Annotated in this window: 51 protein-coding genes and 1 pseudogene (2 of these 52 running past the window's edge); 40 read left to right on the top strand and 12 right to left on the bottom strand. The window is 73.7% G+C overall.

Annotated features, from left to right (window positions below; all coding sequences use genetic code 11):
* The 10 genes from pyrG to ABD385_RS21240 form a co-directional block, all read left to right on the top strand.
* Positions 1–637, top strand: the end of a protein-coding gene (gene pyrG / locus ABD385_RS21285) for a CTP synthase (RefSeq protein WP_344578475.1). The gene continues 1,052 nt to the left of window position 1, outside the view; the window shows 637 of its 1,689 coding nt (coding positions 1,053–1,689); its start codon lies beyond the left edge, outside the window; its stop codon occupies positions 635–637.
* Between the two features lie 99 nt (positions 638–736).
* Entirely contained in the window at positions 737–1,363 is a 627-nt protein-coding gene (locus tag ABD385_RS21280) for an NUDIX domain-containing protein (RefSeq protein ID WP_344578473.1), read from the top strand.
* 182 nt (positions 1,364–1,545) lie between these two features.
* Positions 1,546–3,648, top strand: a complete 2,103-nt coding sequence (locus ABD385_RS21275; protein WP_344578470.1) for a tetratricopeptide repeat protein — start codon at positions 1,546–1,548, stop codon at positions 3,646–3,648.
* A gap of 167 nt (positions 3,649–3,815) precedes the next feature.
* Positions 3,816–4,931, top strand: coding sequence for an alanine dehydrogenase (gene ald / locus ABD385_RS21270; protein WP_344578527.1), 1,116 nt, complete (start codon positions 3,816–3,818; stop codon positions 4,929–4,931).
* 343 nt (positions 4,932–5,274) lie between these two features.
* Entirely contained in the window at positions 5,275–6,438 is a 1,164-nt protein-coding gene (locus ABD385_RS21265; protein WP_344578467.1) for a ParA family protein, read from the top strand.
* A complete protein-coding gene (locus ABD385_RS21260; protein WP_344578465.1) occupies positions 6,423–7,067 on the top strand; it encodes a hypothetical protein in 645 nt (214 codons plus the stop codon). Before ABD385_RS21265 ends, ABD385_RS21260 begins: the two co-directional genes overlap by 16 nt.
* 178 nt (positions 7,068–7,245) lie before the next feature.
* Entirely contained in the window at positions 7,246–8,331 is a 1,086-nt protein-coding gene (locus ABD385_RS21255; protein ID WP_344578463.1) for a segregation and condensation protein A, read from the top strand.
* A gap of 17 nt (positions 8,332–8,348) precedes the next feature.
* Entirely contained in the window at positions 8,349–9,011 is a 663-nt protein-coding gene (scpB, locus tag ABD385_RS21250; RefSeq protein WP_425585449.1) for an SMC-Scp complex subunit ScpB, read from the top strand.
* The gene (locus tag ABD385_RS21245) at positions 9,011–10,123 is read left to right on the top strand and encodes a pseudouridine synthase (protein ID WP_344578446.1); all 1,113 of its coding nucleotides are present in this window, start codon (positions 9,011–9,013) and stop codon (positions 10,121–10,123) included. The genes scpB and ABD385_RS21245 overlap by 1 nt, the downstream gene beginning before the upstream one ends.
* A gap of 111 nt (positions 10,124–10,234) precedes the next feature.
* Positions 10,235–11,257: an ADP-ribosylglycohydrolase family protein gene (locus ABD385_RS21240; RefSeq protein ID WP_425585448.1), complete on the top strand. Its 1,023-nt coding sequence runs from the start codon at positions 10,235–10,237 to the stop codon at positions 11,255–11,257.
* Between the two features lie 33 nt (positions 11,258–11,290).
* On the opposite strand, the gene ABD385_RS21235 is transcribed toward ABD385_RS21240, so the two are convergent.
* Entirely contained in the window at positions 11,291–12,016 is a 726-nt protein-coding gene (locus ABD385_RS21235; RefSeq protein ID WP_344578440.1) for a nucleotidyltransferase domain-containing protein, read from the bottom strand.
* 140 nt (positions 12,017–12,156) lie between these two features.
* On the opposite strand from ABD385_RS21235, the gene aroH reads away from it, so the two are divergent.
* The 5 genes from aroH to der all read left to right on the top strand — a co-directional run bounded on the left by aroH (position 12,157) and on the right by der (position 16,669).
* Positions 12,157–12,519 carry a chorismate mutase gene (aroH, locus tag ABD385_RS21230; protein WP_344578438.1) on the top strand — a complete coding sequence of 121 codons (363 nt, stop codon included), beginning with the start codon at positions 12,157–12,159 and terminating at the stop codon, positions 12,517–12,519.
* The gene (locus ABD385_RS21225; protein WP_344578437.1) at positions 12,516–13,601 is read left to right on the top strand and encodes a prephenate dehydrogenase; all 1,086 of its coding nucleotides are present in this window, start codon (positions 12,516–12,518) and stop codon (positions 13,599–13,601) included. The genes aroH and ABD385_RS21225 overlap by 4 nt, the downstream gene beginning before the upstream one ends.
* 131 nt (positions 13,602–13,732) lie before the next feature.
* A complete protein-coding gene (cmk, locus tag ABD385_RS21220; RefSeq protein WP_344578435.1) occupies positions 13,733–14,476 on the top strand; it encodes a (d)CMP kinase in 744 nt (247 codons plus the stop codon).
* Positions 14,473–15,129, top strand: coding sequence for a lysophospholipid acyltransferase family protein (locus ABD385_RS21215; RefSeq protein WP_344578425.1), 657 nt, complete (start codon positions 14,473–14,475; stop codon positions 15,127–15,129). The genes cmk and ABD385_RS21215 overlap by 4 nt, the downstream gene beginning before the upstream one ends.
* A 70-nt stretch (positions 15,130–15,199) precedes the next feature.
* A complete protein-coding gene (gene der, locus ABD385_RS21210) occupies positions 15,200–16,669 on the top strand; it encodes a ribosome biogenesis GTPase Der (protein WP_344578423.1) in 1,470 nt (489 codons plus the stop codon).
* 56 nt (positions 16,670–16,725) lie between these two features.
* Here der and ABD385_RS21205 read toward each other — a convergent pair whose 3' ends face one another.
* On the bottom strand, positions 16,726–17,019 hold the full coding sequence (locus ABD385_RS21205; RefSeq protein WP_344578422.1) for a hypothetical protein: 294 nt from the start codon (positions 17,017–17,019) through the stop codon (positions 16,726–16,728).
* A 170-nt stretch (positions 17,020–17,189) separates the two neighbouring features.
* The gene (locus tag ABD385_RS21200) at positions 17,190–17,987 is read right to left on the bottom strand and encodes a hypothetical protein (protein ID WP_344578420.1); all 798 of its coding nucleotides are present in this window, start codon (positions 17,985–17,987) and stop codon (positions 17,190–17,192) included.
* Between the two features lie 287 nt (positions 17,988–18,274).
* Here ABD385_RS21200 and ABD385_RS21195 point away from each other — a divergent pair, with 287 nt between their 5' ends.
* The 3 genes from ABD385_RS21195 (at position 18,275) to ABD385_RS21185 (ending at position 21,271) form a co-directional block, all read left to right on the top strand.
* Positions 18,275–18,856, top strand: a complete 582-nt coding sequence (locus ABD385_RS21195; RefSeq protein ID WP_344578417.1) for a transglycosylase family protein — start codon at positions 18,275–18,277, stop codon at positions 18,854–18,856.
* 208 nt (positions 18,857–19,064) lie between these two features.
* Positions 19,065–20,336: a glycosyltransferase gene (locus ABD385_RS21190; protein WP_344578414.1), complete on the top strand. Its 1,272-nt coding sequence runs from the start codon at positions 19,065–19,067 to the stop codon at positions 20,334–20,336.
* Positions 20,337–20,419: 83 nt separating this feature from the next.
* On the top strand, positions 20,420–21,271 hold the full coding sequence (locus ABD385_RS21185; protein ID WP_344578411.1) for a hypothetical protein: 852 nt from the start codon (positions 20,420–20,422) through the stop codon (positions 21,269–21,271).
* Between the two features lie 27 nt (positions 21,272–21,298).
* Here the strand turns inward: ABD385_RS21185 and ctaD are convergent.
* Positions 21,299–22,979: pseudogene (gene ctaD, locus ABD385_RS21180) on the bottom strand (aa3-type cytochrome oxidase subunit I); the annotation flags it as partial.
* A gap of 474 nt (positions 22,980–23,453) precedes the next feature.
* Here ctaD and ABD385_RS21175 point away from each other — a divergent pair.
* Complete coding sequence (locus ABD385_RS21175; RefSeq protein ID WP_344578408.1) at positions 23,454–23,672, top strand: I78 family peptidase inhibitor; 219 nt, start codon at positions 23,454–23,456, stop codon at positions 23,670–23,672.
* 128 nt (positions 23,673–23,800) lie between these two features.
* On the opposite strand, the gene ABD385_RS21170 is transcribed toward ABD385_RS21175, so the two are convergent.
* On the bottom strand, positions 23,801–24,835 hold the full coding sequence (locus ABD385_RS21170) for a phosphatase PAP2 family protein (RefSeq protein WP_344578407.1): 1,035 nt from the start codon (positions 24,833–24,835) through the stop codon (positions 23,801–23,803).
* Positions 24,836–25,100: 265 nt separating this feature from the next.
* The gene (locus tag ABD385_RS21165) at positions 25,101–26,294 is read right to left on the bottom strand and encodes a mannosyltransferase family protein (RefSeq protein ID WP_344578405.1); all 1,194 of its coding nucleotides are present in this window, start codon (positions 26,292–26,294) and stop codon (positions 25,101–25,103) included.
* Between the two features lie 225 nt (positions 26,295–26,519).
* Between ABD385_RS21165 and ABD385_RS21160 the strand changes: the two genes are divergently transcribed.
* Positions 26,520–28,154: an MFS transporter gene (locus ABD385_RS21160; protein ID WP_344578404.1), complete on the top strand. Its 1,635-nt coding sequence runs from the start codon at positions 26,520–26,522 to the stop codon at positions 28,152–28,154.
* A 129-nt stretch (positions 28,155–28,283) separates the two neighbouring features.
* A complete protein-coding gene (locus ABD385_RS21155) occupies positions 28,284–29,477 on the top strand; it encodes an acyl-CoA dehydrogenase family protein (RefSeq protein ID WP_344578400.1) in 1,194 nt (397 codons plus the stop codon).
* Between the two features lie 9 nt (positions 29,478–29,486).
* Here the strand turns inward: ABD385_RS21155 and ABD385_RS21150 are convergent, their stop codons facing one another.
* Positions 29,487–29,936 (bottom strand): cell division protein SepF, encoded by a 450-nt coding sequence (locus ABD385_RS21150; protein WP_016578965.1) that lies wholly within the window; start codon positions 29,934–29,936, stop codon positions 29,487–29,489.
* 395 nt (positions 29,937–30,331) lie between these two features.
* Between ABD385_RS21150 and ABD385_RS21145 the strand changes: the two genes are divergently transcribed.
* Genes ABD385_RS21145 through ABD385_RS21130 form a run of 4 tightly spaced genes read left to right on the top strand, consistent with a single transcriptional unit; the run spans position 30,332 to position 34,161 of the window.
* Entirely contained in the window at positions 30,332–32,815 is a 2,484-nt protein-coding gene (locus ABD385_RS21145; protein WP_344578397.1) for a sensor histidine kinase, read from the top strand.
* Positions 32,812–33,237, top strand: a complete 426-nt coding sequence (locus ABD385_RS21140) for a roadblock/LC7 domain-containing protein (protein ID WP_344578393.1) — start codon at positions 32,812–32,814, stop codon at positions 33,235–33,237. The genes ABD385_RS21145 and ABD385_RS21140 overlap by 4 nt, the downstream gene beginning before the upstream one ends.
* Positions 33,234–33,575 (top strand): DUF742 domain-containing protein, encoded by a 342-nt coding sequence (locus tag ABD385_RS21135; protein WP_233660457.1) that lies wholly within the window; start codon positions 33,234–33,236, stop codon positions 33,573–33,575. Before ABD385_RS21140 ends, ABD385_RS21135 begins: the two co-directional genes overlap by 4 nt.
* On the top strand, positions 33,559–34,161 hold the full coding sequence (locus ABD385_RS21130) for a GTP-binding protein (RefSeq protein ID WP_344578383.1): 603 nt from the start codon (positions 33,559–33,561) through the stop codon (positions 34,159–34,161). Before ABD385_RS21135 ends, ABD385_RS21130 begins: the two co-directional genes overlap by 17 nt.
* A gap of 96 nt (positions 34,162–34,257) precedes the next feature.
* On the opposite strand, the gene ABD385_RS21125 is transcribed toward ABD385_RS21130, so the two are convergent.
* Positions 34,258–35,211, bottom strand: coding sequence for an ABC transporter substrate-binding protein (locus ABD385_RS21125; RefSeq protein WP_344578382.1), 954 nt, complete (start codon positions 35,209–35,211; stop codon positions 34,258–34,260).
* The gene (locus tag ABD385_RS21120; RefSeq protein WP_344578380.1) at positions 35,208–35,714 is read right to left on the bottom strand and encodes a GNAT family N-acetyltransferase; all 507 of its coding nucleotides are present in this window, start codon (positions 35,712–35,714) and stop codon (positions 35,208–35,210) included. The genes ABD385_RS21125 and ABD385_RS21120 overlap by 4 nt, the downstream gene beginning before the upstream one ends.
* Positions 35,715–36,204: 490 nt before the next feature.
* Between ABD385_RS21120 and ABD385_RS21115 the strand changes: the two genes are divergently transcribed.
* The 11 genes from ABD385_RS21115 (at position 36,205) to ABD385_RS21065 (ending at position 48,865) form a co-directional block, all read left to right on the top strand.
* On the top strand, positions 36,205–37,068 hold the full coding sequence (locus ABD385_RS21115) for an amino acid ABC transporter permease (protein ID WP_344578378.1): 864 nt from the start codon (positions 36,205–36,207) through the stop codon (positions 37,066–37,068).
* Positions 37,065–38,969 (top strand): FAD/NAD(P)-binding protein, encoded by a 1,905-nt coding sequence (locus tag ABD385_RS21110; protein ID WP_425585445.1) that lies wholly within the window; start codon positions 37,065–37,067, stop codon positions 38,967–38,969. The genes ABD385_RS21115 and ABD385_RS21110 overlap by 4 nt, the downstream gene beginning before the upstream one ends.
* A complete protein-coding gene (locus ABD385_RS21105) occupies positions 38,953–39,885 on the top strand; it encodes an amino acid ABC transporter permease (RefSeq protein ID WP_344578376.1) in 933 nt (310 codons plus the stop codon). Before ABD385_RS21110 ends, ABD385_RS21105 begins: the two co-directional genes overlap by 17 nt.
* On the top strand, positions 39,882–40,643 hold the full coding sequence (locus tag ABD385_RS21100) for an amino acid ABC transporter ATP-binding protein (RefSeq protein ID WP_344578374.1): 762 nt from the start codon (positions 39,882–39,884) through the stop codon (positions 40,641–40,643). Before ABD385_RS21105 ends, ABD385_RS21100 begins: the two co-directional genes overlap by 4 nt.
* 62 nt (positions 40,644–40,705) lie before the next feature.
* Entirely contained in the window at positions 40,706–41,674 is a 969-nt protein-coding gene (locus ABD385_RS21095; RefSeq protein ID WP_344578372.1) for an ABC transporter substrate-binding protein, read from the top strand.
* A 104-nt stretch (positions 41,675–41,778) separates the two neighbouring features.
* The gene (locus ABD385_RS21090; RefSeq protein ID WP_344578371.1) at positions 41,779–42,894 is read left to right on the top strand and encodes an LLM class flavin-dependent oxidoreductase; all 1,116 of its coding nucleotides are present in this window, start codon (positions 41,779–41,781) and stop codon (positions 42,892–42,894) included.
* On the top strand, positions 42,891–44,210 hold the full coding sequence (locus ABD385_RS21085) for an NtaA/DmoA family FMN-dependent monooxygenase (protein ID WP_344578370.1): 1,320 nt from the start codon (positions 42,891–42,893) through the stop codon (positions 44,208–44,210). The genes ABD385_RS21090 and ABD385_RS21085 overlap by 4 nt, the downstream gene beginning before the upstream one ends.
* A 1-nt stretch (position 44,211) precedes the next feature.
* Positions 44,212–45,018 carry a DUF1684 domain-containing protein gene (locus tag ABD385_RS21080; RefSeq protein WP_344578369.1) on the top strand — a complete coding sequence of 269 codons (807 nt, stop codon included), beginning with the start codon at positions 44,212–44,214 and terminating at the stop codon, positions 45,016–45,018.
* A 275-nt stretch (positions 45,019–45,293) separates the two neighbouring features.
* Entirely contained in the window at positions 45,294–46,205 is a 912-nt protein-coding gene (locus ABD385_RS21075; RefSeq protein WP_344578367.1) for a S1 family peptidase, read from the top strand.
* A gap of 165 nt (positions 46,206–46,370) precedes the next feature.
* Positions 46,371–47,333 carry a slipin family protein gene (locus ABD385_RS21070; protein ID WP_344578365.1) on the top strand — a complete coding sequence of 321 codons (963 nt, stop codon included), beginning with the start codon at positions 46,371–46,373 and terminating at the stop codon, positions 47,331–47,333.
* A 470-nt stretch (positions 47,334–47,803) separates the two neighbouring features.
* Positions 47,804–48,865, top strand: coding sequence for a S1 family peptidase (locus ABD385_RS21065; protein ID WP_486388771.1), 1,062 nt, complete (start codon positions 47,804–47,806; stop codon positions 48,863–48,865).
* Between the two features lie 85 nt (positions 48,866–48,950).
* Here ABD385_RS21065 and ABD385_RS21060 read toward each other — a convergent pair whose 3' ends face one another.
* Positions 48,951–49,391, bottom strand: coding sequence for a subtilase-type protease inhibitor (locus tag ABD385_RS21060; protein ID WP_344578363.1), 441 nt, complete (start codon positions 49,389–49,391; stop codon positions 48,951–48,953).
* 313 nt (positions 49,392–49,704) lie between these two features.
* Complete coding sequence (locus ABD385_RS21055; protein WP_344578362.1) at positions 49,705–50,373, bottom strand: TetR/AcrR family transcriptional regulator; 669 nt, start codon at positions 50,371–50,373, stop codon at positions 49,705–49,707.
* 136 nt (positions 50,374–50,509) lie between these two features.
* Between ABD385_RS21055 and ABD385_RS21050 the strand changes: the two genes are divergently transcribed.
* Entirely contained in the window at positions 50,510–51,280 is a 771-nt protein-coding gene (locus ABD385_RS21050) for an SDR family NAD(P)-dependent oxidoreductase (protein ID WP_344578361.1), read from the top strand.
* A 142-nt stretch (positions 51,281–51,422) separates the two neighbouring features.
* Here the strand turns inward: ABD385_RS21050 and ABD385_RS21045 are convergent, their stop codons facing one another.
* Complete coding sequence (locus ABD385_RS21045; protein WP_344578360.1) at positions 51,423–52,496, bottom strand: YhgE/Pip domain-containing protein; 1,074 nt, start codon at positions 52,494–52,496, stop codon at positions 51,423–51,425.
* A gap of 185 nt (positions 52,497–52,681) precedes the next feature.
* On the opposite strand from ABD385_RS21045, the gene ABD385_RS21040 reads away from it, so the two are divergent.
* The 3 genes from ABD385_RS21040 to ABD385_RS21030 form a co-directional block, all read left to right on the top strand.
* Positions 52,682–56,233 carry a DNA polymerase III subunit alpha gene (locus ABD385_RS21040; RefSeq protein WP_344578359.1) on the top strand — a complete coding sequence of 1,184 codons (3,552 nt, stop codon included), beginning with the start codon at positions 52,682–52,684 and terminating at the stop codon, positions 56,231–56,233.
* Positions 56,230–57,327: a DNA polymerase Y family protein gene (locus ABD385_RS21035; protein ID WP_344578357.1), complete on the top strand. Its 1,098-nt coding sequence runs from the start codon at positions 56,230–56,232 to the stop codon at positions 57,325–57,327. The genes ABD385_RS21040 and ABD385_RS21035 overlap by 4 nt, the downstream gene beginning before the upstream one ends.
* A gap of 216 nt (positions 57,328–57,543) precedes the next feature.
* A protein-coding gene (locus ABD385_RS21030; RefSeq protein WP_344578356.1) for an esterase/lipase family protein crosses the window boundary here: on the top strand, positions 57,544–57,671 show its 5' portion. 730 nt of this gene lie beyond the right edge of the window; 128 of the gene's 858 nt are visible here — the first part of the coding sequence; it begins with the start codon at positions 57,544–57,546; its stop codon lies beyond the right edge, outside the window.

Here is a 57,671-nt window from a genome sequence, read left to right as displayed (position 1 = left end):
CCGTGCGCAGCTCGCCGACTGCGACGCGATCTGCGTCCCCGGCGGCTTCGGCGACCGCGGCGTGGACGGCAAGGTCGGCGCGATCACCTACGCCCGGGAGAACAAGCTCCCGCTGCTCGGCCTCTGCCTGGGCCTGCAGTGCGTGGTGATCGAGGCGGCCCGCAACCTCGCCGGCATCGAGGGCGCCAACTCCACCGAGTTCGACCCGGCCGCCACCGACCCGGTGATCTCCACCATGGCCGAGCAGATGGACATCGTCGCCGGCGAGGGCGACATGGGCGGCACCATGCGCCTGGGCATGTACCCGGCCAAGCTCGCCGAGGGCTCCATCGTCCGCGAGGTCTACGCCGGCGAGCCCTACGTCGAGGAGCGCCACCGCCACCGCTACGAGGTCAACAACGCCTACCGCGGTGAGCTGGAGAAGAAGGCGGGCCTGCTGTTCTCCGGCACCTCCCCGGACAACAAGCTGGTCGAGTACGTCGAGTACCCGCGCGAGGTCCACCCCTACCTGGTCGCCACCCAGGCGCACCCGGAGCTGCGGTCCCGCCCGACCCGCCCGCACCCGCTCTTCGCCGGTCTGGTGAAGGCCGCCGTCGAGCGCCAGGAAGCAGCGCGGGAGGCGGGCGCCAAGAAGTAGGCGCCGGCCCGCCGGTTACGGTTGCCGGGGTACGGCCTCCTCAAGCGGGAGGCGGTACCCCGGTTTCGCGTTGGCACAGCTATCCCCAGGAGGACGCGCATGGCGATCAAGGACACCGCGGTGGAGTGGACGGTCACCGGGACCACCACGCCGTTCACCGGGGCCAAGACGAGCGTGCGCACCGACCACGTCGTCATGCCGGACGGGTCCACCGTCAGCCGCGACTACCAGGTGCACCCGGGCTCGGTGGCGGTCCTCGCCCTCGACGAGGCCGACCGGGTCCTGGTGCTGCACCAGTACCGCCACCCGGTGCGGCAGAAGCTGTGGGAGATCCCCGCCGGGCTGCTCGACGTCCCCGGGGAGAACCCGCTGCACGCCGCACAGCGCGAGCTGTACGAGGAGGCGCACGTCAAGGCCGAGGACTGGCGGGTGCTCGCCGACGTCTACACCACCCCCGGCGGCAGCGACGAGGCGGTGCGGATCTTCTTCGCGCGCGGGCTGTCCGAGGTTGACGGCGAGCGTTTCGAGGTCTCCGAGGAGGAGGCCGACATGGAGCTGGCGCGGGTTCCGGTGGACGAGCTGGTCCGCGGCGCCCTCGCCGGCGAGCTGCACAACAACTGCCTGGTCGTCGGCGTGCTGGCGCTCGTCGCGGCGCGGGCCGGCGACGGCCTGGACGCCCTCCGGCCGGCCGACGCGCCCTGGCCGGCCCGCCCCTTCCGCGCCTGACGCCGGGGCGGGCGCCGCCGCCCGCCCCGTTCCGCTCCCGGTCGGATGGTCCGCCGATCCGATCGAGTGACCCAACAGTCCTGCTCCGCAGGGGACGTGACGGGTCGTGAACTACGCTCGACAGGGTTCCCGTACGCGTCCGCGACGGGAACGTGGAGCGCGGGCGGACGGGAGCGTGACCGGTGACGGACCAGGTGGTGGGCGGGGGACACCGCGCGCCGGAGGCGGCGCGTGGGTCCACTGCGGCGGACCGGCCAGGGACCCTGCCCCGCCAGGACGGCGCCACCCGTTCCGCACTCCCCGGGTTCGCCGGCCGCCGCCACGAACTCAAGGCGCTGCGCACCGACATCCGACGGGCCGGCCTGGACACCCTCACCGGCCGTCGGGGCGCCCGCAGCCGGGTGCTGCTGATCGCCGGCCGCCCCGGCTCCGGCCGCACCACCCTGGCCGAGGCGCTGCTGCGGGAGACCGCGGACGAGTACCCCGACGGGGTGCTGCGTGCCGTCCTGACCGGCCGGGACGGCGCCCCCGTCGGCCTCGACCGGACCGCCCGCGACCTGCTCGCCGCGCTGGGCACCGACGCCCCGCCGGGCGCCGACGAGGACGAGCTGGCCGAGGCGGTCCGCACGGCACTGGCCGACCGGCGGACGGTGCTCCTGCTGGACGACGCGCCGGGCGCCGAGGACGTCGAACCGCTGATCCCGGACGCCCCGGACTGCCTGGTCGTGGTGGTCTCGCAGGGCCCGCTGACCGGCATCTCGGACGTCCGCCCCTGCGTCCTGGGCGGCCTCGACACCGCGGCCGCCGTCGAGGTGCTGTGCCACTACGCGGGGCCGACCCGGGTCACCGTCGACCCGCGGACCGCGGAGGCCGTCGCGCAGGAGTCGGGCGGTCAGCCGGCGGCGCTGATACTGGCGGGTGCCTGGCTCGCCGCCCGCCCCAAGCTCTCCGTCGCCGATCTGCGCCAGGCGCTGCTCGCCGTCCCCCTGCCGCCGGACCTGCCGGCCGGCGCCCACCCCCTGCACCGCGCCTTCCGCCTCACCTACGACGCGCTGCCGCAGGCCGCCGCCCGGATACTGCGACTGGCCACCCTCGCCCCGGACGGCCTGGTGGACCCGCACACCGCTGCCGCGCTGGGCGGCTGCACGGTCCCGGCCGCCGCCACGGTCCTGCACGACTTCGTCGCCCTCGGCCTGCTGCGACCGCTGTCCGAGGACGACGGTCCGGCCGCCCCGCCCGCGGACGCGGCGATCGGCCCCCGGTACCGGCTCCCCGGCTGCCTGGTCCCGCTCTCCCGGGACCTGCTCCGGGAGCAGGAACGACCGGCCGACGTCCAACTCGCCCGCGCCCGGATGTTGGAGCGGACCGTCCGGCTGCTCCAGTCCTGCCGGGCCGCCGCGGAGCCGGAGGGCTCGCCGTCCCGGCGCAAGGCCGGCGAACTGCCCCGCTCGTTGCGCTTCGGCAGCCGGGCCGCCGCCGCGCACTGGCTGCGCACCCGCCGCGGCGCCCTGTTGGACGCCGCCCGGATGGCCGTCGAAGACGGTCAACTCGACACGCTGGACCGGCGGTTGATCTCCGCGCTGACCCGCGCGCTGCTCGCCCACCACGGCCCCGAGCGGGCCGCGCCCGACCTCTACACCCTGCACGCGCTGGTCCTCCGGGTCGCCGAGCGCCGGCCGTTGCCGCGCGAACGGGCCGCCGCCCTGCTCAACCTCGGCGACCTGGACGCCGGTGCCGACCGGAAGGAGCAGGCGCTGACCCGGTACCGGGGGGCGCTGGAGGCGGCACGTTCGGTGAAGGACCCGGTGGCCACCGGTCGGGCGCTGGAGTCGCTGGGCGACACCTACGGCGAGCTGGGCGACTGGGTCCGTGCCGCCGACTGGTACGGGCGGGCGTTGGAACTGCGGCTGGGCCGGGGCGAGCGGGCCGACGCGGCGCGGCTGCACGCCCGGATCGGTGCCGCGCACGGCGCAGCGGGCCGTTACGAGCAGGCCCTCAAGGACTGCCGGGCCGCCGCCCGGGCCTTCCGCAGGCTCGGTGATTCCGCAGGTCAGGCGCGTGCGGCGGAGGCAACGGCCGGGGTCCACGAGCACGCTGGGGAGCTGGATGCGGCGCTGCGCAGCCGCCTGGAGGCGCTCGATTTCGCCCGTGCGGCGAACGACACACTCCTGGAAGTCCGCCTCCAGCTGCGGATTGCGGAGATCCTCGACCGGCTCGGCGACCCAGCAGCGGCACGGCTCCACCGGGCGGCGGGGGAGCGGAGGCAACGGGAGGCGCTCGACTGACCTACGAAATCGGTAGTGCTCTTCCGGAAAATGGGCCCTTTGCAAGGCTAGACAACGCGAGGTCCTTCAATAGACTGGTTGGGCCGCGTACGGCGCGGTCAGTTCCGTCATGCATCGCATGAGGGATAATTCCTTCTGCAAGCTCTCATTCAAGGACCGTGATCGACGTGAAGGTCGGCATCCCCCGCGAGGTCAAGAACAACGAGTTCCGGGTGGCTATCACGCCCGCCGGAGTCCACGAGCTGGTCCGCAACGGCCACCAGGTGTTCATCGAGAAGGACGCCGGCCTCGGCTCGTCCATCCCGAACGAGGAGTACGTCTCCGCCGGTGCCGCGATCCTCGACACCGCCGACGAGGTGTGGACCACCGCCGACCTGCTGCTGAAGGTCAAGGAGCCGATCGCGGAGGAGTACCACCGCCTCCGCAAGGACCAGACCCTCTTCACCTACCTGCACCTGGCCGCTTCCAAGGAGTGCACGGACGCGCTGCTGGAGTCCGGCACCACCGCGATCGCCTACGAGACCGTCGAGACCGCCAACCGCGCGCTGCCGCTGCTGGCCCCGATGTCCGAGGTCGCGGGCCGGATCGCCCCGCAGGTCGGCGCCTACCACCTGATGCGCCAGGCCGGCGGCCGCGGCGTGCTGCCCGGTGGCGTCCCCGGTGTCCAGGCCGGCAAGGCCGTCGTCATCGGCGGTGGCGTCTCCGGTTGGAACGCGGTGCAGATCGCGGTGGGCCTCGGCTTCCACGTCACCCTGCTCGACAGGGACATCAACAAGCTCCGCGAGGCCGACAAGATCTTCGGCACCAAGGTGCAGACGATCGTCTCCAACGCCTACGAGCTGGAGAAGGCCGTCGTCGAGGCCGACCTCGTCGTCGGTGCGGTCCTGATCCCCGGCGCCAAGGCCCCCAAGCTGGTCACCAACGAGCTCGTCGCCAAGATGAAGCCGGGCAGTGTCCTTGTCGACATCGCCATCGACCAGGGCGGCTGCTTCGAGGACTCGAAGCCGACCACGCACGCCGAGCCGACCTTCCCGGTCCACAACTCGGTCTTCTACTGCGTCGCCAACATGCCCGGCGCGGTGCCGAACACCTCCACCTACGCCCTCACCAACGCCACCCTGCCCTACATCGTGGAGCTGGCGAACCGCGGCTGGGTCGAGGCGCTGCGCCGTGACCCCGCGCTGGCCAAGGGCCTGAACACCCACGACGGCAAGGTCGTCTACCCCGAGGTCGCCCAGGCCCACGGCCTGGAGTACGTGGAACTGCGCACCCTCCTCGGCTAAAGGCGTCAACCGCACGCGTCAAGCGCCGCGCAACCGGCCGGGCCTCCTCGACGGAGCCCGGCCGGTCGCATGTGCGACGCGCCCCTGAGAGGGCCTTTGGTGACCATCCCTCAACTCGCCGTGAACGTAACCGTTTAACCGATTCGCGCACCCCCGAAACATCCGTCTTGTGCGCTGTGCACTCTTGACATCGGGGGGTTCCGTTACCGACACATCGGGCCGGGTCCGGCGGATTGTGTTGCTGCGGACGCCCGACACGCCATAGAGTCGCCAACCGTCGGCATGGTGCCACGCTGACCTATCGATAAGTTTCCTGGTCACATCCAAGGAGGTAAGACGACTTGTGAATGAGTCGACATTTACTCCCGGAAGTGGTCGGCCAGGAGCGGTTGCACGGGGCCAGGGTCCCTCGGGGCGCGAGGCTGTCGGCTCCGTAGCGGTCCACACCTTCGCAGCCCATCAGAGCACTTCCACGACAGCCCACCAGAGCATGGACGGCCAACACGTGAACGCCATGGCCGGCGACCGGGGCAGTGGACAACCCGCCCGTCTCGCTGACTACGACGACCTGCCCGAAGGGCACTTCTACGACCCGGACGCCGAGTACGAGCCGGACCCGGAATACGCGGCGACGCTCGCACCGGACGCGGCGCGCCAGCGTCGTGAGCGGGTCGGCCCGACCGGACGCCCGCTTCCCTACTTCCCCATCCCGGGGCCGTTGTCGGAACACGGCCCGGCGAAGATCATCGCGATGTGCAACCAGAAGGGCGGGGTCGGCAAGACCACCTCGACCATCAACCTGGGCGCCGCACTCGCCGAATACGGCCGCCGGGTACTGCTCGTCGACTTCGACCCGCAGGGTGCCCTGTCGGTCGGACTCGGCGTCAACCCGATGGAGCTGGACCTGACGGTCTACAACCTGCTCATGGAGCGGGGCATGTCGGCCGACGAGGTCCTCCTCAAGACCGCGGTCCCCAACATGGACCTGCTGCCCAGCAATATCGACTTGTCTGCGGCAGAGGTCCAGTTGGTCAGCGAGGTCGCCCGCGAGTCGACGCTCCAGCGGGCGCTGAAGCCGCTGCTGCCCGACTACGACTACATCGTCATCGACTGCCAGCCCTCGCTCGGCCTGCTGACCGTCAACGCCCTGACGGCCGCTCACAAGGTCATCGTGCCGCTGGAGTGCGAGTTCTTCGCGCTGCGCGGTGTCGCGCTGCTCACCGAGACGATCGAGAAGGTCCAGGAGCGGCTCAACCCCGAACTGGAGCTGGACGGCATCCTCGCGACGATGTACGACTCCCGGACCGTGCACAGTCGCGAGGTCCTGGCGCGCGTCGTCGAGGCGTTCGACGATCACGTCTACCACACCGTCATCGGCCGTACGGTCCGCTTCCCGGAGACCACCGTCGCCGGTGAGCCGATCACCACCTACGCCTCCAACTCCGTGGGGGCCGCGGCCTATCGCCAGCTCGCCAGGGAGGTGCTCGCCCGGTGTCACGCCGAGTGAGTCTGCCCGGAGCCGACGAACTGTTCCGCACCACCGGGGGAGTGGGCCTGCAACCGTCCTCCCCCCGCCGTACGAACGGTGGCGCGGCCACCGGGGGCGACGACGCCCGGGTGCCCGCGCCGGCCGGCGAGCCGACGCCCGCGTCGGACGCGCCGGAGGAGGCCCCCGCGGGGCGTCGGCGGCGGGCCGGTGGTGGCCCGGACGGCGGGGCGCCGGCCGCCGGCGACGGTGCCGCCGGTGCGGCGCGCAGCGCACCCGCCGCGGAGCCGGCCGAACACGGCGGCCGTGAGTCGGCACCGGAGGCCGCCGCGGGACACCGCACGCCGGCTGATCGGGCGGCCCGCGCCGAACGCGAGGCCGCGGCCTCGTCCGGCGCGTCGGGCCGCCGTCGGGGGCGCGGCGCCAACCGCCGCCCCAGCGGCCGGGAACGACACGACGAGAAGATCACCGTCTATGTCTCCGCCGAGGAGCTCATGGACCTCGAACACGCCCGCCTGGTGCTGCGCGGCGAGCACGGCCTCGCGGTCGACCGCGGCCGGATCGTGCGCGAGGCGGTGGCCGTGGTCCTCGCCGACCTGGAATCGCGCGGGGACGCCAGCATCCTCGTGCGGCGGCTCCGCGGCCGATAGGCCCCGCCCGCGCCCGCTCGGCCCGGCTGAGGGCGCCCGGGGCCCCGTCCCGGGGTGCGTGCGACACGCCCCGCGGGACCGGTCTCCGGCGCGCGGCGGGTTAGCCTGCCAGTCCGGCGGGGTGTCCCGCCGTGACCACCCCCCGCCTTGGTGCGGGACCGCAGCACCCTGGACCGCCATGCCGACGACCGACGACGACGCCCCCGCCCCGCGCCGTACCCGCCGCACCCTCGGACGGGGGCAGGGCACCCTCCTGGACGAGGCACCCGGGACGTCCGGCCAGACGGTCGTGGCGGAGCCCGACCCCGCGGACGGCGGTCGGACCACCGTGGTGGAGGCGGGCGCCCCCGAGCCCGTGGAGGGCGCACAGACGGCGGCGCCGACGACCCGGCCGCGGGGCGCGGAGGGCGGCGACGGCCGGTTCACGCTCCGGCTGGAGAACTTCGAAGGGCCCTTCGACCTCCTGCTCCAGCTGATCTCCCGGCACAAGCTCGACGTAACCGAGGTCGCGCTGTCCCGGGTGACCGACGAGTTCATGGCCCACATCCGGGCCATGGGGCCGGACTGGGACCTCGACCAGACCACCGAGTTCCTGGTCGTCGCGGCCACCCTGCTCGACCTCAAGGCGGCCCGGCTGCTGCCCGTCGCCGAAGTGGAGGACGAGGCCGACCTCGCCCTCCTGGAGGCCCGCGACCTGCTCTTCGCCCGACTGCTCCAGTACCGCGCGTACAAGCGGATCGCGGAGATCTTCAGCGGCCGGCTGGCCGAGGAGGCCCGGTGCTTCCCCCGTACCGTCGGACTGGAGCCGCACCACGCGGAGCTGCTGCCCGAGGTCGTGCTCGGCATCGGGGCGGAGGGGTTCGCCAAGCTCGCGGTGAAGGCCATGCAGCCCCGGGCGAAACCGCAGGTCTACGTCGACCACATCCACGCCCCGCTGGTCAGCGTGCGGGAGCAGGCCGAGGTGGTGATGGCGCAGCTCCGGGCGGCCGGTGCGGCCGGCTTCCAGGAACTGGTCGCGGACGCCCCGGACACCCTGACCGTCGTGGCGCGCTTCCTGGCGCTCCTGGAGCTCTACCGGGAGCGGGCCATCGCCCTGGACCAGGAGGAGGCGCTGGGCGCGCTGACGGTCCGTTGGACGGGCGCGGAGGGGGCCGCCCCACGGGTCACCGACGAGTTCGACCGGGCGGCCGGCGCCGCGGACGGCGGGACGGCGGGGACCGCGGACCATCCCCAGACGGACGAGGAGCAGGAGGAGCCGGCGTGAGCGGTGCGGGATACGAGATCACCGAGCAGGGGCCGGGGGAGCACCGCGGGCCCGAGGAGGCGCCTACGGGTGCGCTGGGCGTGGCCGGGCTGGAGCTGAAGCCCGCGCTGGAGGCCGTCCTCATGGTCGTCGACGAGCCGGCGACCGAGGAGCACCTGGCCCGGGTGCTCCAGCGGCCCCGTCGGGCGGTGGCGCTGGCGCTGCGCGAGCTGGCGGAGGACTACACCCGCCAGGGCCGCGGCTTCGACCTGCGGCTGGTGGCCGGCGGATGGCGGTTCGCCTCGCGCGCGGCGTACGCGGACGCGGTGGAGGGCTTCGTCCTGGATGGCCAGCAGGCCCGGCTCACGCAGGCCGCATTGGAGACTCTGGCCGTGGTCGCGTACCGTCAGCCGGTCAGCCGTTCCCGCGTCTCGGCCGTCCGTGGGGTCAACTGCGACGGCGTGATGCGCACGCTTCTCCAGCGCGGCCTGGTGGAGGAGGCGGGGACGGAACCTGAAACAGGTGCGATCCTGTACAGGACGACGAATTACTTTCTGGAGCGGATGGGCCTGCGCGGCCTGGACGAGCTCCCTGAGCTGGCCCCGTTCCTCCCGGAGGCGGACGCGATCGAGGGCGACTCCCCGGAAGGTATCCCGTCGTTCGACGTAGACGACAGCGGCGACTCTCAGACGGATCATTGATGCGAAGCAGCGGCAGTAACAGCAGGGGCACCGGCGGCGGTAAGGGCAACTACCGCGGCGCGGGCAACAAGCGGGACGAGAAGCAGCAGCGCGCTGGCCGCCCCCGTCCCGAGGAGCGCCGTTACGACGTCGGCGGGTCCGCGGGCGGTGACGAGCGCCGGGACGGCGGCAAGTCCGGCGCCCGGGGCGCGGCGGCCCGCGGCGGCGCCAAGGGCGGTCCCCGCACCGGCGCGTCCCAGGGCGGCCGGCCGGCCGGCAAGGGCGGTCAGCAGCGCGGCCGCGGCCAGGCCCCCGCGCGGCCCCGCGAGTACGACGCCAAGATCGAGGAGCGCAACCGCGCCCGCTACGACAACAAGCCGCAGGTCAAGACCCCCAAGACCTTCGGCGACCAGGAGGGCGAGCGGCTGCAGAAGGTGCTGGCCAGGGCCGGCATGGGCTCCCGGCGCGCCTGCGAGGAGCTGATCGACCAGGCCCGGGTCGAGGTCAACGGCCGGATCGTCACCGAGCAGGGCCTCCGGGTCGACCCGGGGAAGGACGAGATCAAGGTCGACGGCCTGACGGTCGCCACCCAGTCGTACCTCTTCTTCGCGCTGAACAAGCCCGCCGGCGTGGTCTCCACCATGGAGGACCCCGACGGTCGGCAGTGCCTGGGCGACTACGTCACCAACCGGGAGACCCGGCTGTTCCACGTCGGACGGCTGGACACCGAGACCGAGGGCATCATCCTGCTCACCAACCACGGTGAGCTGGCCCACCGCCTCACGCACCCGCGCTACGGCGTCATCAAGACCTACCTGGCCGCCATCCAGGGCCCGCTCCCGCGCGACCTGGGCAAGCGGCTCAAGGACGGCATCGAGCTGGAGGACGGCTACGCCCGCGCCGACCACTTCCGGGTCGTGGAGAACACCGGCAAGAACTACCTCGTCGAGGTGAGCCTGCACGAGGGCCGCAAGCACATCGTGCGCCGGATGCTCGCGGAGGCCGGCTTCCCGGTGGACAAGCTGGTCCGGACGCACTTCGGCCCGATCGCGCTGGGCGACCAGAAGTCGGGCTGGCTGCGCCGGATGACCAACACCGAGGTCGGGATGCTGATGCGCGAGGTCGACCTCTAAGGAGCGGCCCGACCGGCCCGGCCGTCGCTTGCGGGGGCCGCCCGCCACCCCTTAATGTCACCATGACGATTAAGGGGTGGTTTTTTCATGGCCGAAACGACGGGGGAAGCGATGCGGGCACCGGCGGGCGCCCGGACCGCGGCGACCGGCGCGCTCGTCGGGCTGGCGCTCGGTGACGCGCTCGGCTTCCCGACGGAGTTCGACGACGTACCGGCGATCCTCGCCCGGTGCGGTCCCTGGCGGGAGCTGGCGCTGCCCGAGCCCGCGCTGGTCAGTGACGACACCCAGATGACGCTGGCGCTGGGGCGCGCCGTCGGCGCGGCCCTGGACAGCGGCGCGCTGACCGCCGCGACGCTCCTCCCGCCGGTCCGCCGGGAGTACGTGGCCTGGTGGCGCTCGCCCGACAACGACCGGGCCCCGGGCGGCACCTGCCTGCGGGCCTGCGCCCTGCTCGCCGACGCCCGCCGCAGCTGGGTCGAAGCCAGCCAGATCGGCTCGAAGGGGTGCGGCGCCAACATGCGGGTGGCGCCCCTGGGGCTGGTGCCCGGACTCACCCCCGACCAGCGCGCCGGCGCCGCCCAACTACAGTCCGCGTTGACCCACGGGCACCCCACCGGGCTCGCCGCCAGCGACCTCACGGCGCGGGCGGTGCGCGCCCTCGCCGACGGCGTCGGCCCCGCCGAGCTGCCCGGCCTGCTGCGGGCCCACGCCCACGCGCAGCGCATCCGCTACCGCGAGGACTGGCTCGGCGACCTCTGGCGGCGCTCCACCTCCCCGTCCCCGACGACGTTCATCGCCCGCGGCTGGGACGACTGCCTGCGCGTCCTGGACCGGTTGGACGCGGCGCTCGCCGCCCCCGACCGGGAGGCCGACCCGTGCCTGGCCACCGGCGCCGGCTGGATCGCCGAGGAGGCGCTGGCCACCGGCCTGCTGTGCTTCCTGCTCTTCCCGGACGAGCCGGTCACCGCCCTGCGCCGGGCCGCCTGCAGCTCCGGCGACTCGGACTCGATCGCCTGTCTCGCCGGTGCCTTCGCCGGCGCCCGGCTCGGCGCCGACGCCTGGCCCCGGGAGTGGACCACCCGCATCGAGCACCGCGACGAACTCCTGGCCCTCGGGGCGGCCTGGGACGGCTGATCCCGGCCGTGCGGCGGCCCGGGCCCGGGGTGCTCAGTCCCGCAGCGCCGACGCGCGGCGCGTGCGGTGCAGGAAGTCCGCGACCCGGGCCCGGTCCGGGGAGTCGGGCAGCGGCGAGTCGGGCAGCGCTGCTGCCGCCTGCGCGCACAGCACCGACAGCCGGTGCTCGACCTCCTCCCACGGAACGTCGCCGCGGCGCACCGCCAGCATCTCCTCGCGGGCCGCGCCGACCTCCAGCGTCAGCACGCCGGTGCGGAGCAGGTCGCGGACGCCCGCCATCGTGCGCAGCAGGTGCATCGCCTGCTTCCAGCGCGGCGCCCCGCGCCGGGCCACGTCGGCCCGCAGCTCCTTGCACCGCCCGGCGGCGTAGCGGGCGTAGGTGTCGTGGACCGCGCGGGAGAGGAAGGCGCCGCGCAGCGCGAGCAGTTCCCGGCCGGTGGCGTCGACGTGCTCCACGAGGGGGGAGTGCAGGCACTCCAGGGCGGTGGGGTTGGCCCGCAGCGCCAGCTCGCAGAAGCGTTCCAGCTCCCAGGAGAACTGCTCCGGGCGGGGCCCTTCGACATGGGTCGGCGGCTTCTCGAAGCGCCAGAAGAGCGGGGTGGGCGCGAGGAAGACCCCGCGCCGGTCGGTGTCGCTGCCCTCGGTGGCCAGCCCGAAGGCGCGCGAGCCCATCACGCACGCGTAGACGGTGTGCTCGGTGACGAGCGCGTGGTGCGACGGGGCCGGCGGGCCGGCCGGATCCGCGGAAGGGGTCGGCATGACCGGATTGTCGCCGGGCGGGGGCGCCGCCGGCCACCGGTTTCCCGGGAGCGCGGGATCCGCTTGCCGGTGGCGCTGGTTACGCTGATCAGTGCGTACGCGGTCGTGTGCGCGTACGCACGACGCAGGGGAGCAGGGACGTGGCGGTACGGGCCGTGCGCGGGGCCGTCCAGTTGGAACGGGACGACGCGGAGCACATGCGGGAGCAGGTCGGCGCACTGCTCACCGCGCTGTTGGAACGCAACGACCTGGTGCCGGACGACCTGATCAGCGTGTGGTTCACCGCCACCCCTGATCTGCACAGCGACTTCCCGGCCGCCGCCGCCCGCGCCCTGGGGATCACCGACGTCCCGCTGATCTGCGCCCAGGAGCTGGACGTGGCGGGTGCCATGCCGCGGGTGGTGCGGGTGCTCGCGCACGTCGAGACCGCGCGCTCCAAGGCCGGTGTCGCCCACGTCTACCTCGGCGCCGCCGCGGCGCTCCGGAAGGACATCGCCCAGTGAGAACCGCACTCGTCATCGGAACGGGCCTGATCGGCACCTCGGCCGCCCTCGCGCTCAGCGCCCGCGGCGTGCAGGTCTACCTGGCGGACCACGACCACGCCCAGGCCCTGACGGCCGCCGCGCTCGGCGCCGGCACCGCCGAGCCGCCCCCGGGGACGGTCGATCTGGCCGTCGTCGCGGTGCCCCCGGCGCACGTCGCCGCGACGCTGGCCGACGTGATCCGGCGCGGCGCGGCGCGCGCGTACATCGACGTCGCCAGCGTCAAGGGCGGCCCGCGCCGCGAGCTGGAGGCGCTCGGCTGCGACCTGTCCGGCTACCTCGGCACGCACCCGATGGCCGGCAAGGAGCGCTCCGGGCCGCTGGCCGCCACGGCCGACCTCTTCGAGGGCCGCCCCTGGGTGCTCACCCCGTCCCCCGGCGGCGACACCGAGGTGCTCAACCTCGCCCTGGAGCTGGTGGCGCTCTGCCGGGCCGTCCCGGTGGTGATGGACGCGGACGCCCACGACCGCGCCGTCGCCCTGGTCTCGCACACCCCGCAGCTGGTCTCCAGCCTGGTCGCGGCCCGCCTCAAGGGCGCCGACGAGACCGCCGTCCGCCTGTGCGGCCAGGGCATCCGCGACGTGACCCGGATCGCCGCCTCCGACCCCGGGATGTGGATCGACATCCTCTCCGCCAACCCCGGCCCGGTCGCCGACGTCCTGGCCGAGGTCTCCGCCGACCTGGACGCCACGGTCCGCTCGCTGCGCTTCCTGGAGTCCACCGACGAGGACCGGCGCGGCACCGGCGCCGACGGCATCGCCGACGTCCTCCGCCGGGGCAACGCCGGCCGCGAGCGGGTCCCCGGCAAGCACGGCGCCGCCCCGTCCGTCTACGAGGTCGTCGCGGTCTACATCGGCGACCAGCCCGGTGAGCTGGCCCGGATCTTCGCCGACGCCGGCCGCGCCGGGGTCAACATCGAGGACGTCCGCATCGAGCACGCCACCGGCCAGCAGGCCGGCTTCATCCAGCTCATGGTGGAGCCGCAGGCGGTGCCGGGGTTGACCGCGGAGCTGCGGGAGCGGGGGTGGTCGATCCGGCAGTGACACCGTGGACGGCGCGCTCCGGGTGAGCCAGTAACCTTGTCCGAGGCCCCGGGCCCCTTCGTCGAACGCCCGACCGCCGGTCGACGACCGGATCCAGCGTCCTGGACCGCGCCCCGTGTGTATCAAGAAAGGTGTTCGTCACCGTGGAAACCGCCGACCGGACCGCCCCGGCTGCAGTGATTGTCGCCATCGACGGCCCCGCAGGCACGGGCAAGTCCAGCACGTCCAAGGCCGTCGCCGGCAAGCTGGGCCTGGGCTACCTCGACACCGGTGCGCAGTACCGCGCGATCACCTGGTGGATGCTGAGCAACGGCATCGACGTCAACGACCCGGTCGCGGTGGCCGACGCCTGCGTCAAGCCCGTGATCGTCTCCGGCACCGACCCGGCCGCGCCCACCATCACCGTCGACGGGATGGACGCCGCCGGGCCGATCCGCAGCGCGGAGGTCACCGCCGCGGTCAGTGCGGTCAGCGCCGTCCCCGAGCTGCGCGCCGTCATCACCGACCTGCAGCGCACCATCGCCGCCGAGGCGCCGCACGGCATCGTGGTCGAGGGCCGGGACATCGGCATAACCGTCCTGCCGGACGCCGACCTCAAGATCTTCCTCACCGCCTCCCCCGAGGCGCGGGCCGCCCGGCGCAACGGCGAGCTCAAGGGCACCAACGCCCAGCAGGCGACGGACCTGGCCGCCACCCGCGAGGCGCTGATCAAGCGGGACGCTGCCGACTCCTCCCGCAAGACCTCGCCGCTGGCCAAGGCGGACGACGCCGTCGAGGTCGACACCACCGACCTGACGCTGGATCAGGTCATCGAGTGCGTGGTCACCCTCATCGAGGGTGTCAGCGCCGAGAAGGCGGGGCGGGACATCCGGTGACCGACGGCGGCAAGACGCCGAGCCCCCGCGGGGCCGCGGTCGGCCGGCGGATCGGCATCGGACTGATGTACGGCCTGTGGAAGCCGCGGGTGCTGGGTGCCTGGCGGGTGCCGGCCTCCGGGCCGGTGATCCTCGCCGTCAACCACTCGCACGGCATCGACGGCCCGATGCTGATGGGCACCGCACCCCGACCGGTGCACTTCCTGATCAAGAAGGAAGCCTTCGTCGGTCCGCTGGACCCGTTCCTGCGGGGCATCGGACAGCTGAAGGTGGACCGCCAGGGCACCGACCGCAAGGCGATCACCGACGCGCTCGACGTGCTGACGTCCGGCGGAGTGCTGGGCATCTTCCCGGAGGGCACCCGCGGCGAGGGCGACTTCGCCTCCCTGCGGGCCGGCCTCGCCTACTTCGCGGTGCGCTCCGGCGCCCCGGTCGTCCCGGTGGCGGTGCTCGGCAGCACCGACCGCCTCAGCCGGCTTACCCCGGCCCTGCCGCGGCTGCGCGGCCGCGTCGACGTCGTCTTCGGCGACGCCTTCGACGCGGGCGACGGCAGCGGGCGGCGCACCCGTAAGGCGCTCGACGAGGCGACCGTACGGATCCAGGAGCGGCTGACCGCCCACCTGGCACAGGCCCGGCGCCTTACCGGGCGCTGACCGACACTTGAGCAGTGGGCCCGCCCTGGAGCGGCCCACCGACCACATGGATGAACGAGGAACGGACTTCATGAACGACCAGATCCCCACCGGCGACGAGCACGGGGCGCTTGGCGACGCCGAGTACGCGGAGTTCATGGAGCTCGCCGCGGAAGAGGGCTTCGACCTGGAGGAGGTCGAGGGCGACATCGCCGCGGCCGGCCACGGCCCGCTCCCGGTGCTCGCCGTCATCGGCCGTCCCAACGTCGGCAAGTCGACCCTGGTGAACCGCATCATCGGCCGCCGCGAGGCGGTCGTCGAGGACCGGCCGGGCGTCACCCGCGACCGCGTCACCTACGAGGCCGACTGGAACGGCCGTCGCTTCAAGGTCGTCGACACCGGCGGCTGGGAGCAGGACGTCCTCGGCATCGACGCGTCCGTGGCGATGCAGGCCGAGTTCGCCATCGAGGCCGCCGACGCGGTGGTCTTCGTCGTCGACGCCAAGGTCGGCGCCACCGACACCGACGAGGCCGTGGTCAAGCTGCTGCGCCGCGCCGGCAAGCCCGTCGTCCTGGTCGCCAACAAGGTCGACGGCGCGTCCGGCGAGGCCGACGCCGCGATGCTGTGGTCCCTGGGCCTGGGCGAGCCGCACCCGATCTCCGCGCTGCACGGCCGGGGCACCGGCGACATGCTCGACGCGGCGCTGGATGCCCTCCCCGAGGCGCCCGCGCAGACCTTCGGCACGGCCCTCGGCGGCCCCCGCCGGATCGCCCTGATCGGCCGGCCGAACGTCGGCAAGTCGTCGCTGCTGAACAAGCTCGCCCGCGAGGAGCGGGTGGTCGTCAACGAACTCGCCGGCACCACCCGCGACCCGGTCGACGAGCTGATCGAACTGGGCGGCAAGACCTGGAAGTTCGTGGACACCGCCGGCATCCGCCGCCGGGTGCACCTCCAGGAGGGCGCCGACTACTACGCCTCGCTGCGCACCGCGGCAGCCGTGGAGAAGGCCGAGGTCGCGGTCGTCCTGATCGACGCGGGCGAGTCCATCAGCGTCCAGGACCAGCGGATCATCACGATGGCCGTGGAGGCCGGTCGGGCCCTGGTCATCGCCTACAACAAGTGGGACAACCTCGACGAGGAGCGCCGCTTCTACCTGGAGCGCGAGATCGAGCGGGACCTGGTCCAGATCCCGTGGGCGATGCGGGTCAACGTCTCCGCGCGCACCGGCCGCCACATGGACAAGCTGGTGCCGGCGATCGAGACCGCGCTGGCCGGCTGGGAGACCCGGATCCCCACCGGGCGGCTGAACGCCTTCCTCGGCGAGATCGTGTCCTCCCACCCGCACCCCATCCGCGGCGGCAAGCAGCCCCGGATCCTCTTCGGCACCCAGGCCGGCACCAAGCCGCCGCGCTTCGTGCTCTTCGCGTCCGGCTTCCTGGAGGCGGGCTACCGCCGCTTCGTCGAGCGCCGGCTGCGCGAGGAGTTCGGCTTCGAGGGGACGCCGATCCACATCTCGGTGCGGGTGCGCGAGAAGCGCGGCACCAAGAACAAGAAGAAGTAACCGCGGTCCGGTCCGCGGGCGGCTCCCCGCTCCGCCCGCGGCGGGCCCGGCACGGGTCAGCGACCGCCGTGGGGCCGGGAGCCGTCCCGCGGCCCCGGCGGCAGCGCCGCCGGGAGCTGCCCCCGCGGCCGGAACGGCTGCCGGCCCACCACTTCCCACTGCCCCGGCGCCGCCGCGCCGTGGCTCCAGTTGCCGCCGCGCAGCGCCTCCGGCACCTCCGGCTCGTCCGTACGGTCCCCGGGCAGCGCCCGGAAGGTGCGGCGGTACTCGGCGTAGAGCGCGTCGTAGATCGGCGTGGCCGAACCGCGGTCGGCGAGGCGCGGCGCCCCGTGGTCACGGGCCGGGCGCATGCCGGGGATGGGATGGGGGAACTGGGCGCGGGGGGAGGGGTCGTATGCGTGCACGTAGGTGCAACGACCCCGATGCTCACGGGATGCGGCTTTCGGGGTGAAATGGCTGATCGCGGGTGCAATCGTGCCCCGTTGGGCGGTCATGCTCCCGCGATCGGACGACCGGATGCTCAGGTTCCGGCCAGCGGCATCGCCGCGGCGACCAACAGGCCCTTGGCGGCGGCCTGCTCCAGCGCCTGGCGCATCAGGTCCTCCCGCGGCTGATGGCCGATGGTGCCGGACGGCGCGGCGTACATCAGCACGGTCTTCTCCTTGTTGGCCGCGGTGCGCCAGCCGTCCGAGACGGCCAGCGGCTGGTGGGCCTGCCACCAGGCGGACTGGGCGCCGGTGGTGCCCGGCTGGAGCACGGCGTGCAGCTTGCCCATGGCCAGCAGCGCCGACCAGCCGGCGATCGGGGCGGGCCGCTGGTTCATGTCCGACACCGGGGTGAAGCCGTGCTCCAGGAGCAGCGGGAGGAAGTCGTCGTCCAGGCTGGTGGAGCCGGGGCGGGCGATCGGACCGTTGGGCTCGACCACGAGGGCCGGGTGCAGCTCCTCGTTGATCAGCACCAGCCCGCAGGTGATGCCGAGGGTGGCCTGGCGGTCGGTGGTGGGGAGCGGGGCGGCCGGTGTGCCCGGGGCGGGGGCGGCGTCCTCGCCGGTGATGGAGCGCACGGCCCCGCGGAGTTGCTCCTCGGAGACCGGCACGACCTGCGAGGGGATGCACGTGGCGTGGGCGAACGCGAGCACCGCGGTCTCCTCGCCGACGAACAGGACGGTGCTGGTGCGCTCCTGCTCGCTGTTGCCGGGCGTCCGGCAGGACGTGCAGTCGTAGCTGCCGGGGGCGTCCTCTCCGGCCAGCAGCCGGTCGGCTTCTTCGTCGCCGATCTCGGCGCGAACGTCGTCGCTGACGTCGAGCATGCGCGGCACGGGTGGCTCCTCGCTCTTCATGAACGGCTGCCGGGCGGTCTCCCGGCTCGTACAAAAACAACGGGCGACCCCCGGCAGAGTCACGCGCGGACGCGAACAGAATCGAACCACGCGGCGCATGGCGGGGAAGCGGTGCAAATCCGTCGTCCCAGTGGTCACGCACCGCCAATTCCTGCGCAGAACCTGGCGCAGGTGGCCGTGTTTTGTACACCGGACGGGGTGGGGTCGTCCCCTGGAAGGGCGCGGCGTGCAGGCGCCCGCCGACCCGCTGCCTACCGTCACCGGCTATGTCGGACAACTCTTCGGCGCCGCGGCGCCGCGTGGAATCCGTCGGGCTGCTGATCGCGGCGGCCGCCGCCCTCGTCCTGTGCCTGCCCGGCGGTGCCGCCGCCGACGGGGCGCCGGGCGGGGACGGCGGCGGAGAGGACGGCGGTCGACCGGCGTACGCCTGTGCCGACGACCAGTGGCCCTGGGGCTGCCTGGCCGAGTGCGAGAGCAGCGGCGACTGGCACATCAACACTGGCAACAGCTACTACGGCGGGCTGCAGTTCTGGCAGCCCACCTGGGAGGCGTTCGGCGGACTCAAGTACGCCAGGCGGGCCGACCTGGCCACCCGCGACGAGCAGATCGAAGTGGCCAAGCGGGTGCAGGCCGTCCAGGGCTGGGGCGCCTGGCCGGTGTGCGCCCGGCGCTACGGGCTGCTGGAGAGCAGCCGCACCCACGTCGTCCAGCGCGGTGACACCCTCGTCGGGATCGCCCGCCGACACCGGGTGGAGGGCGGCTGGCAGGCCCTGTACGACGCGAACCAGGACGCCGTCGGGGAGCACCCGAACCGCTTGCAGGTCGGCATCCGCCTCACGCTGAACTGAGCACGGGCCCGTGACCGGGGGCGGTGCGCCGCCCCCGGAAGAGTTCCCGCCGGGCCATACCGATGCCCTAACTTTTTCGGCACGACTTGGCCAATACCCCCAACCCTGAAGGCCGTTTCGCGGTCTTACCTTTCAACAGCCGGACACCGGGCGTCCGGACCACGGGGGGACCAGGACCAGTGCGAGGGACCAGGGGACGCGGGGACGGATGCACATCTCATTCCTGATGCACCACGCCTACGGTGTCGGCGAGACCGTCCGGGCCACCTTCGGCCTCGCGGACGCGCTCGCCGAACGGCACGACGTCGAGATCGTCTCCGTCCTGCGGCACCGCGACGCCCCGGCGCTCGACCTCGGCCCCCGGGTGGCGCTGCGGCACCTGGTGGACCTCCGGGAGCACGCCCCGGCCGGCGACCGCACGGACCCGGCGCACACCCGTCCCGCCAAGGTCTTCCCGGCCGCCGAACCGCGCTTCGGCCAGTACAGCGAGCTCACCGACCGTCGGATCGCCGACCACCTGCGCCGCACCGAGGCCGACGTGGTGGTCGGCACCCGGCCGGGCCTGACCGTGCACGTCGCCCGGCAGACCCGCCGCGGGCCGCTCCGGGTCGGCCAGGAGTCGCACTGCCTGGCCGTGCGCGGCCGGGAGCTGCGGCTGGCGCTGCGCGGCGCCTACCCGCGGCTGGACGCGCTGGTCACCGCCACCGAGGCGGACGCCCGCGCCCACCTGCGCCGGCTGCGGCTGCCCGGCGTCCGGGTCGCGGCGGTGCCGCGCGCGGTGCCGGCACCGCGGCTCGCGCCCGCCGACGGCACCGGCCGGTGGGTGGTGGCCGCCGGCCGGCTGACCCGGGCCAAGCGCTACGACGTGCTGGTCCGGGCCTTCGCGGCGGTGGTCGCGGCGCGTCCCGACTGGCGGCTGCGGATCTACGGCGGTGGGCCCGAGAAGCCCGCACTGCGCGCCCTGATCGACGAACTCGGCCTGTACAACCACGTCTTCCTGATGGGCCCGGCCGGCCCGCTGGAGTCCGAGTGGGCCAAGGGCTCCCTCGCCGTCGACCCGGCCGGTCGGGAGCCCGCCGGCGCGGCCCTCGCCGAGGCGATGCGCTGCGGTCTGCCCGTCGTCGCCACCGACTGCCCCTACGGGCCGGGCGAACTCGTCGAGGAGGGCGTCACCGGCCGGCTGGTCCCCGCCGGGCAGCCCGTGGCGCTGGCCACCGCCCTGCTGGAGCTGATCGACGACGACGCCGCCCGGGCCCGGCTGGGCGCCGCCGCGCTCGCCGCCTCCGCCCGCTTCGACCCGGTGGCGGTGGCCGGGCGGCACGCCGCGCTCTTCGAGGAGCTGGCCGCCCGGCGGCGCGGCAACGGACTGCGTGGTTCCCTGCACCATGCGCGGGGAGCCCTGATCGGCGGTGCGTACGCCGCCAAGTACGCCACGGGGCACACCGCCCGTGCCGCGATGAGAGGGGTGCGGACGGTATGAACGCATCGACGCAGTCGCCCGTGACCGGGCCCGGAGCGGCCGAGCGCCCGCGGCGGACCGCCGCGGCGGGAGGAGGGGCGCCGGTGCCCGTGGACCTGAAGGCCGACTGCATCGCGGACTCCGCGGGCGGCCTCACCTTCGACCTGAACGTCCCGCAGGGCACCGGCACCACCTGGAGCGCGGCCCTGGTGCTGCGGCTGCGGGCCGGCGCCGACGACACCGGTGCCGTCGAGGGCACCGACGCCGACGAGGTGCGGCTGCCGCTCGGGCCCAACGGTCCCGACCGGCTGCGCGCGGTCCTGCCCAGCACCGTCGCGCTGGCCGAGGGCCGTTGGCACGCCTACGCCGACTTCGGTGACGGGGTGGACCCGCGCCGGTTGCTGCCCGGCGTGAACGACCTGCGGTCGCTGGTGGACCGCAGGCCGCTGGCGGGCATCGGCCGGCTCGGGGTGCGCATCCCCTACGCCACCAAACTGGGCAACCTCGCGCTGCGCAGCTGGTTGCGCGGACCGCACGCCGAGGCCGGCGACATCCACGTCGCCCCCGAGGGCCTCACCGTCACCGGGCGCCTGTACGGGGCGAGCCCGACCGCGGGCGCGCACGCGCAGGCGCGCGCCCGCCGGGCCGGTCCGGACCCGGTCGCCGTCCCGTTGACGGTGGACGGTCCGGACTTCCGCTTCACCCTGCCCTTCGAGGAGTTGGCCGCCCGGTGGCGGCAGGGCAGCGAGCCATGGGACCTGTGGTTGTGCCCCGCCGCCGAGGTGCCGCCCGTCCGGATCGCCCGGCTGCTGGACGACGTCCCGGAGAAGAAGCAGGTGTTCAGCTATCCGGCGCTGTCGGTGCCGGCGGCCGACCGCGAGCTGCGGATCGGCCCGTACTACACGCTCGACAACGACCTGGCCGTACGGGTCAGCGGCCCGGCCGGCGAGGAATAGACCGGCGCGAGGTCCGGCGGTGGCCGGTTCAGGCCCGGGGCTTCCCGGCCTGGGGGAGGGCGGCGGGCCAGTCGGTCAGCTCCGGGTGGTGCAGGTCGAAGGCCGGGGATTCCGAGCGGATCCGGGGCAGCGTGGCGAAGTTGTGGCGCGGCGGCGGGCAGGCGGTGGCCCATTCCAGGGACCGGCCGAAGCCCCAGGGGTCGTCCACGGTGACGCGGGTGCCGTACTGCCGGGTGTGCCAGACGTTGTAGAGGAACGGCAGGGTGGAGGCGCCGAGGAGGAAGGCGCCGATGCTGGAGAGGGTGTTCAGGCCGGTGAAGCCGTCGGCGGCCAGGTAGTCCGCGTAACGGCGCGGCATGCCGGCCACGCCCAGCCAGTGCTGGACGAGGAAGGTGGTGTGGAAGCCCACGAAGAGCAGCCAGAAGTGGAGCTTCCCCAGCCGCTCGTCGAGCATCTTGCCGGTGAACTTCGGCCACCAGAAGTAGAAGCCCGCGAACGTCGCGAAGGTGACCGTCCCGAAGACCACGTAGTGGAAGTGGCCGACGACGAAGTAGCTGTCGGTGACGTGGAAGTCCAGGGGCGGGGAGGCCAGGATGACGCCGGTGAGCCCGCCGAACAGGAAGCTCACCAAGAAGCCCACCGACCACAGCATCGGGGTCTCGAACGACACCGAGCCGTGCCACATCGTGCCGATCCAGTTGAAGAACTTCACCCCCGTCGGCACCGCGATCATGAACGACAGCAGGGAGAAGAACGGCAGCAGCACCGCTCCGGTCGCGAACATGTGGTGGGCCCAGACCATCGCCGACAGCGCGGTGATGGCCATCGTCGCGCCGATCAGGGTCACGTAACCGAAGATCGGCTTGCGGGAGAAGACCGGGATGATCTCGGTGATGATCCCGAAGAACGGCAGCGCGATGATGTAGACCTCGGGATGGCCGAAGAACCAGAACAGGTGCTGCCACAGCAGCGCCCCGCCGAAGCGGGCGTCGAAGACCACCGCGCCGAACTTCCGGTCCGCCTCCAGCACCAGGAGGGCGGCGGCCAGCACCGGGAACGCCATCAGCACCAGGACCGAGGTGAACAGGACGTTCCAGGTGAACACCGACATCCGGAACATCGTCATGCCCGGTGCCCGCATGGTGATGATGGTGGCGATGAAGTTGACCGCGCCGAGGATGGTGCCGAAGCCGGAGAACGCCAGCCCCATGATCCACAGGTCGGCGCCGATGCCGGGCATCCGGACGATCGAGTTGAGCGGGGCGTACGCGGTCCACCCGTAGGAGGGGGCGCCCTCAGGGGTGAGGAGGCTGGACAGCACCATCAGGCCGCCGAAGAGGTAGAACCAGTAGGCGAGCATGTTCAGGCGCGGGAAGGCGACGTCGGGGGCGCCGATCTGGAGCGGCATGATCTCGTTGGCGAAGCCGGCGAAGGCCGGGGTGGCGAAGAGCAGCAGCATGATCGTGCCGTGCAGCGTCACGGCCTGGTTGAACTGTTCGGCGCTGATCAGTTGGAGTCCGGGGCGGGCCAGCTCGGCGCGCATCAGCAGCGCCATCAATCCGGCCACGAGGAAGAAGCCGAACGACGTGATCAGGTAGAGGTGCCCGATCTTCTTGTGGTCGGTGGTCGAGAGCCAGTCGGCCAGGACCGCCCCGCGACGTCGCGCCCGGTGCGGCCCGGCGCCCTCCCGAGAGACCTGACTGACCATCGGTTCCACCTCGCTGGCGGGGGCGTATCGGTGCCCGGTCATGATGCGCGGGGGCCGGTCGCCAAGCGAGGGGGCGCTCCGGTCCGTTCCGGTGGGATCCGCGCCGCTGCCCGGCCGTCCCGGGGCGATGTGCGGGAAATGTGTGTGGAATGTGTCTCGTTGGGCAATTCCAGGACGGCCGGAAAAGGGCGTTAGATATGAGGAATCCGGGACGGTCGGGCGATTAATCCCGGCGGACTGTCCGGCCTTGCCCGAAGTGGCGGCACACGCTTCCGCTTCTGATCAAGGGGGAATTCCGGACGCTTTGTATTCCCCTCGGATGCGGGGTGTGCGGCGCGTATGGGGGAGGTACGGGCGGCAATCGCAGGGGCGTTCGCCGTGACAGAAGTGTGACCAATGGGGGACCCGTGGGTCACCGCGGTGTGCGAGGGGCGGGCCTTCCGTGGGCCGCCGCGGGCGCCTACGGTGGCTGCCATGGCACCGAACCTTCCTGGCGACACACCGGAAACCCGAGACGACCCCGAGGTCTACGTGGGCCTCACCCAGGAGGCCGCACAGGAGCGGGCCCGCCAGCAGGGCTGGAGCACCGTCCGGGCGGTCCCGCCGGGCGCGATGCTCACCATGGAGTACCTCGTCGGCCGGATCAACTTCGAGGTCGAGGACGGCGCGGTGGTGCGCAGCTGGCGCGGCTGACGCCGGCCCGGCGGCCCGCCGGCCGGCCCGCCCGGGCCGCCGACGACGAAGGCCCCGACCGCTCCTGCCGGGAGCGGTCGGGGCCTTCGTGGTGCCGGGCGGGGTGCGTACCGGGCCCGGCGGGGTCGTCAGCCGGTGCCGTTGCGGGGGCGGCCGCCGGTCGGGCCGAACGGTGCGCTGCCGCGCGGGACCCGGTCCGCGTGCGGCGGCCGGCGGCTGCCCGTCGGGGTGATCGGGGTGCGCTCGGCGCGCGAGGTGTGCGGGCGCGGCGGGTGGTGCGGCCAGCCCTCCGGTGCGTGGGTGGTGCGACCGGTGGTGGCGCCGACCGCCTCGCGCACCAGGACCTCCCCGTCCGGGGAAGTCCGCTGGCGGGACATCTCGGAGGCCAGTGCGCCGGCCGGCAGCGGGCCGCGCAGCGAATTGGGCCGCAGGCGCAGCCACAGCCGCAGCAGGATGCCCATGAGTCGGTCCTCGACCCAGGTGATGCCGGGCTCCAGCCACGGCATCGCGAGCAGCACCAGCAGCCCGGCGGCCCAGCCCAGCAGGACGTCGCTGACCCAGTGGGTGCCGAGGTAGACGGTGGTCATCCCGACGCCCAGCGCGCCCAGCGCGGCGATCACCGACAGGGTGCGGCGGCGCAGCGGGGTGGTCGCGATGTAGGCCAGCACGCCCCAGGTGACGACCGCGTTGGCGGTGTGACCGGAGGGGAATATGTCGCCGCCGAGCCACATCTCGTTGGAGCCGACCACCGTCGCGTAGTGCGGGCCGAGGCGGCCCATCCCGAGCTTGGCGGCGCCGACCGTGATGTTCAGCAGCAGCAGCGAGGCGCCGAGCACCAGCAGCGGGTGGAGGTTGCGCTGCCGCCAGCAGCGCCAGCCCAGCCAGGCGGCCACCGCCAACGCGGTCGGCCCGCGCTGGCCCAGGACGACGAAGTAGTCGAGGAAGGCGTGGACCTCCGGCCACTGCTTGTACGGCCGGAAGAGCATGAGCTGCCAGTCGATGGCGACCAGGGGGGTGTTGGCGAGCACCCCCGCGACGATCGCCGCGTACACCGCCAGCGTGCCCCAGAACAGCCACAGGCGGGTCCGGGTCATGCGCGGCGGTCTGACGCGATCGGTCGGGAGGCGCTCCTCCATCTGGTCGAGCTTGTCATCGGTACGCACTCAAACGACGTTACCGCGTGTGATGTATGCACTTGGTCAAACCGTGCGCTTTGTAATGACGATGTGATGTGGAATGGGTCTCAATCCGGGCCGGGCCGCCGGGATTTCGAAGAGAATTTCCGGGGTACTGGATTCTGTTCCAGCCGTCCGCGTGTCGCCGGCATAGGTGTTTATCTGTTTTTCGACGGCGGAGTTTATCCGCCATTCGCGCGGGCGTCGCGGCGTGTTTTCCTCGGACCGGTGATTACGGAACGAGATCTTCCGGTCACGGCGGACCCGAGCCGTTGAGCCAGAACGCCCCGTAGACCGCCGAGCCGACCGCCACCGCGCCGATGACCAGCCACGCCCGCATCGGGCGCCATCGGGCCAGCCCCGCCGCGAGCGGCAGCAGCAACGGGAAGGCCGGCATCATCAGGCGCGGCTTCGACCCGAAGTAGCCCTTGGCGGTGAGCGCGATCAGCAGCACGGTGCCGCCGTAGACCGCCAGCGGCAGCGGCTGGCCCTTGCGCACCCCGTGCACGTACAGCCAGATCACCAGCGCGACGCCGACCAGCAGGCCGAGGCCGGCGGCGAACGCGGGCCCGGACAGTTGGTGACCGATGAAGGTGGCGAACGCGATGCCGCCGTCGAAGCCGTTGTGCCAACCGGCCTGGATGTCCAGGTAGCCGGTGAGTGACCCCTGGCGGGCGCTGACCCACACCACGTATGCGCACCAGCCGAGCGGGGCCAGCAGGACGCCGAGCAGCATCCGCCGGTGCCGGCCGTGGAGGAAGGCGCGGAGTCGGACCCCGCCGGCCCGCTCGTTCGCCACCGTCACCGCCGCGGTGATCCACACCGCCGCGACCACCGCGGCGCCCACCGGGCGGGTCAGCCCGGCCAGCGACGCCAGGACACCGGCCCAGACCCAGCGTCCGGTGAGCACGCAGTAGACGCCCCAGGCCGCGAGGGCGGTGAACAGCGACTCCGAGTAGGCCATCGACTGGACGATCCCGACCGGCAGTGCGGCCCACAGGGCGGCGAGCGCCACCCCGGCCCGCGGCCCGTGCAGGCGCTCGCCGGTGGCGTACAGCGCCACCGCCGCGGCCAGCGACGCCAGCCAGGCCACCGCCATGCCGGCGTCCGCGGCGGAGAGCGGGGTGAGGGCGGACAGGCCGCGCTCCAGCCAGGGCAGCAGCGGGAAGAACGCCAGGTTGGAGTGGACGTCGCCGTTGGCCAGGTGGACGGTGTAGCCGTAGCCCTGCTCGGCGACCCGGGTGTACCAGAGGGAGTCCCAGCGGGCGGTGAGCAGCGTGTGCCAGTTCTTGCCGTTGGCGGCTGACCAGACCATGAGGACGACCAGCCCCAACGACCGGATCGCCGCGTACGCGGCCAGGCCGGGGACGGCACGGCGCAGCGCGGCGCGGACGGCGGGCGGACACAGGGCCCGGCCGGGTGCGGCGGTGGAGGCAAGATCGTTCACCCAGTCGATTATCCAGGTGGCCGGGGCCGGCCCGTCCGTGCCCGCCGGGGGAACGCCCGGGCTGCGACGAGCGTCTCACCGTGAGGTGGACCACGCGGGCCTCGGTGGGACTCGCGTAGTCTGACGTCTCCACTCGCCCGTGCCGCCGGTTCCGCCGGCGCGTCGTCGCGTCCTTGACCGCGCGGTCCGAGCGCAGCACGGCGAGCGCATGACAGGAGGTTCTGTATGTCAGGGACGAGCGCGTCCGGCAGGGGGCGGACGGCTGGTGTTCCCGGGCACACAGGCGGCGGCGTGAACCGCTGGACGGTGCTGATCGTGCTCTGCGTCAGCCTGCTCTTCGTCGCGCTGGACACCACCATCCTCTACGTGGCGGTGCCCTCCATCACCGAGGACCTGCGGCCCGGGCCGGTCGAGCTGCTGTGGATCGTCGACATCTACCCGCTGATCGCGGCCTCGCTGCTGATCCTCTTCGGCACGCTCGGCGACCGCGTCGGCCGTCGCCGCGTCCTGTTGCTCGGGTACGGGCTCTTCGCGCTGGCCTCGGCCGCCGCCGCGCTCGCGCCCAACCCGCAGATCCTGATGGCGGCCCGGGCCCTGCTCGGCATCGGCGGCGCCATGATCATGCCGGCCACGCTGTCCATCCTGCGCCAGGTCTTCCCCGACCGGCGGGAGCGGGCGGTCGCCATCGGGGTGTGGAGCGCGGTGGCCGCGGTCGGTGCCGCGGTCGGCCCGGTGCTCGGCGGCTTCCTGGTCGAGAACTTCTGGTGGGGTTCGGTCTTCCTCATCAACATCCCGATGATGGCGGCGATGTTCCTGATAGGGCGTTGGCTGCTGCCCGAGTCGCGGGGCGAGCGCAACGGCCCCTGGGACCTGCTGGGCGCGGTGATCGCGGCGCTGGGCGTGCTGGGCATCGTCTTCGGCGTCAAGCGGCTGGGCAGCGGCGCCCCGGTGCTCGGGGTGACCACGCTGGTGCCGATCGTCGTCGGCGTGGTGCTGCTGATCGTCTTCGTCCGTCGGCAGGGCGGCCGCACCCAACCGCTGATCGACATGCGGCTGTTCGCCCGGCCGGCGTTCGGCACCTCCATCGGCTGCATCGTGCTCGCCATGCTCGCCCTCGTCGGGCTCCAGCTGATCGCCGTCCAGTACCTCCAGTTGGTGCTGCACCTGAGTCCGCTGGAGACCGGGCTGCGGATGCTGCCGCTGGTGTTCTCCGCGATGGCCGCCGGGCTCACCGGCTCCAAGCTGTTGCAGGCCTTCGGCCCGCGGGTGATGGTCTCCGGCGGTTTCGCCCTCACCGCGCTCGCGGTCGTCTCGCTGACCGCGCTGGGCAGCCAGGACCACTTCTGGCAGCTGTCCCTGGGCTTCGTGCTGCTCGGCTACGGCTTCCAGTCGACGCTGTTCGGGGCGTACGAGTCGATGCTCAGTGAGGCTCCGGCCGCGCAGTCCGGCGGTGCGGCGGCGCTCGGCGAGACCGCCTACCAACTGGGCGCCGGGATCGGGGTGGCGCTGCTCGGCAGCGTGATGAACGCCGCCTACGCGCCCGGCCTGAACCACGTCGAGGGGGTCTCGGACCGGGCCTCCCGCTCGGCCTCGCACTCGCTGGGCGAGGCGTACAAGGTCGCCGCCGGCCTCGGGGACCACGCCCGGGAGGCGCTGCGGGTGACCGCCCGGGACTCCTTCATCCACGGGCTGCGGGTCACCCTCGTCGCCAGCGCGGTGCTGCTGCTGGTCGGCGCCGGGATCGCACTGCGACTGCCGCGCCGGGCCGCGGAGTCCACGGAGCGCGCGGACGCGGACGCCGCGGCAGAGGAGGGCGCCGGGTGCGAGGGCACGCCGGCCCCGGCGAGTTCCGGCCGCTGACCCGGAGGTGGGACGGCGGTCGTCGTCCGGCGGGTGACCCTTGCCGGCGCGCCGCCGGGGACCGTACCGTCGGACGCGCGTAACTACCACTGCTAGTTTTTCGCGCGAGAAGCCGCCGGAGGACCCGCCATGCCCGCAACGCCGTCCCCGCTCCCGCCCTTCGACCCCAGCGATCCGCTGGGCCTGGACGACCTGCTCACCGACGAGGACCGGGCGGTCCGCGCCACGGTCCGCCAGTGGGCCGCCGACCGGGTCCTGCCGGACGTCGCCGACTGGTACGAGCGCGGCGAACTCCCCGACATCCGCGAACTCGCCCGCGAACTCGGCGCGATCGGCGCCCTGGGCATGTCCCTGACCGGCTACGGCTGCGCCGGCGCCTCGCACGTCCAGTACGGACTCGCCTGCCTGGAGCTGGAGGCCGCCGACTCCGGCATCCGCTCGTTGGTCTCCGTGCAGGGCTCGCTCGCCATGTACGCGATCTGGCGGTTCGGCTCCGAGGAGCAGAAGCAGCAGTGGCTGCCGCGGATGGCCGCCGGCGAGGTCATCGGCTGCTTCGGCCTGACCGAGCCGGACCACGGCTCCGACCCGGCGGGCATGCGCACGCACGCCGAGCGCGACGGATCCGACTGGGTGCTCACCGGGCGCAAGATGTGGATCACCAACGGGTCGGTCGCCGGCGTCGCGGTGGTCTGGGCCCGCACCGACGACGGCATCCGCGGCTTCGTGGTCCCCACCGACCGCCCCGGTTTCGCCGCCCCCGAGATCAAGCACAAGTGGTCGCTGCGGGCCTCGGTCACCAGCGAACTGGTCCTGGACGAGGTGCGGCTGCCCGCCGACGCGGTGCTGCCGGACGCCCGCGGGCTGGGCGCCCCGCTGCGCTGCCTGGGCGAGGCCCGCTACGGGATCGTCTGGGGCGCGATGGGGGCGGCGCGCACCTGCTTCGAGGCGGCGCTCGACTATGCGCGCACCCGCGAGCAGTTCGGCCGGCCGATCGGCGGCTTCCAGCTCACCCAGGCCAAGCTGGCCGACATGGCGCTGGAGCTGAACAAGGGGGTGTTGCTCGCGCACCACCTGGGGCGGCGGCGCGACGCCGGCACGCTGCGTCCGGAGCAGATCAGCTTCGGCAAGCTCAACAACGTCCGCGAGGCGATCGAGATCTGCCGCACCGCGCGGACCGTCCTCGGCGCCAACGGCATCTCGCTGGAGTACCCCGTCATGCGGCACGCCACCAACTTGGAGTCGGTGCTGACCTACGAGGGCACCGCGGAGATGCACCAGCTGGTGCTGGGCAAGGCGCTCACCGGGCTGGACGCCTTCCGGTGAGCACCCCGCTCAACTCTGGTTGAAGAAGCCGCCGTTGCGGGTGCCGCGGGTCTCGCCGGTGACGACCCGGTAGTCGGCCGGCGTGAGCAGGAACACGCGGGTGGCGACCCGCTCGATGGAGCCGCGCAGGCCGAAGGTGAGGCCGGCGGCGAAGTCCACCACCCGCTTGGCGTCGGCGGACTCCATGGCCGTCAGGTTGACGATCACCGGGACGCCGTCCCGGAACAGTTCGCCGATGCCGCGGGCGTCCCGGAACGAGGCCGGGGTGACCGTGGCGATGCGGGTGCCCTGGTGCTGGGCGGCCTCGTCGGCCACCCGGACCCGGGGGTCGGTCACCCAGGGGTTGCCGCCCGAGTCGGCGGACTCGGGTCCCTCGGCGTAGTCGTCGTCGTAGTAGCGCTCGTCATCGTTGTCGTCGACGAGGCCAAGCCAGGCACTCGCCTTGCGCACCGATCCCATTGACGCCTCCTCTCACCCGCGGCGTGCGTGTTCCGTTCGCCCTATCGTCGTCCATGAGGGCGAGGGAGTGCCAAGCGGATAGCCGCCGCACGGGGGGTTCGTGACATATCTGGTGCAAAGAGGGTGGTGCGCCGTCAGCCTTCGTGCCCCGGTGGTGAACTGACAGTACGAAAGGCATCACGGAAGGTACCCGAATTGGTGATGTCGACAAGTTGACCGCGGTGGCGGGATGCGACTCGGGGGTAGGTTCGGGCCTGGGGCCAGGGCATATGTCCGGGGTCTTGGCAACACTGCGCAATGCAGCCCGATGATCGGGTGACTGACCCATCGGAGTGTCGTTGACACGGGAACAGAAAAACCTCTGTTCCTCTACAGACACTCCGAAAGTTCAGCACGTGACTACACCGATCACGGCGCAGCGCATTCCGCGCCTCCGCAGGGCGTTCACGGCGACGGTCGTGGCGCCCCGCACCATCCGCGCCAAGCTGATCCGCATCCTCGCGGTGGCCCTGGCGATACTCCTGGCGCTCCTGGGCCTCTCCGCCGCCCGTCAGCTCGGCGACTACGAGAACGCCAGCACCACCGCCGCCGACGCCCACCTCTCCGACGCGCTCCAGGGCTTCGTCCACGAGCACCAGAAGGAGCGCGGGCTGACCACCGGCTACGTGGGCGGGATCACCGAGTTCCACGACCGGATGCTGGCCCAGCGAGGGCTCACCGACCGGGCGCTGGCCCGGGTGCGCAAGGAGTTGGCGGGCCGTCAGGACAGTGCCGCCGACGCCGTGCGCCGGGGCCTGGGCCGGGTCGACGCCCTCGGAGGCATCCGGACCGCCGCGGACCGGGGCACCGGCCAGGTCGAGCGCACCTACAACTACTTCACCAACACCAACACCGCCCTGAACCGGATCGGGACCGGGCTGGTCGAGGTCCAGGACGCCCGGCTGCGCGCCGACTACCAGGCGTTGCAAGTCGTCAGCGGCGCCAAGGAGTTCACCGGGCAGGAGCGGGCCATCGTGCTCGGCTCGCTGCACGCCGGGCGGTTCCTCGGCAACGACTACACCCGCTTCATGACCACCCGGTCCGGGCGGCTGGCCGCGCTGGACGAGTTCCCCCAGTGGGCCACGCCCCGCCAGCAGCGCCTGGTGTCCCAGGCGCTGGCGACACCGGCCGCCAAGGAGCTGTTCGGCTACGAGAAGCAGATCGTGGCCGGGCGGGGCGCGCTGCCCGGGGCCGGCACGGTGCCGCCGGGCGCCTGGTACAACTCCGCCACCGCCACCATCAACGGGCTGCGCACCGTCCAGATCGCCCTCGGCTCCGACATCAAGGACCGCGCGACCGAGCTGGAGGACGAAGCCGCCCGCACCCTGGCACTGTTCGCGGCGCTCGCCGTCGGCTCGGTGCTGGCCCTGGGCGCCCTCGCGGTCGGCGCGGCCCGTTCGGTCGCCGGGCCGCTGGGCTCGCTGACCCGGCAGGCCAGGGAGGTCGCCGACGAGCGGCTGCCGGCCGCGGTCGCCCGGGTCCAGAACGAGGCCGGCAGGCCGGAGCCGCTGCAACCGCTGACCGTGCCGCGCGGCGCGGGCACCGAGGTCCAGCAGCTGGCCGACGCCTTCGACCAGGTGCAGAAGGCCGCCTACGACCTCGCCACCGAACAGGCCGTGCTGCGCCGCAACGGCACCGAATCGCTGGTCAACCTCGGGCGCCGCAACCAGAACCTGGTCCGCCGGCAGATCAGCTTCATCAACAAGCTGGAGCACGAGGACGCCGACCCGACGACGCTGGCCAACCTCTTCGAGCTGGACCACCTCGCGACCCGGATGCGGCGCAACGCCGAGAGCCTGCTGGTGCTGGCCGGCGAGGCCAGCCCGCGGACCTGGGCCACCCCGCTGTCCGTCACCGACGTGATCCGGGCGTCCCTCTCCGAGGTCGAGGACTACCGCCGGGTGAAGCTGCGCCGGGTCGACGCCGCCTTCCTCAGCGGCACGGTCGTCTCGGAGATCTCCCACCTGCTGGCCGAGCTGATCGAGAACGCGTTGAGCTTCTCGCCGCCGGACACCGACGTGGAGGTCGAGGGCCGCCGCACCAGCGCCGGCTACCTCGTCGCCATCGTCGACCACGGCACCGGCATGGACGCCCAGGCGACGGCCGAGGCCAACGTCCGGCTCTCCGGGGCCGCCAGCTTCATGGCCGAACCGACCCGGTTCCTGGGGCACTTCGTGGTCGGTGCGCTGGCCCGCAAGTGCGGGATCGAGGTCCGCCTCGGGGAGGCGCCGGCCGCCGGCACCGTCGCCCGGGTGCTCATCCCGGCCGCCCATCTCGCGGAGTCGGCCGCCACGCCGACGGTGCCCGCCACACCGCAGAAGCCGGCGCGGGCCAAGGTGAAGAAGAAGGGGAGCGCGGTGCCGGACGAGCACGCCACGGCGGCGGACGGCGGTGCGGACGCCGGACGGTCGGACGCGGCACGACCCGCGGCGGGCGGTGAGCGGTCCGCACCGTTGCCCCGGCCCCGCGAGGAGCAGGCGGTGCGGGAGCCCGCGAGCGCCGCGCCCGGCGGGCCGCGCGGCTCCTCGGCCGCCCGCACCCGCAACGGACTGGTCAAGCGCGCCAAGCGCAGCGCCATCCAGTCGGCGGTCGACGAGGCGGCGGCGCCGCGGTGGCAGCAGGAGGCCGCACCGACGCCGGACCGCTCGCCCGACGAGGTCTCCGGCATGCTCGCCACCCTCCGCAGCGCCCACATGCGCGGCGGGATCAGCGTGGAGAAGGAGCGCGAGCGGGCCGCGGAGCACGAGCGGGGGACCGACGGTCGGGACGTGCCGGGCCGCCGGCAGGACGAGCGGACGCAGCGGGCGGAGCCGGCCGCGCCGAAGGGGGACCAGAAGTGAGCGTCGACCTGCACAACGATTCGCAGACCTTCAACTGGCTGCTGGCCAACTTCGTCCGCAAGACGGACGGGGTGCGGGACGCGGTGGCGGTGTCCTCGGACGGTCTGCTGATCGCGGTCTCGGACGGGTTGAACCGGACCGACGCGGACCATCTGGCGGCGGTGGTCTCCGGGCTGTCGAGCCTGGCCCGCAGCGCCTCAAGGCGCTACGAGTTCGACGGCGTCAAGCTCATCATGATCGAGATGGGCCGCGGCTTCCTGCTGGTCTCGGCGATCCGGGACGGCAGCTGCCTGGGCGTGCTCGCCGACTCGACCGGCGAACTGGGCCTGGTCGGCTACGAGATGGCCGTCCTGGCCGAGCGGGCCGGGGACCTGCTGAACCCGACGCTGATCGCGGACCTGCGGCAGGTACTGCCCCGATGAGCGAGGAAGCCGAGGAGGACGAACTGTTCGTCCGGCCGTTCATCATGACCGGCGGACGGGCCGAGCCGATGCACGCCGGCCTGCGGCTGGAGACGCTGGTCGTGGCGGTGCCCGAACCGCCGCTGGCGACGCTGGAGTTCGAACGCCGACGGATCGTCACGCTGTGCGCGCAGCCGACGACGGTGGCCGAGGTGGCCGCCGGGATCGGCGTGCCGCTGGGCGTCGCCAAGGTGCTCGTCGCCGACCTCGTCGTCGGCGGCCTGCTGGTCTGTCAACAACCCAAGGAGCTGCCGCTCCATGTCCTGGAGAGGATCAGGGACCATGTCAGGGCGCTCTGAGAAGGTCGCACCGCTCGCCGTGAAGATCGTCATCAGCGGCGGGCTGGGCGTCGGCAAGACGACGTTCATCGGCGCGATCTCCGAGATCGAGCCGCTGGACACCGAGGCGGCGATCACGCAGGTCTCGGTCGGGGTGGACTCGCTCGTCGGCGTGGAGAACAAGACCACCACCACGGTGGCGCTGGACTTCGGCCGGATCACCCTCGACCCGTCGATCGTGCTGTACCTCTTCGGCACGCCGGGCCAGGACCGGTTCTCGTTCCTCTGGGAGGACCTGGTGGAGGGGGCGCTGGGGGCGATCGTGCTGGTGGACACCCGGCGCATCGAGGACTCCTTCCCGGCGCTGGACTTCTTCGAGGAGCGCGGGACGCCGTTCGTGCTGGCGGTCAACCACTTCGACGACGCGCAGCAGTTCGCGCTGGCGGAGGTCCGGGAGGCGCTGGGAATCGACGACGCGGTGCCGGCGATCGCCTGCGACGCCCGGCACCGGTCGTCGGTGCGCGACGTGCTGGCGGCGCTGATGGACCAGGTCGTGCTGCGGCACGCGGCCGGCGGCGCGCCCCGGGTGGGGGCGCTGGCGCGCTGAACCGGGCGGTTCCCGCGGGGCGGGTGACCCGGGTTCCCGGCCGACGGCCGGGTCCGGGGCCACCCGCCCCGCTTGCGCGCCGGCCACGGCGCCCGATCAGCGGATCTCCGGCGGGCTGATCCGGGAGGTCGCCAGGGCCGAGGCGCCGGTGCCCCACTTGTGCAGGATCCGGTCGTAGGTCCCGTCCTTCTTCAGACGGTTGACCGCGGCCTGGAAGGCGGGGGCCAACGGGGTCCCCTTCGTGAAGGCGAAGCCGACGTCCAGGCGCTTGAACTCGTTGAGGAAGCGCAGGTCCGGCTGTTGCTTCACGGCGTACCGCAGCCCGTTGATGGTGCTCATCACCACGTCGCTGCGGCCCTGTTGGAGCGAGATCCACAGGGCGCCCTGGTCGGCGTAGGTCTTGACGTCGTAGGGCCGCTTCCCGGCCTCCGCGCACCGGTGGGCGTTCTCCTCCAGCGTGGTTTCGAAGGTGGTGCCGGCGCCGGTGGCGACGGTCAGGCCGCACAGCTGGGTCAGTGCGGTGACCTTCTTCAGCGGGCTGTCCCGGCGGGCCGCGAAGCCCTGGCCGTCGTTGACGTAGGTGACGAAGTCGAGGGTCTTGCGGCGTTCGTCGGTGACGCCGAAGTTGCCGGTGCCGACGTCGTACTTGCCGCTGCCCAGCGCCGGCAGGATCGCCTCGAAGCCGGCCACCTCGCGGGTCAGCCTGAGCCCGAGGACCTTGCCGACCGCGTCCGCGAAGTCGATGTCCTGGCCGGCGAGGGTCCTGCCGTCGGGCAGGTAGGTGGCGCCGGGCGGCGTGCCGACGCTGCTGGCCAGGGCGAGGGTGCCGCGGGCGCGGACGTCGGCGGGCAGCAGTGCGGCCGCGGCCGGGTCCCGGCGCACGCCGGAGACCACGTCGGTGGTGGGGATCGCGGCGCGGGCGGCGTTAGGTCCGGCGTCCTGGGTGCCGGCGGCCGTGCCGCCCGCGCCGCAGCCGGTGACCACCAGGACCGCGGTGGCCAGGAGCGCGGCGGTGCGCAGCGCGGTGCGGGTGGTGCGGGTGGTGGTCATGGGCGCGGGCTCTCCAGGTGCTTCTCGAACGGCAGCGGGCCGATCGTCTCCGGGTCGGCGGTCAGGTCGAACAGGGGGCGGTAACCCGCCGCCAGGTAGAGGTGTTTGGCCTCCGGCTGGCGGGGGCCCGTGGTGAGGTACAGCCGGGTGTAGCCGCGGCCGGCGGCGTGTTCTTCCAGGGCGGCCAGGACGCGGCGGGCCAGTCCGCGGCGGCGGTGCGCGTGGTGCGTCCAGATGCGTTTGAGTTCGGCGGTGTCGGGGGCGTAGCGGCGGTAGGCGCCGCCGGCGACCGGTGCGCCGTCCTGAAGGAGCAGCAGGAACGCGCCCCGGGGCGGGGCGAATTCGGCGGCCGGGTACTCCCGGTCCAGGTCGACGGGCCGGCCGTAACGGGTGGTGTACTCGTGGGTCAGCTCGTCCAGCAGGGGGCGGGCGAGCGGGTCGGTGACGGTGGTCTGACGGATCGTCAGTGGGGCCGCGCGGGGCGGCCGTGGCGCGGCGGACATCGGCGCCTCCGTGGCCGGTGGCGGCGCTCGACGGCGTGCGAGCGTGCCGGATGGACAGGGCGGGGCGGAGCGGGATGGGCGAAACGGTGGAGCGAGGGGAGGGTGCGCCGGACGGCGGCGCGGGTGTGAAGGCGCGCGGCGGGAAGGAAGGAGAACCGCGGAAACGGCCCGGCCTCGAACGGCGGGCCTCAAGGGCAGGGGGTCAGCTCAACAGGAAGACGACCACACGCGACCGAAGTCGATGTGGTCACGGGTGACCAGCCGCTGCCATGGATGCATGCGACCAAGTGGAACAGGCATCCGTTTCCGCGTCAACCGTCACGTGATCCATCGCTCACCCCGCGAACGGCGCCCCCGACGCCCTTGACAACGGGCCGTGTTGACCCCATAGCCTCAAGGGCCGGTCGTGCTGAGGGGCGCGACCCGTTCTCCGCCGTGTGAAGGCGCTCCACTCCCGTGTCTCGATCTGACGCGTCCACGGAGCCTTCGCATGCCTTCCGACACCCTCGACGCCCCTGCCGTGTCCGCGGCGCCGCCCGCCGGGCCGGCGCCGACCGGCCCGCGCATCGTGCCGCGCCGCCGCTTCGGCCAGTGGACGGCCGCCGCCGTCCTCCTCGCCCTGCTGGCGCTGGCCCTCACCTCCGTCGTCCGCAACCGCGCCTTCCAATGGGACGTGGTCGCCGACTACTTCCTGACCTCCGCCGTGCTGCGCGGCCTGGGCCTGACGCTCTGGCTGACCGTCGTGGTGATGGTGCTGGGCTTCGCGCTCGGCACCCTGCTCGCGGTCCTCAGACTGTCCGGCAACCCGGTGCTGCGCGGCATCGGGTGGGGCTACGTCTGGCTGTTCCGCTCGATGCCGATCCTGGTGCAGCTGCTGTTCTGGTTCAACATCGGTGCGCTGTACCCGGTCGTCCTCGGTGTGAAGACCGTCAACCTGCTCTCGCCGGTCGCGGTCGCCGTCATCGGACTGACCCTGCACGAGGCCGCCTACGCCGCCGAAGTGGTCCGCGGCGGCATCCTCTCCGTGGACAAGGGGCAGCTGGAGGCCGCCCAGGCGCTGGGCCTGGGGGCCGGCCGGCGGCTGCGGCGGATCGTGCTGCCGCAGGCGATGCGGTCGATCGTGCCGCCGGCCGGCAACATGCTGATCGGCACCCTCAAGGGCACCTCCATCGTCAGCGTCATCGCCGTCCAGGACCTGCTGTACTCCGTCCAGTTGGTCTACCACCGCACCTACCAGGTGGTCCCGCTGCTGCTGGTGGCCACCCTCTGGTACGTCCTGGTCACCTCGGTCCTCGGCGTCGGCCAGCACTACGTCGAGCGGTACTACGCGCGCGGCACGGCGGGTGCCCGGTGAGCCCGGCCGCGGGCACCCGGCTGCGCCCGTCGGTGGTGCTCGTGGGCGCCGGCCCCCGGGGCACCGGGGTGCTGGAGCGGATCGCCGCCAACGCCCCCGAACTGTACGGCGACGCGCCCCTGGACCTGCACCTGGTCGATCCGCATCCGCCCGGCGGCGGCCGGATCTGGCGGCGGGCGCAGTCCCCGCTGCTGTGGATGAACTCCACGGCCGAGGACGTCACCATGTTCACCGACGACAGCGTCGAACTGGCCGGTCCGGTGCGGCCCGGCCCCTCGCTCGCCGAGTGGGCCCGCGCGGTGCGGGACGGACGGCTCGTCGTGCCGCCCGACGTGGCCGCCGACGTGGCGGCGCTGGGCCCGCGGGACTTCGCCGGGCGGCGGCTGCAGAGCGCCTACCTGCGGTGGGTCTACGAGGACGCGGTGGCCGCCCTGCCGCCCCGGGTCACCGTGCACGAGCACCGGGGGACCGCGGTGCGGATCTCCGATGGGCGCGACGGGCGGCAGCAGGTGTGGTTGGCGGGCCGTCCCGACCCGCTGCCGGCCGACGCGGTGGTGCTGACGCTGGGGCACCTGGAGTCCCAACCCGGTACCGAGGAACGGCAGTTGACGGACTTCGCGAACCGGCACGGGCTGACGTACCTGCCGCCGGCGTTCACCGCCGACAGCGACCTGGACGCACTGCGGCCCGGCGAACCGGTCCTGGTGCGCGGCTTCGGGCTGGCCTTCGTCGACCTCATGGTGCTGCTGACCGAGGGCCGCGGCGGCACGTACGCCACCGGCCGGGACGGGGAACTGACCTACCACCCCTCGGGGCGCGAGCCGGTGCTGCACGTCGGGTCCCGGCGCGGCGTCCCCTACCACTCCAAGATCGGCTATCCGCCGGTCGGCGACCGGCCCCCGCTGCCGCGGTTCTTCGGGCCCACCGAGGTCGACGCGCTGCTCGCCCGGCCCGGGGGCGTCGACTTCCGGCGGGACGTCCGGCCCCTGATCGACAAGGAGTTGGGCTTCGCCCACTACCACCGGCTGTTCACCGCGCACGCCGACCGCACCCGGATGGCCTGGCCGGACTTCGAGGAGAAGTACGCCGCCACCGAGCCCGGCAGCGCCGCCCTCCAGGCGCTGGTCTCCGCCGCCGTCCCCGATCCGGCCGACCGGCTCGACCTGGACGCGCTGGACCACCCGTTGGACGGCGTCCGCTACGCCGACGGCGCGGCCCTCCAAGCCGGACTGCGCGGGCACGTCGAGGCCGACCTGGCCCGCCGGCACGACCCCGCCCACAGCCCCGACCTGGCCGTCTTCCTCGCGCTGCTGTCGGTCTACGGACAGCTGGTCCGGCTCGGCGACCACGGGCCCTGGTGGCACGGGTTCTTCAGCTTCCTGGCCTCCGGACCGCCCGGCCCCCGGCTGCGGCAGCTGCTGGCGCTCTCCCGGGCCGGCGTGGTGCGCTTCCTGGGCGCCGGACTGACCGTCACCGCCGACCGGGACCGCGGGGTGTTCCGCGCCGGGTCCGCCAGCGTGCCGGGGGAGTGGACCGAGGCCCGCGCCCTGGTCGAGGCGCGACTGCCGGAGCCGACCGTGGCCCGCACCCGGGACCGGCTGCTGGCCGCCCTGCACGCCGAGGGCGCCCGGGCCACCGCCGGCGGCCTACTGGCCGTCGACCCCGCCGACGGCCGGATCCTGGACCGGTCCGGCCGCCCGCACCCGCGGCGGTTCGCCCTCGGACCGCACACCGACGCCCGCGGCAGCGGCGCCTTCACCCGTCCCCGCACCAACGCGCCCGCCTTCCGGCAGAACGACGCCAGCGCGCGGGCCCTGCTCACCTTCCTCCGCGACCGCACCGCCCCACCGGTCCCGGTCCCCGCACCCCCTTCGAGGAGCGACGATGCCGCCGACCGGTGATGCCGCCGTCACCCACCGACCCGCCGCCCGTGCCGCCGGGGACGACCCGCCGGACCCGCGGCGGGCCGGGCCCCCGCAACCGGACGATCCGGCGGCGCTGAAGGTCGTCCCGGTGCGCCATCCCTGGCGCTGGGTGGGGTGCACGGTGACCGCGGTGCTGCTCGCCCAGTTCGCGCACGGCCTGCTCACCAACCCGGCCTGGCAGTGGGGGGTCTTCGCGCGGTTCTTCACCAACGCCACGATCCTCCAGGCGGTCTGGGTCACCCTCCAACTGACCCTCTACGGCACCGCCCTCGGCTTCGCGCTGGGCCTGGTGCTGGCCCTGATGCGGCTGTCCGCCAGCCCGTTCCTGCGCTGGGTGGCGTTCGGCTACGTCTGGGCGTTCCGGTCCATCCCGCTCATCGTCCAGCTGCTGTTCTGGTTCAACCTCGCCTACCTCTACAAGCGGCTGGACTTCGGGATCCCGTTCGGCCCCGGCTTCTTCCACTTCGACACCATGGGGCTGGTCGGCGCGATGGGCGCCGCGGTGCTCGGGCTGGCGCTGCACCAGGCCGCGTACGCCGCCGAGATCGTCCGGGCCGGGGTGCAGGCCGTGGACGCCGGCCAGGTGGAGGCCGCCGCCGCGCTCGGACTGCCGCGACTGCGCCGGCTGCGCCGGATCGTGCTGCCGCAGGCGATGCGCTCCATCCTGCCGAACGCCACCAACGAGGTGATCTCGCTCTTCAAGGGCACCTCCATCGTCTCGGTGATGGCGATCGGCGAACTCTTCTACCAGGTCCAGGTCATCTACGGACGGAACGGCCAGGTGGTGCCCCTGCTGATGGTCGCCACCGCCTGGTACATCCTCCTCACCACCGTGCTCTCCGTCCTCCAGCACTACGTCGAACGCCACTACGCCAAGGGGGCCGCGCGATGAGCGCCATGGTCGAAATCCGTTCCGTCCACAAGAGCTTCGGGTCCGCCGAGGTGCTGCGCGGCATCGACCTGGAGGTGGCGGCCGGCGAGGTGACGGTGGTGCTCGGGCCGTCCGGATCGGGCAAGTCGACGCTGCTGCGCACCATCAACCACCTGGAGAAGGTCGACAGCGGCTGGATCAGCGTCGACGGGGCACTGGTGGGATACCGGAGGTCCAAAGAGAAGCTGTACGAGCTGCGGGAACGGGAGATCCTCAAGCAGCGCACCGGCATCGGCTTCGTCTTCCAGAACTTCAACCTCTTCCCCCACCTGACGGTGCTGGAGAACCTCGTCGAGGCCCCGATCGCCGCGCAGCGCCGCCCGCGCAAGGAGGCCGAGGCCACCGCCCGCCGGCTGCTGACCCGGGTGGGCCTGGCGGAGAAGGCGGACGCCTACCCCCAGCAGCTCTCCGGCGGCCAGCAGCAGCGGGTGGCGATCGCCCGGGCGCTGGCCCTGGAGCCGACCCTGCTGCTCTTCGACGAGCCGACCTCGGCCCTCGACCCCGAACTGGTCGGCGAAGTCCTCGACGTCATCAAGGACTTGGCGCACCAGGGCACCACCATGATCGTCGTCACCCACGAGATCGGCTTCGCCCGCGAGGTCGCCGACACCGTCGTCTTCATGGACGGCGGACGGATCGTCGAGCAGGGCCCGCCGGCGCAGGTGCTCGACCACCCGCGCCACGCGCGCACCCGGGCCTTCCTCTCCAAGGTGCTGTGACCGTGCCCGCCACCACCCGTACGACCCCCCGCCCGCCCGCAACGCCTCCAAGGAGCCGCCCCGTGATCCGCCGCACCCTCGCCGCCGCCCTCGCCCTCGCCGCCGGCTCCGCCCTGCTGACCGGCTGCGGCGCCGGCGACGCGGCGAGCGCGGAGGTCGCCGCCGGCAACCACGGCCCGAAGCTCAACATCGGCCCCGAACAGCACCGCGTCCGCGGGACCAAGGACCCCCGAAGCGCCGCGCTGGTGCCCGCCCGGGTCCGGGAGAGCGGCGCACTGCGGATCGGCGTGGGCGCCGAGAGCAGCCCCCCGCTCAGCTTCTACGCCACCGACGACAAGACCCTCGTCGGCGTCGAGGAGGACGTGGCCACCCTGGTCGCCGACACCCTCGGCCTCGCCCCGCGCTTCGAGCCGCTGTCCTGGGAGAACCTCTTCGTCGGCCTGGACAGCGGCAAGCTCGACGCGGTCTTCGCCAACGTCACCGTCACCGAGGAGCGCAAGGACAAGTACGACTTCGCCACCTACCGGCTCGACCAGCTGGCGATGGAGGCGAAGAAGGGCAGCGGCTGGAAGGTCCGCGGCGCGGCGGACGTGGCGGGGCGGACCGTCGCGGTCAGCTCCGGCACCAACCAGGAGAAGATCCTCCTCGACTGGAGCAAGGCGGACGAGGCGGCCGGCCGCAAACCGGTGGACATCAAGTACTTCCAGAAGGCGTCGGACGTCTACCTCGCACTCCAATCGGGCCGGATCGACGGCTACTTCGGCCCCCACCCGACCGCCGCCTACCACGTCGGCGTCGCCGGCCAGAGCGAGATCGTCGGCACCTTCTCCGGCGGCGGCGCCCGCCTCAAGGGCGAGATCGCGGCCACCACCCGCAAGGGCAGCGGCCTGGCCGCGGCGTACGCAGCGGCCCTGCAGAAGGTCATCGACGACGGCCGCTACGCCAAGGTGCTGGCCCGCTGGGGGCTGTCCGGGGAGGCGGTGCGGACCTCGCGGATCAACCCGCCCGGCCTGCCCAGGACCGGCGACTGACACCCGACGCCCGGTCCCGTACGCCACCGGCCCTACCGCCTCCAGGTCCCACCAGCCCCACCAGCCCCACCAGACCCACCGACCCCACAGGAAGGCCCCTCCCCATGCCCGCACCACACCCCCCGCTGCGGCTGGCCGTCGCCCTGGACGCCCCGCATCTCCCGCCCCGCCACGACGCCGCCCACCACACCGCCCTCGCCCGGCTCGCCGAGCGCGGCACCCTGGACTTCGTCACCCTCGACGACCGCTTCGACGGCGCCGGTCCGGACGCGCTGGCGGTGCTCGCCCGGATCGCGCCCGCCACCGAACGGATCGGACTGGTCCCCACGGTGACCACCACCCACACCGAGCCGTTCCACGTCTCCACCGCCGTGGCCACCCTGGACTGGGTCAGCCGCGGCCGGGCCGGCTGGACGGTGGCGGCGTCCACCGGCGAGGCGGCGGCCGCGCTCGTCGGACGCCCCCGCGTGCCCGCCGCCGCGTCAACGGGGAGCGCGCCCGCCCCGGCTGCCGAGGTCTGGTCGGAGGCCGGCGAGGTCGCCGACGTCGTCGGGCGGCTGTGGGACAGCTGGGAGGACGACGCGGAGGTCCGCGACCGGGCCACCGGCCGCTTCGTCGACCGCGCCAAGCTGCACCACGTCGACTTCACCGGACGCACCTTCGCGGTCCGCGGGCCGTCCATCGTGCCCCGTCCGCCGCAGGGCCGCCCGGTGACGGTCGTCGACGCGACCGGGGCGACCGGCGGGCCGGACGGCGTGGACGGCGCGGACGGCGCGCGGGTCGAGGCGGGCCGGGAACCCGACGGGGCGCGCTGGGAGGTGGCCGCCGCCCGGGCCGACGTCGCCCTGGTCCGAGCCGAGGACCCGCAGACCGCCGGCACCGCCCGCGCCGCGCTGCACGCCCGCGCCCGGGCGCTCGGCCGCGCCCCCGGCCGGCTGCTGGTGCTGGCCTCGCTCCCGGTCGAGCTGCACTCCCCGGCCGACGCCGCCGGGCTCGCCGACCTGCTCGGCGACTGGTTCGCCCAGGGCGCCGCGGACGGCTTCCACCTGCGTCCCGCCGACCCCGGCCGGGACCTGACCCGGTTCGTCGAGACAACCGTCCCGCTCCTGCGGGAGCGCGGCCTGTTCCGCCGCTCCTACGAGGGCACGACCCTGCGCGAGCACCTCGGCCTGCCGCGCCCCGCCAGCATGTACGCCCTCGCCCGGGAGGCCGCCCGATGAGCCCACAACCCCGTCCCCACAAGCAGATCCACCTCGCCGCGCACTTCCCCGGCGTCAACAACACCACCGTCTGGGCGGACCCCCGCTCGGGCAGCCAGATCGACTTCTCGTCCTTCGTGCACCTGGCGCGGACCGCGGAGCGCGGCCTGTTCGACTTCTTCTTCCTGGCCGAGGGGTTGCGGCTGCGCGAGCACCAGGGCCGGATCCACGACCTCGACGTGCTCGGCCGACCCGAGTCGCTCACCCTGCTGAACGCCCTGGCGGCGGTCACCGAACGGCTGGGCCTGGCCGGCACGGTCAGCGCCACCTTCAACGAGCCCTACGAACTCGCCCGGCGCTTCGCCTCCCTGGACCACCTCAGCGGCGGCCGGGCCGCCTGGAACGTCGTCACCACCTCCGACGCCTTCACCGGGGAGAACTTCCGGCGCGGCGGCTACCTCGACCGCGCCGACCGCTACACCCGCGCCGCGGAGTTCCTCGCCACCGCGCGGGAGCTGTGGGACTCCCGGCCGGTCGACGAGCCGCCGCGGCGGGTGGACCACCAAGGCCGGCACTTCACCGTCCGCGGCGAGTTCGGCGTGGCGCGCAGCCCCCAGGGCCACCCCGTCGTCATCCAGGCCGGGGACTCCCCCGAGGGCCGGGAGTTCGCCGCCTCCGCCGCCGACGTCGTCTTCACCCGGCACGGCGGGTTGGCGGCCGGCCGGGACTTCTACGCGGACGTCAAGGGCCGCCTCCCGGCGTACGGGCGGCGGCCCGCCGACCTCAAGATCATGCCGGGGGTGACCTTCGTCCTCGGCGACACCCTCGCCGAGGCCCAGGAGCAGGCCGCCGAGATCCGCCGGCAGCAGGTCTCCCCGCAGACCGCGCTGGTCGCCCTGGAGCAGGTCTGGGGGGTGGACCTGTCCTCCTACGACCCCGACGGGCCGCTGCCGGACATCGACCCGGACCCCGACGGCGAGCTGGCCCGCGGCCGGGTGCGGATCGCCGACCCGCAGGCGGTCGCCGACAGGTGGCGGGCGCTCTCCCGCGCCAAGGGGCTGTCCATCCGGGAGACGGTCATCGAGACCACCGGGCGGCAGTCGTTCATCGGCACCCCGCAGAGCGTCGCCCGCGAGATGGCGGACTTCGTGCGGGGCGACGCCGCCGACGGCTTCATCCTCGTGCCGCACCTCACGCCCGGCGGCCTCGACTCCTTCGTGGCGCGGGTCGTCCCCCTGCTCCAGGAGCGCGGCGCGTACCGCACGGAATACACCGGAACCACCCTGCGCTCCCACTTGGGGCTGCCCGATCCGGCCCGCCCCGTAGGGAAGGACTGACATGACCCGCAGCACGACCGAGCCGGATGCCGTCCGCGCGTGGCAGGAGTGGCGCGACGGGCGCCTGACCACGGTCGCCGCCCCGTACGGTCCGCTCGCCCTCGTCGGCACCCACTGGCTCGCCGACCACCCCGACGGCCGCGTCGCGGGGCTGCCGGGCCGCTGGACGGTCGCTGCCGACGGGGCCGCGGTCGTCCTCCGGGCCGCGCCCGAGGACGGGCTCACCGTCGACGGCGCACCGGCCGCCGGTACGGTCCGGCTCGACCAGGACGGCGGCCCGGCGGCGGCCCGGGTCGCCCACGGGGCGCGCCGCCTGGTGGTGCTGGCGCGCGAGGGCCTGTGGGCGGTGCGCGACTTCGACCCGGACGCCCCGGCCCGGCGCGCCTTCGCCGGCATCGACGTCCACCCGTACGACGCGCGCTGGGTGCGCCCCGGCCTGTTCCGCCCGTACGCCGAGCGGCGGACCGTCCAGGTGCCCAACGCCGACGGGCAGGAGCGGGGCTTCGTCCTGGGCGGGGAGCTGGCCTTCCTCCTCGACGGCGACGAGCACGCGCTGAAGGTCGCGGTGGAGCCGGACGGTTCGCTGTGGGCGGTGCTGGCCGACGCCACCAGCGGCACCGACAGCTACCGCTTCCGCTTCCTGCGGACGCCCGCACCGGCCGCGGACGGCACCGTGCCGGTCGACCTCAACCGCACCCAGTTGCCGCCCTGCGCCTTCGCCGACCACTTCATCTGCCCCTTCCCGGCACCCGGCAACACCCTGCCGTTCGCCCTGCGGGCGGGGGAGCGGAACGCACTCGTCCGCTGAGCCGGACGCCCCCGCGTGCGGGGCCCGCCGCCCCGGCAGTCGTCAACTCGACTGCCGGGGCGGCGCGTTGGGGGCGCGCGTCGGGGTGGTGCGTGAGGGCGCGGGATCGCGGCAGCCCTCTTGCGCCACGGGGGTCGGGCACCGGACACTCCCGCTCAGCGAGCTTTTGTCAGGGGCACGCAAAAAGGCGAGGTTCCCCACCTGCCCGCGTGCCCTTCGGCTGCTCGCCTCACGGGCCGCCCGTCGGTGGCCCCCGATCCCCCTCGGAGGACGCAGTGAGGAACGAGCGCACCACCCCCCGCAGCGGCGTGGCGAGACGCACCCAACTGATCGCCGCGGCGTCCGGACTGGTGGCCGTCGGCGCCATCGCCCTGCCGACCGCCGCCGGCGCCCAGACCCCCGCCCCCGCCACGATGTTCAGCGCCGCCCAGCTCAGCGCCGCGGGCACCGCGGTCCGCTCCGCGGACGTCGCGGGCACCGCCTGGCGGGTGGACCCGACGACCCACACCCTGGTCGTCACCGCCGACAGCACCGTCTCCCCGGCCCAGCTCACCAAGATCCGGCAGGCCGCGGGCAGCAACGTCGGCGCGGTCCGGATCGAGCGCACCGCGGGCCGGATCCGCAAGCTGATCGCCGGCGGCGACGCCATCTACGCGCCCAGCTGGCGCTGCTCGCTCGGCTTCAACGTGCGCAGCGGCAGCACCTACTACTTCCTGACGGCCGGCCACTGCACCGACGGCAAACCGCCCTGGTACACCAACTCCGCCGGCACTACCAGCATCGGACCGACCACCGGCTCCAGCTTCCCCGGCAACGACTACGGCATCGTGAAGTACACCAACGCCTCGGTGGCACACGCCGGCACGGTCGGCAGCCAGGACATCACCAGTGCCGGGAACCCCACGGTCGGCCAGACGGTCACCCGCCGCGGCTCCACCACCGGCATCCACAGCGGCAAGGTCACCGGCCTGAACGCCACCGTGAACTACGGCAACGGCGAGATCGTCTCCGGCCTGATCCAGACCACCGTCTGCGCCGAGCCCGGTGACAGCGGCGGCCCCCTCTACGCGGGCACCACGGCGCTCGGCCTGACCTCCGGCGGCAGCGGCGACTGCACCAGCGGCGGCACCACCTTCTTCCAGCCCGTCACCGAGGCGCTCAGCGCGTACGGCGTGAGCGTCTACTGACCGGCTGAGACCGCCCGCCCGCCCGTGGGAGAGGGCCCCCGCCGACCGGTCGGCGGGGGCCCGCCGGACGGGCCCGGCGCGCGCCTCGACCGGCCTCGGGGCCGGGCCTACCATGGGAGACGAAGGCGACTCGGACGACGTAACGGCACATTCCAGGGAGCCGTGATGGTCGGAGAACTGGTGGCGGCCGGGGTGGCGCTGGCCTCCGCGGGGACGGTCTACGTGATGGCCGCGGCGCGGGTGGTCAAGCAGTACGAGCGCGGCGTGGTGCTGCGGCTGGGACGGCTGACCGCGCAGGTGCGCGGCCCGGGATTCACCATGATCATCCCGGGCGTGGACCGGATGCGTAAGGTCAACATGCAGATCGTCACGATGCCGGTGCCCGCCCAGGAGGGCATCACCCGGGACAACGTCACGGTCCGGGTGGACGCGGTGGTCTACTTCAAGGTCGTCGACCCCGCCGACGCCATCGTCGAGGTGGAGGACTACCGCTTCGCGGTCTCCCAGATGGCGCAGACCTCGCTGCGGTCGATCATCGGCAAGAGCGAGCTGGACGATCTGCTGTCCAACCGCGAGAAGCTCAACCAGGGCCTGGAACTGATGATGGACAGCCCGGCGATCGGCTGGGGCGTGAGCGTCGACCGGGTCGAGATCAAGGACGTCTCGCTGCCGGAGACGATGAAGCGCTCGATGGCCCGCCAGGCGGAGGCCACCCGGGACCGGCGGGCCCGGGTGATCAACGCGGACGCCGAGCTCCAGGCGTCCCGGAAGCTCGCCGAGGCCGCCGCGGCCATGTCCGACCAGCCCGCGGCGCTGCAACTGCGACTGCTGCAGACCGTGGTGGCGGTCGCCGCCGAGAAGAACTCCACCCTCGTCCTGCCCTTCCCCGTGGAGCTGCTGCGGTTCCTGGAGCGCTCCGGCCTCCAGGCCGAGGCGCAGACCGCGCAGGTCACCGCGGGCGCCGAACGGACCCGTGCGCGGCGGCCGGCCGCCGGCGCGGCTGCCCCGCCCCCGACGCCGAAGCCCCCGGCGCCGAAGCCCCCGGCCCGGAGCCCGAGGGACAGCGGTCGCGTCGAGGACGTCCTACCGGCGCTGGAAGACCTCCCGGAGAGCGAACGCCTCGGCTAGCCGTTCGCTGTAACGCCGTTATAGGCGGCCGTCGTACCGCGGTACGACGGCCGCCCGGCGTTGTCCGCCGCCCGTTGTCCGCCCCCCCCCGTTGTCCGCCGCCCGTGCGGCCGGCCGTCGGGCCCGCGGGACCGGAATTCCGCAGGCGTTTTCCGGACAGCCGGGGCCCTCACACTTCGGGTGCCGCCGGCCGCGCCGTGCGCCCTCTGATGTCCGCACTCAGGACTTCGGCGCGCGGAGATCGGTGTGAACGCGGTGTGCTGAAAGCGTGAACTCCCGTACCTGAGACCGGAACCCGGTCTTGTGCACGAGTGGGGCGGGTGGGAATACTCGGCTCCGTTGGCATGGACGCGACTCCCCGCGGCGGCTGCCACGGGGCCGACCTGTCCGTGCTCGGTACCTCACACCTCGCTCTCGGGCCCGTAGGACCCCCCACGGTCTGGGCCCATCCCCCCACGGGAGGCTCTGAGTTGACGCACCGACGCATACCCCACCGCCGCGCGATGCTGGCCAGTGCGGGCGCCCTGGCGCTCGCCGCCACCGCGACCCTGACCCTCGCCAACGCCCACGCGGCCCCCGCGCCCTCGGCGGCCAAGCTCTCGCCGGCCGCCGCGACCACCCTGGCGTCCCAGCTCAAGTCCGGTACGGCCGGCGCGTTCTACGACGCCACGGCGCAGAAGCTGGTCGTCAACGTCGTTGACGAGGCGTCCGCGGCGACCGTCCGGGCCAAGGGCGCGGAGGCCAGAATCGTCAAGCACTCGATGGCGCAGCTCGACGCCGCGCGGCAGACGCTGAAGACCAAGGCGACCATCCCCGGCACCGCCTGGGCGATGGACCCGCGCTCCAACAAGGTCGTGGTGACCGCCGACCGCACGGTCACCGGCGCCAAGCTGGACCGCCTCACCACGGTCGCCAAGGGCCTCGGCGACACCGTCGAAGTCCGCCACAGCAAGGGCGAGTTCAAGCCCCTGATCGCCGGCGGCGACGCGATCTGGGGCAGCAGCGCCCGCTGCTCGCTCGGCTTCAACGTGGTCAAGGACGGCCAGCCGTACTTCCTGACCGCCGGCCACTGCGGCAACGCGGTCAAGGAGTGGTCCGACCAGCAGGGCGGCCAGACGATCGCGACCACCGAGGAATCCACGTTCCCGGGCAACGACTACTCGATCGCCAAGTACACCGGCAACGCCGAGCACCCCAGTGAGGTGGACCTCTACGGGGGCACCCAGAAGATCACCAAGGCGGCGGACGCCACCGTCGGCGAGCAGGTGAAGCGCAGCGGGAGCACCACCCAGGTGCACGACGGCACCGTCAAGGCGCTGAACGCCAGCGTCAACTACCAGGAGGGCACGGTCAACGGGCTGATCCAGACCGACGTCTGCGCCGAGCCCGGCGACAGCGGCGGCGCCCTCTTCGACGGCGAGAGCGCCCTCGGCCTCACCTCCGGCGGCAGCGGCGACTGCTCCAGCGGTGGCGAGACCTTCTTCCAGCCGGTTCCGGCCGCCCTCCAGGCGTACGGCGCACAGATCGGCTGACCTCCCGCGTACAGTGCAGCACCGGCCCCCGGACGCTCTCCTCGTCCGGGGGCCGGTGCCGTTTCCGACGCGTCGGCGGATCGGCTCAGAACTCGAAGACCGAGCCCTTTCCGTACGTCATCTCGCAGGTGTTGGCGAAGGTGTGGGTGAACGTGACCCGGCGGCCCTGCCAGACGCCGTCCGCGGTGACCACGATGGGGTCCCAGATCTTGTTGCATATCCGCTCGCTCGCGAGCCCGGTCACCTTGGTGAAGTCACCGGATGCCGCGCGCAGTTGGCCGCAGGCGGCCTTCGCGTACGGGTGGCTGCCGGATGCCGTCGGCATACAGCTCAGCGTTGCCGCGCGCAGCGCCGTGGCGCTCGCCCGGCTGTCGCCCTGACCGATCGTCAGTACCAGTTCGGTGGGGGCGTACAGGCCACCGGTCCGGGCGGGCTGCGCCGGTGCGGCGACGGCCTGTGCGGTGGTGGCGAGGGAACCCAGAACCAGGGCCGTGCCGAGCGCGATCGCCCCAGTGATGTACCGCATGACGAAGACTCCTTTGTCTCGTAGGTGCAGATGCCGGACGGGAGTCTGGCCCAACCGCATCTCAAACGCACGCGGCCCGATAGCTTTCGGTCGATAGGTGAAAGCTGAGGGTAATGGCGCGAATGGGCGGGGCCGCCGGGGCGCAGGGTGCGGGGGAGCGGTGCGCCGTCAGCGCGGATGCGGCCGGGCCGGGGCCCCCGCGGGGCGCGCGGACCGGCCCGCAGGGGAGGAATCCGGCCGCCGACCGGTCGTTCGGGAGGTCTTCGATCTCCGGTGATTGGCCGAAGGTCCGGGCCAGTTGTGAAGCGCCCGGCTAGTTGTGACGCCCGTCCAGGCCGGGCAGTCCCGCGGTGAGCGCCCGCATGCCCCGGGCGACCAACTCCGCGGGGCCGTGCGGGCCGTCCGCCCGCGCGTCGCCGGCGGCCCACTCCTCGACCGCGACCCGCATCGCGGTGTTCGCGGCGGCCGCGGCCAGTCGCACGTCGAGCGGGTCGGCGCCGGTGAGCCGTGCCAGCACCAGCTGCAACTCCTCCTCGGAGTCGTGGTGGACGCGGTGCCAGACCGCGCGCAGCGCCGGGTCTCCGGGCATCGCCCGGAGCAGCCCGCGGGTCCAGCGCAGCGCCTCCTCGGCGCGGCCGTCGGTGGGGGTCAGCGCGCGGCGGGCGGCCTGCTCCAGCGCCGCCCGGGTCGGCGGCGCGTCCGGGCGGGCGGTGGTGTCGGCCAGGTCGTCGATCCACTGCCGGACGCCGACCGCGAGCAGCGGGGCCACCGCGTCCTCCTTGGTCCGGAAGTACCGGTAGAAGGTGCGCAGGGCGACCCCCGCGGTGCGGGCGATCTCGTCGGCGGTGACGCCGGGGCCGCGCTCGGCGAACAGGGCCGCCGCGGTGCGGGCGATCTCCAGTTGCGTCTCGGCCTTGCGGCGCTCGGTGAGGGAGGGACGCGCGGGGGTGTGCGCGGCTGTGGTGCGCGGTGCGGTGGGCATGGTCCCAGCTTACGGAGCACAGTGGCGCATAGGCATGACGTGTGAATATGGCACATCGTGCCAAGTGGGCGTACGGTGCGGACAGAACCCCCTAGAGGCACCCCGCCCCCGGGCACTTCACGAACGGAGCAGGACCATGAACCGCTTTGACGGACGCCGTGCACTGATCACCGGCGGCGGCTCGGGCATCGGACAGGCCACCGTGCACCGGATCCTCGCCGAGGGCGGCCGGGTCGTCGCCGTGGACGTCGACGAGGCGGGCCTGGCGGCCACCGCCGAGCGGGCCGCCGCGGACGGCACCGCCGACCGCCTCCGCACCACGCGGCTGGACATCTCGGACGAGGCCGCGGTGCAGACCGGCGTCGCCGCCGCGGTGGCGCACCTCGGCGGGCTGGACGTACTGGTGAACGCGGCCGGCATCCTGCGCTCCGCGCACACCCACGCCACCACCCTGGACTTCTTCAACAAGATCATCTCGGTCAACCTGACCGGCACCTTCCTGATGATCCGCGAGTCGCTGCCGGCGCTGCTGGAGGGCCAGACGCCGGTGATCGTCAACTTCAGCTCCACCTCGGCGTCGTTCGCCCACCCGTACATGGCGGCGTACGCGGCCAGCAAGGGCGGCATCCAGTCGATGACGCACGCCATCGCCAGCGAGTACAGCAAGCAGGGGCTGCGCGCGGTGTGCGTGGCGCCGGGCTCGATCGCCAGCAACATGACCTCCGGCCGCGGCCCGGGCCTGCCGGAGGACGCCGACATGAGCCTGTTCGTGAAGCTCGCCCCGGCCCTCGGCCAGGGCTTCGCCGGCCCGGAGACCGTCGCCGGCGTGATCGCCATGCTCGCCTCCGAGGACGGCGCGTTCGTCACCGGCACGGAGATCCGCATCGACGGCGGTACCCACATGTGACGGACCGGCGACGGCCGGAAAGCGACGGCCCGTGGGGATCACCACGGGCCGCGCGACCGCGAGAATGAGGGACGGCGCCCCGTGCGTGCCGCGTCGGGAGGGGCGTGGCAGGCGCGGGGCGCCGTCTTCGTCGTACCGGTGCTCAGGCCGGCAGGTGCTTCTCGCCGCCGGCCGCCACGCCGCCGGCCCGTTCGTCGGCCGTCTTGTGCAGCGTCGCCAGCGCGATGGTGACCAGCGCGCCGCCCACCGCCCACGCGGAGAGCACCAGCAGCGGTCCGGTCAGGGACTGGCCTCGGAAGTAGGCGATCGAGCGCGCCGCCCAGGTGCCGGCGCCCGGCGGCAGCGCGGGGCCGATCGCCTGCCAGAACGGCGGCAGCAGCGGGTACGGGTAGGCTCCGCCCGCGCTCGGATTGCCGAACACCACGATCACCAGGATCGCCAGGCCGATGCCGATGACGCCCAACAGCCCCTGGAAGGCCAGGGTGGTGGCGCCCACCGCGAAGACGGTCAGCGCGCCCAGGCCCCACAGCCCGAAGAGGCTGCCCGGCAACGCGCCGAGGATCGGGCCGACCACGATCGCCCCGGCCAGTCCGGCGGCGATCGCGTAGAGCGCCAGCGCGGCCAGCCGGATCACCGCCCGCTGCCGGTTGGCCGGGCGTGCCCCGGCGCTGATCGCCAGGATCGCGGCGCACAGGTAGCCGCCGACGCACCAGCCCACGACCAGGTAGAAGGCCGACAGGCTGCGGCCGTCGCCGGCGGCGGCCGGGATCACGTCCTGGGTGCGGACGGTCCGTCCCTGCTGCTTCTCGGCCGCCGTCACGATCGCCTCGACGGCCTGGGAGAGCGAGGCGCCGCCCCCGCTGGCGACCAGCAGCCGGTCGGTGGTGGCGCGCGGGTCGACGAGCAGCGCGGCGTCGAGGGTGCGGTCCTCGATCTGGCGCCGGGCGGCCTGCTCCGAGGCGGCCGGGCGCGGGTCCAGCGGTGCGCCCGGGAGCCGGTCGAGCTTTTGCACCAACTCCCCGCGGACCTGGGCGGGGGCCACCACGGCGAGCGGCACCCGGTCCGGCTTCGGGTGGTGGAAGGCGCCGGCGTACGACGTGATGAACGCGACCATCAGGCCCAGCACCCCGATCACCAGGAGCGCCGCCCGGGCCGTCACCGCGCTCTTCACCTCCTCGACGAAGGTCGGGCGGGTGCCGTCGTCGATCGTGGCCATGCGCCACTCCGTTCCGGGGTTCGCAGCTCTTCCAGGGGATTTATATCCTTTTTGATCGATATCTTCCGGATCGGATGTGCCCCGGGCGCGTGTTCGTACGAATGTTCGAAAGAAGCGTATGGTGGAGGAAGTGAAACGAGGGACGCGAATACAGCCGGGGGGCGTATGAGGTGCAGGAGGTGCGGATGCCCGGGTTCACGCATCTGCACACCGCTTCGGGCTTCTCGCTGCGCTACGGCGCCTCCCACCCGGAGCGGCTGGCCGAGCGCGCCGCCGAACGCGGGATGGACGCCCTCGCCCTGACCGACCGGGACGGGCTCTTCGGTGCCGTCCGGTTCGCCAAGGCCGCCGCCGCGGCCGGCGTCCGCCCGCTGTTCGGCGCCGAACTGGCCGTCGCGGACGGGGAGTTGGCGCCCCGCCCGGCCGCCCGCCCCCGCACCCCGGTCCGCGGCGGCGCCTTCCTCGACGAGTCCGCCGCCCGCGCCGTCTTCCTGGCCCGGGACGGCGCCGCCGGCTGGGCCGCCCTGTGCCGACTGGTCTCGGCCGCCCACGCGGGCCGCGCCGAACGGCCGGTACTGCCGCGGCACGCCCTGGACGCCGCCACCGACGCCCTGACCGTCCTGCTCGGGCCGGACTCCGAGGTCGGCCGGGCGCTGGCCGCCGCCCGCCCGGACCGCGCCGCGCGACTCCTCGCCCCCTGGCGCGAGCGGTACGGCGACGCGCTGTGCCTGGAGGTCGTCGACCACGGGCGCCCGGGCAGCGGCCCCGGTTCCCTGCGGCTGGCCGCCCGCACCCTCGGCTTCGCCGTCGACCAGGGCGTCCGCGCCGTCCTGAGCAACGCGGTCCGCTACGCCGACCCCGGCCAGGGCCCGGTCGCCGACGTCCTGGACTCCGCCCGCCGCCTGATACCGGTGGACCGGCGCCGCCCCGAGACCTGGGACGGCGGCGAGCGCTGGCTGAAGGACGCCGCCGCGATGGGCCGCGCCGCCGAGCGGATCGCCGAGGCGGCCGGCTTCCGGCGCGGCCAGGCCCACCGGCTGCTCGCCCTGACCGAGGAGAGCGCGGGGGAGTGCCGGGTGGACCCCCGAAGCGACATCGGGCTCGGCCGGATCCACTTCCCCGAACCCGCCCTGGTCGGCGCCGCGCACCGCACCGCCGCCCGGGTGCTGCGCTCCCGCTGCGCCGCCGCGATGGTGCTGCACGGCTACGACCGCGACCGCACCCGCTGGGCCCGGCTGCACGACGAGCTGCGCACCATCGAGCGGCTCGGCTACCCCTCGTACTTCCTGACGGTCGCTCAGGTCGTGGACGACGTCCGGGGCCTGGGGATCCGGGTGGCCGCCCGGGGCTCCGGCGCCGGGTCCCTGGTCAACCACCTGCTGGGCATCGCCCACGCCGACCCGGTCGCGCACGGGCTGCTGATGGAGCGGTTCCTGTCCGGGCGACGGGCCGCGCTGCCGGACATCGACATCGACGTCGAGTCGGCCCGCCGGCTGGAGGTCTACCACGCGATCTTCGACCGCTTCGGCGCCGAGCGGGTGGCGACCGTCGCGATGCCCGAGACCTACCGCGTCCGGCACGCCGTGCGGGACGTGGGCGCCGCCCTGGGCCTGGACCCGGCGCGGGTGGACCGGCTCGCCAAGGCGTTCCCGCACATCCGGGCCCGGGACGCCCGCGCCGCGCTGGCCGAGCTCCCCGAGCTGCGCGGGGTAAGGGAGGGCACCGACGAACGGCTGTGGCAGCTGGTCGAGGCGCTGGACGCGCTCCCCCGCGCGATGGCCATGCACCCGTGCGGGGTGCTGCTCTCCGACGCCACGCTGCTGGACCGCACCCCCGTCGTGCCCACCAGCGGCGAGGGGTTCGCGATGTCCCAGTTCGACAAGGACGACGTGGAGGACCTGGGACTGCTCAAGCTCGACGTGCTGGGCGTGCGGATGCAGTCCGCGATGGCGCACGCGGTCGCCGAGATCGGCCGGGCCACCGGGGTCCGCCTCGACCTGGACGACCCGGCGCAGGTGCCGCCCGGCGACCCGGCCACCTACGACCTGATCCGCTCGACCGAGACGCTGGGCTGCTTCCAGATCGAGTCGCCCGGCCAGCGCGACCTGGTCGGCCGGCTCCAGCCCGCCACCTTCCACGACCTGGTCGTCGACATCTCGCTGTTCCGGCCCGGCCCGGTCGCCGCCGACATGGTGCGCCCCTTCATCGAGGCCCGGCACGGCCGCGCGCCCGTCCGCTACCCCCACGCCGACCTCGCGGAACCGCTGCGCGAGACCTACGGGGTGGTGGTGTTCCACGAGCAGATCATCGAGATCCTGCGGATCATGACCGGATGCGACCGGGACGAGGCGGACGAACGGCGGCGCGCCCTGGCCGACGCGGAGGAGCAGGTCCGGGTGCGCGACTGGTTCGCCCGGCGGGCCGCCGGCCGCGGCTACGCCCCCGACGTCGTCGCGCACACCTGGGAGATCGTCGAGGCGTTCGGCGCGTACGGCTTCTGCAAGGCGCACGCGGTGGCGTTCGCGGTGCCCACCTACCAGTCCGCCTGGCTCAAGGCGCACCACCCGGCGGCCTTCTACGCCGGGCTGCTCACCCACGACCCCGGGATGTACCCCAAGCGGCTGCTGCTCGCGGACGCCCGGCGGCGCGGGGTGCCGGTGCTGCCGTTGGACGTGAACCGGTCGGCGGTCACCCATCGGATCGAACTGGTGTCCGGTCGGGAGGGTGCCCCGGACGTCTGGGGGCTGCGGCTGGCCTTCTGTGACGTGCACGGAATGAGCCACGTCGAGGCCGGGCGGATCGCGGACGGCCAGCCCTACCGCTCGCTCGCCGACCTCTGGCAGCGGGCCCGGCCGAGCCACCCGGTGGCCGAGCGCCTCGCCCGGGTCGGCGCCCTGGACGCCTTCGGCGCCAACCGCCGGGACCTGCTGCTGCACCTCGCCGAACTGCACCGGCACGGACGCGGCGTCCCCGGCGGGCAGTTGACGCTCCACCTGGACGGCCCGACGGGGCTCCCGCCCCGTCCGGGCGGAGCCGGGGACGGGGCGGAAGCCGAACGGGTCGAGCCCGCCGGTCTGCCCGACCTCAGCGACGTGGAGCGGCTCAGCGCCGAACTGGGCGTCCTCGGCATGGACGCCTCCCGCCATCTGATGGCCGACCACCGGGACTTCCTCGCCGAGTTGGGCGCGGTGCCGGCCCGGCTGCTGCGCGACGCCCGGCACGGCGACACGGTGCTGGTCGCCGGCGCCAAGGCGGCCACCCAGACCCCGCCGATCCGCTCCGGCCGCCGGGTCATCTTCACCACCCTCGACGACAGCACCGGCCTGGTCGACTGCGCCTTCTTCGATGACAGCCACGAGGCGTGCGCGCGGACCGTCTTCCACTCGTGGCTGCTGCTGGTGCGCGGCACGGTCCAGCGCCGCGGCCCGCGCAGCCTCAGCGTGGTCGGCAGCGCCGCCTGGAACCTCGCCGAACTGGTCGAACTCCGCCGCACCGGCGGCCTGGAGGCGGTCACCGCCCGGCTCGCCGCCGCACCGGAACCGGACCGTGCGCCCCGGGACGGCGCCCCGTCGGACGGCCCCGCCGGCGCGCCGGAGCCCTCCGGCGCGGGCACCGGCCGCACCATCCGCCTGGAGACCGGCTACGCACTGCACCCGTGGGCGGACCTGGCGCCGCCCGGCGAACGCGCCGCCACCGGCCGCAAGCTCTGGCACGCCAGCCCCGGGAGCGCCGGATGACCCCCACCCCGAAACCGCCCGCCGCCCCGCCGCCCCCGGCCGGTGGCCGACGGCCGCCCGGCACGCTGTACGTCCGCTTCCGGACCGCCGCCGGCGAGCCGGACGGGCCCGGCGGCCCCGTTGACGCTCGCCAGTACGAGCAACTGCTCGGCCTGCTGGGCCAGTTCACGCCCGTCATCCAGGCGCTGCCGCCGGACGCCGCGCTCGCCGACGTCCGCGGCGCGCTGCGCTACTTCGACCGGGACGCGGCGGGCATCGCCGCCCTCATCCGGCTGCGCGCCCTGGCCTGGCACGGCGTGCGGTGCACCATCGGCATCGGCGGCAACCCGCAGCTGGCCCGGATCGCGGCCCAGGACGCCCCGCCCGGCGGGATCCGGGCCGTGCCCGCCGACCCCCGGTCGGTCGCCGCCTTCCTCGACCGCCGCCCGGCCTCCGCGCTGTACGGCATCGGCCCCGCGGCGGCCCGCGCGCTGTCCGCCTACGGGCTCGACAGCGTCGGCCGGATCGCCGCCGCCCCGCCCGCCACCCTCCAGCGCATCCTGGGCGCCCGGGCCGGCCGGGCGGTCTCCGAACGGGCCCGGGGCATCGACCCCACCCCCGTCACCCCCAACGCCGCCACCCGCTCGATCGCCGCCGAACACCGCTTCCCCCACGACGAACTGGACCCGGACCGGCGCCGCCGGGCGCTGCTCTCGCTCGCCGACGAACTCGGCGCCCGGCTGCGCGCGGACGGCCGGGCGGCCCGCGCGCTCACCCTCACCGTCCGCTACGCCGACCGTTCCACCACGACCCGCACCCGACGGCTGGACGCGCCGACCGCGCACGGTCCCGCACTGACCGCGGCGGCCTACGCGCTGCACGCCGCCCTGGGCCTCCAGCGGGCCCGGGTGCGCACGCTGGCCCTGCGCGCCGAGGACCTGTGCCGCGCCGAACGCGCCGCGCGCCAACTGACCTTCGACCCCACCGACGACAAGGCGCACCGCATCGAAGCGGCCGTCGACCGCGCCCGGGCCCGCTTCGGCGCCGCGGCGGTGCGCCCCGCGGCGGCGCTCGGCCCGACGGCCCCCGGGCCGGACCGGCCGCCCCGCCCGTAGCGCCGCCCGTCATCTCCCCTGCACGCAACCGGCGTTGCGCACCCGGTGGCACGGTGTGGATCGGGTGCGGTTTCCTTCACCGTCACGCCACTGGTACGCCCTGCTTACCCGCCCGTAACTTACTTGGCAGTCACCACGTTGGCCTTGCGATCCGGATCGCAGGTGACCGGCTCACGGAGCACTCCGAAAAGCCCCTCACCCCGCAAGGAGCATCGTATGAAGCTGCGTTGGTCGAGACTGTGCGCAGTCCTCCCGGCGGCCGCCCTGGCCCTCGGACTCACCACGGCAACCCCCGCGGCGGCGTCCCCCACCGTCAGCAGCGGCTGGAACGACTTCTCGTGCAA

The sequence above is a fragment of the Streptomyces lunalinharesii genome, from assembly GCF_039532155.1.
GTDB classification, from domain to species: Bacteria; Actinomycetota; Actinomycetes; order Streptomycetales; family Streptomycetaceae; genus Streptomyces; species Streptomyces lunalinharesii.
Note: the sequence above shows the minus strand (reverse complement) of the source record. Positions and strands in the feature narration are given on the sequence as shown.

Excerpts from the sequence above, each read along its gene's own strand:
- ABD385_RS21280 (WP_344578473.1), top strand. The coding sequence starts at position 737 with ATGGCGATCAAGGACACCGCGGTGGAGTGGACGGTCACCGGGACCACC.
- ABD385_RS21255 (WP_344578463.1), top strand. The coding sequence starts at position 7,246 with ATGCCGACGACCGACGACGACGCCCCCGCCCCGCGCCGTACCCGCCGC.
- ABD385_RS21245 (WP_344578446.1), top strand. The coding sequence starts at position 9,011 with ATGCGAAGCAGCGGCAGTAACAGCAGGGGCACCGGCGGCGGTAAGGGC.
- ABD385_RS21240 (WP_425585448.1), top strand. The coding sequence starts at position 10,235 with ATGCGGGCACCGGCGGGCGCCCGGACCGCGGCGACCGGCGCGCTCGTC.
- ABD385_RS21235 (WP_344578440.1), bottom strand. The coding sequence starts at position 12,016 with ATGCCGACCCCTTCCGCGGATCCGGCCGGCCCGCCGGCCCCGTCGCAC.
- der (WP_344578423.1), top strand. The coding sequence starts at position 15,200 with ATGAACGACCAGATCCCCACCGGCGACGAGCACGGGGCGCTTGGCGAC.
- ABD385_RS21205 (WP_344578422.1), bottom strand. The coding sequence starts at position 17,019 with ATGCGCCCGGCCCGTGACCACGGGGCGCCGCGCCTCGCCGACCGCGGT.
- ABD385_RS21195 (WP_344578417.1), top strand. The coding sequence starts at position 18,275 with ATGTCGGACAACTCTTCGGCGCCGCGGCGCCGCGTGGAATCCGTCGGG.
- ABD385_RS21190 (WP_344578414.1), top strand. The coding sequence starts at position 19,065 with ATGCACATCTCATTCCTGATGCACCACGCCTACGGTGTCGGCGAGACC.
- ABD385_RS21175 (WP_344578408.1), top strand. The coding sequence starts at position 23,454 with ATGGCACCGAACCTTCCTGGCGACACACCGGAAACCCGAGACGACCCC.
- ABD385_RS21160 (WP_344578404.1), top strand. The coding sequence starts at position 26,520 with ATGTCAGGGACGAGCGCGTCCGGCAGGGGGCGGACGGCTGGTGTTCCC.
- ABD385_RS21155 (WP_344578400.1), top strand. The coding sequence starts at position 28,284 with ATGCCCGCAACGCCGTCCCCGCTCCCGCCCTTCGACCCCAGCGATCCG.
- ABD385_RS21150 (WP_016578965.1), bottom strand. The coding sequence starts at position 29,936 with ATGGGATCGGTGCGCAAGGCGAGTGCCTGGCTTGGCCTCGTCGACGAC.
- ABD385_RS21135 (WP_233660457.1), top strand. The coding sequence starts at position 33,234 with ATGAGCGAGGAAGCCGAGGAGGACGAACTGTTCGTCCGGCCGTTCATC.
- ABD385_RS21130 (WP_344578383.1), top strand. The coding sequence starts at position 33,559 with ATGTCAGGGCGCTCTGAGAAGGTCGCACCGCTCGCCGTGAAGATCGTC.
- ABD385_RS21125 (WP_344578382.1), bottom strand. The coding sequence starts at position 35,211 with ATGACCACCACCCGCACCACCCGCACCGCGCTGCGCACCGCCGCGCTC.
- ABD385_RS21120 (WP_344578380.1), bottom strand. The coding sequence starts at position 35,714 with ATGTCCGCCGCGCCACGGCCGCCCCGCGCGGCCCCACTGACGATCCGT.
- ABD385_RS21115 (WP_344578378.1), top strand. The coding sequence starts at position 36,205 with ATGCCTTCCGACACCCTCGACGCCCCTGCCGTGTCCGCGGCGCCGCCC.
- ABD385_RS21105 (WP_344578376.1), top strand. The coding sequence starts at position 38,953 with ATGCCGCCGACCGGTGATGCCGCCGTCACCCACCGACCCGCCGCCCGT.
- ABD385_RS21100 (WP_344578374.1), top strand. The coding sequence starts at position 39,882 with ATGAGCGCCATGGTCGAAATCCGTTCCGTCCACAAGAGCTTCGGGTCC.
- ABD385_RS21090 (WP_344578371.1), top strand. The coding sequence starts at position 41,779 with ATGCCCGCACCACACCCCCCGCTGCGGCTGGCCGTCGCCCTGGACGCC.
- ABD385_RS21085 (WP_344578370.1), top strand. The coding sequence starts at position 42,891 with ATGAGCCCACAACCCCGTCCCCACAAGCAGATCCACCTCGCCGCGCAC.
- ABD385_RS21080 (WP_344578369.1), top strand. The coding sequence starts at position 44,212 with ATGACCCGCAGCACGACCGAGCCGGATGCCGTCCGCGCGTGGCAGGAG.
- ABD385_RS21070 (WP_344578365.1), top strand. The coding sequence starts at position 46,371 with ATGGTCGGAGAACTGGTGGCGGCCGGGGTGGCGCTGGCCTCCGCGGGG.
- ABD385_RS21060 (WP_344578363.1), bottom strand. The coding sequence starts at position 49,391 with ATGCGGTACATCACTGGGGCGATCGCGCTCGGCACGGCCCTGGTTCTG.
- ABD385_RS21055 (WP_344578362.1), bottom strand. The coding sequence starts at position 50,373 with ATGCCCACCGCACCGCGCACCACAGCCGCGCACACCCCCGCGCGTCCC.
- ABD385_RS21050 (WP_344578361.1), top strand. The coding sequence starts at position 50,510 with ATGAACCGCTTTGACGGACGCCGTGCACTGATCACCGGCGGCGGCTCG.
- ABD385_RS21045 (WP_344578360.1), bottom strand. The coding sequence starts at position 52,496 with ATGGCCACGATCGACGACGGCACCCGCCCGACCTTCGTCGAGGAGGTG.
- ABD385_RS21040 (WP_344578359.1), top strand. The coding sequence starts at position 52,682 with ATGCCCGGGTTCACGCATCTGCACACCGCTTCGGGCTTCTCGCTGCGC.
- ABD385_RS21035 (WP_344578357.1), top strand. The coding sequence starts at position 56,230 with ATGACCCCCACCCCGAAACCGCCCGCCGCCCCGCCGCCCCCGGCCGGT.